General features: G+C 46.6%; 60 protein-coding genes and 5 tRNA genes (1 of these 65 only partly in view). 28 read left to right on the top strand and 37 right to left on the bottom strand.

Annotated elements, in window-relative coordinates; translation table 11 throughout:
* The 22 genes from B2U97_RS01915 to B2U97_RS01810 all read right to left on the bottom strand — a co-directional run.
* On the bottom strand, positions 1-317 hold the 5' portion of the coding sequence (locus B2U97_RS01915) for an MAPEG family protein (RefSeq protein WP_011234212.1). The gene continues 76 nt to the left of window position 1, outside the view; 317 of the gene's 393 nt are visible here — the first part of the coding sequence; the start codon lies at positions 315-317; its stop codon lies off the left edge, out of view.
* A 16-nt stretch (positions 318-333) separates the two neighbouring features.
* Positions 334-1,302: a lipoyl synthase gene (lipA, locus tag B2U97_RS01910; RefSeq protein ID WP_016341310.1), complete on the bottom strand. Its 969-nt coding sequence runs from the start codon at positions 1,300-1,302 to the stop codon at positions 334-336.
* A complete protein-coding gene (lipB, locus tag B2U97_RS01905) occupies positions 1,286-1,951 on the bottom strand; it encodes a lipoyl(octanoyl) transferase LipB (protein ID WP_011234210.1) in 666 nt (221 codons plus the stop codon). Before lipB ends, lipA begins: the two co-directional genes overlap by 17 nt.
* A gap of 44 nt (positions 1,952-1,995) precedes the next feature.
* Positions 1,996-2,262, bottom strand: coding sequence for a DUF493 family protein YbeD (gene ybeD / locus B2U97_RS01900; RefSeq protein WP_011234209.1), 267 nt, complete (start codon positions 2,260-2,262; stop codon positions 1,996-1,998).
* Between the two features lie 12 nt (positions 2,263-2,274).
* Positions 2,275-3,432 (bottom strand): D-alanyl-D-alanine carboxypeptidase family protein, encoded by a 1,158-nt coding sequence (locus tag B2U97_RS01895; protein WP_011234208.1) that lies wholly within the window; start codon positions 3,430-3,432, stop codon positions 2,275-2,277.
* A 62-nt stretch (positions 3,433-3,494) separates the two neighbouring features.
* Positions 3,495-4,322 (bottom strand): septal ring lytic transglycosylase RlpA family protein, encoded by an 828-nt coding sequence (locus B2U97_RS01890; protein WP_011234207.1) that lies wholly within the window; start codon positions 4,320-4,322, stop codon positions 3,495-3,497.
* Positions 4,309-5,280: a lytic murein transglycosylase B gene (mltB, locus tag B2U97_RS01885; RefSeq protein ID WP_011234206.1), complete on the bottom strand. Its 972-nt coding sequence runs from the start codon at positions 5,278-5,280 to the stop codon at positions 4,309-4,311. The genes B2U97_RS01890 and mltB overlap by 14 nt, the downstream gene beginning before the upstream one ends.
* A 17-nt stretch (positions 5,281-5,297) precedes the next feature.
* Positions 5,298-6,416 carry a rod shape-determining protein RodA gene (rodA, locus tag B2U97_RS01880; RefSeq protein WP_011234205.1) on the bottom strand — a complete coding sequence of 373 codons (1,119 nt, stop codon included), beginning with the start codon at positions 6,414-6,416 and terminating at the stop codon, positions 5,298-5,300.
* Positions 6,403-8,298, bottom strand: coding sequence for a penicillin-binding protein 2 (gene mrdA, locus B2U97_RS01875; RefSeq protein WP_011234204.1), 1,896 nt, complete (start codon positions 8,296-8,298; stop codon positions 6,403-6,405). Before mrdA ends, rodA begins: the two co-directional genes overlap by 14 nt.
* Positions 8,299-8,306: 8 nt before the next feature.
* Positions 8,307-8,777, bottom strand: a complete 471-nt coding sequence (gene rlmH, locus B2U97_RS01870) for a 23S rRNA (pseudouridine(1915)-N(3))-methyltransferase RlmH (protein WP_272991035.1) — start codon at positions 8,775-8,777, stop codon at positions 8,307-8,309.
* 3 nt (positions 8,778-8,780) lie between these two features.
* Positions 8,781-9,098: a ribosome silencing factor gene (gene rsfS, locus B2U97_RS01865; protein WP_011234202.1), complete on the bottom strand. Its 318-nt coding sequence runs from the start codon at positions 9,096-9,098 to the stop codon at positions 8,781-8,783.
* A gap of 63 nt (positions 9,099-9,161) precedes the next feature.
* Positions 9,162-9,791 carry a nicotinate-nucleotide adenylyltransferase gene (nadD, locus tag B2U97_RS01860; RefSeq protein WP_272991036.1) on the bottom strand — a complete coding sequence of 210 codons (630 nt, stop codon included), beginning with the start codon at positions 9,789-9,791 and terminating at the stop codon, positions 9,162-9,164.
* A complete protein-coding gene (holA, locus tag B2U97_RS01855; protein WP_153848989.1) occupies positions 9,788-10,870 on the bottom strand; it encodes a DNA polymerase III subunit delta in 1,083 nt (360 codons plus the stop codon). Before holA ends, nadD begins: the two co-directional genes overlap by 4 nt.
* Positions 10,871-10,873: 3 nt before the next feature.
* Positions 10,874-11,368, bottom strand: a complete 495-nt coding sequence (gene lptE / locus B2U97_RS01850) for an LPS assembly lipoprotein LptE (RefSeq protein ID WP_011234199.1) — start codon at positions 11,366-11,368, stop codon at positions 10,874-10,876.
* A gap of 3 nt (positions 11,369-11,371) precedes the next feature.
* Complete coding sequence (gene leuS / locus B2U97_RS01845; protein WP_273025377.1) at positions 11,372-13,948, bottom strand: leucine--tRNA ligase; 2,577 nt, start codon at positions 13,946-13,948, stop codon at positions 11,372-11,374.
* A 36-nt stretch (positions 13,949-13,984) separates the two neighbouring features.
* Positions 13,985-14,182, bottom strand: a complete 198-nt coding sequence (locus tag B2U97_RS01840; RefSeq protein ID WP_011234197.1) for a hypothetical protein — start codon at positions 14,180-14,182, stop codon at positions 13,985-13,987.
* An 88-nt stretch (positions 14,183-14,270) separates the two neighbouring features.
* Positions 14,271-15,782, bottom strand: a complete 1,512-nt coding sequence (gene lnt, locus B2U97_RS01835; RefSeq protein WP_114981535.1) for an apolipoprotein N-acyltransferase — start codon at positions 15,780-15,782, stop codon at positions 14,271-14,273.
* The gene (gene corC / locus B2U97_RS01830) at positions 15,782-16,669 is read right to left on the bottom strand and encodes a CNNM family magnesium/cobalt transport protein CorC (RefSeq protein WP_011234195.1); all 888 of its coding nucleotides are present in this window, start codon (positions 16,667-16,669) and stop codon (positions 15,782-15,784) included. Before corC ends, lnt begins: the two co-directional genes overlap by 1 nt.
* Entirely contained in the window at positions 16,666-17,157 is a 492-nt protein-coding gene (gene ybeY, locus B2U97_RS01825; protein WP_011234194.1) for an rRNA maturation RNase YbeY, read from the bottom strand. The genes corC and ybeY overlap by 4 nt, the downstream gene beginning before the upstream one ends.
* Positions 17,157-18,146 carry a PhoH family protein gene (locus B2U97_RS01820; protein WP_153848991.1) on the bottom strand — a complete coding sequence of 330 codons (990 nt, stop codon included), beginning with the start codon at positions 18,144-18,146 and terminating at the stop codon, positions 17,157-17,159. The genes ybeY and B2U97_RS01820 overlap by 1 nt, the downstream gene beginning before the upstream one ends.
* 15 nt (positions 18,147-18,161) lie before the next feature.
* On the bottom strand, positions 18,162-19,601 hold the full coding sequence (gene miaB, locus B2U97_RS01815; protein ID WP_011234192.1) for a tRNA (N6-isopentenyl adenosine(37)-C2)-methylthiotransferase MiaB: 1,440 nt from the start codon (positions 19,599-19,601) through the stop codon (positions 18,162-18,164).
* A gap of 79 nt (positions 19,602-19,680) precedes the next feature.
* Complete coding sequence (locus tag B2U97_RS01810) at positions 19,681-20,550, bottom strand: DMT family transporter (RefSeq protein WP_011234191.1); 870 nt, start codon at positions 20,548-20,550, stop codon at positions 19,681-19,683.
* Between the two features lie 106 nt (positions 20,551-20,656).
* On the opposite strand from B2U97_RS01810, the gene B2U97_RS01805 reads away from it, so the two are divergent.
* Positions 20,657-21,799 (top strand): FAD-dependent oxidoreductase, encoded by a 1,143-nt coding sequence (locus tag B2U97_RS01805; protein ID WP_114981533.1) that lies wholly within the window; start codon positions 20,657-20,659, stop codon positions 21,797-21,799.
* 77 nt (positions 21,800-21,876) lie between these two features.
* Here B2U97_RS01805 and B2U97_RS01800 read toward each other — a convergent pair.
* From B2U97_RS01800 to B2U97_RS01770, 7 genes are all read right to left on the bottom strand, one after another.
* Positions 21,877-21,963 (bottom strand) — tRNA-Leu (locus tag B2U97_RS01800).
* A 14-nt stretch (positions 21,964-21,977) separates the two neighbouring features.
* A tRNA-Gln gene (locus tag B2U97_RS01795) sits at positions 21,978-22,052 on the bottom strand.
* A 37-nt stretch (positions 22,053-22,089) separates the two neighbouring features.
* Positions 22,090-22,164: transfer RNA gene (locus tag B2U97_RS01790), tRNA-Gln, on the bottom strand.
* 21 nt (positions 22,165-22,185) lie between these two features.
* Positions 22,186-22,270 (bottom strand) — tRNA-Leu (locus B2U97_RS01785).
* Positions 22,271-22,289: 19 nt separating this feature from the next.
* A tRNA-Met gene (locus B2U97_RS01780) sits at positions 22,290-22,366 on the bottom strand.
* 144 nt (positions 22,367-22,510) lie between these two features.
* Positions 22,511-23,179 carry an SDR family oxidoreductase gene (locus B2U97_RS01775; protein WP_011234189.1) on the bottom strand — a complete coding sequence of 223 codons (669 nt, stop codon included), beginning with the start codon at positions 23,177-23,179 and terminating at the stop codon, positions 22,511-22,513.
* 24 nt (positions 23,180-23,203) lie between these two features.
* On the bottom strand, positions 23,204-24,586 hold the full coding sequence (locus B2U97_RS01770; RefSeq protein WP_011234188.1) for a class II fumarate hydratase: 1,383 nt from the start codon (positions 24,584-24,586) through the stop codon (positions 23,204-23,206).
* Between the two features lie 222 nt (positions 24,587-24,808).
* Here B2U97_RS01770 and B2U97_RS01765 point away from each other — a divergent pair, with 222 nt between their 5' ends.
* The 5 genes from B2U97_RS01765 (at position 24,809) to B2U97_RS01745 (ending at position 29,532) form a co-directional block, all read left to right on the top strand.
* The gene (locus B2U97_RS01765; RefSeq protein ID WP_011234187.1) at positions 24,809-25,435 is read left to right on the top strand and encodes a methylamine utilization protein; all 627 of its coding nucleotides are present in this window, start codon (positions 24,809-24,811) and stop codon (positions 25,433-25,435) included.
* Positions 25,435-27,726 carry a bifunctional diguanylate cyclase/phosphodiesterase gene (locus B2U97_RS01760; RefSeq protein ID WP_011234186.1) on the top strand — a complete coding sequence of 764 codons (2,292 nt, stop codon included), beginning with the start codon at positions 25,435-25,437 and terminating at the stop codon, positions 27,724-27,726. Before B2U97_RS01765 ends, B2U97_RS01760 begins: the two co-directional genes overlap by 1 nt.
* A gap of 6 nt (positions 27,727-27,732) precedes the next feature.
* The gene (locus tag B2U97_RS01755; protein WP_011234185.1) at positions 27,733-28,587 is read left to right on the top strand and encodes a DUF3034 family protein; all 855 of its coding nucleotides are present in this window, start codon (positions 27,733-27,735) and stop codon (positions 28,585-28,587) included.
* A 9-nt stretch (positions 28,588-28,596) separates the two neighbouring features.
* Positions 28,597-29,004, top strand: a complete 408-nt coding sequence (locus tag B2U97_RS01750) for a group I truncated hemoglobin (RefSeq protein ID WP_011234184.1) — start codon at positions 28,597-28,599, stop codon at positions 29,002-29,004.
* Positions 29,005-29,391: 387 nt separating this feature from the next.
* Positions 29,392-29,532 carry a hypothetical protein gene (locus tag B2U97_RS01745; RefSeq protein WP_286830209.1) on the top strand — a complete coding sequence of 47 codons (141 nt, stop codon included), beginning with the start codon at positions 29,392-29,394 and terminating at the stop codon, positions 29,530-29,532.
* On the opposite strand, the gene ychF is transcribed toward B2U97_RS01745, so the two are convergent.
* The 6 genes from ychF to lolB form a co-directional block, all read right to left on the bottom strand.
* On the bottom strand, positions 29,522-30,613 hold the full coding sequence (gene ychF / locus B2U97_RS01740) for a redox-regulated ATPase YchF (RefSeq protein WP_011234183.1): 1,092 nt from the start codon (positions 30,611-30,613) through the stop codon (positions 29,522-29,524). The two genes, B2U97_RS01745 and ychF, sit on opposite strands and share 11 nt — an antisense overlap.
* A gap of 6 nt (positions 30,614-30,619) precedes the next feature.
* The gene (gene pth / locus B2U97_RS01735; RefSeq protein WP_011234182.1) at positions 30,620-31,216 is read right to left on the bottom strand and encodes an aminoacyl-tRNA hydrolase; all 597 of its coding nucleotides are present in this window, start codon (positions 31,214-31,216) and stop codon (positions 30,620-30,622) included.
* 14 nt (positions 31,217-31,230) lie between these two features.
* Entirely contained in the window at positions 31,231-31,896 is a 666-nt protein-coding gene (locus B2U97_RS01730) for a 50S ribosomal protein L25/general stress protein Ctc (protein WP_011234181.1), read from the bottom strand.
* Positions 31,897-32,034: 138 nt separating this feature from the next.
* Positions 32,035-32,982: a ribose-phosphate pyrophosphokinase gene (locus B2U97_RS01725; RefSeq protein ID WP_016341307.1), complete on the bottom strand. Its 948-nt coding sequence runs from the start codon at positions 32,980-32,982 to the stop codon at positions 32,035-32,037.
* A 15-nt stretch (positions 32,983-32,997) separates the two neighbouring features.
* Entirely contained in the window at positions 32,998-33,858 is an 861-nt protein-coding gene (gene ispE, locus B2U97_RS01720) for a 4-(cytidine 5'-diphospho)-2-C-methyl-D-erythritol kinase (protein ID WP_011234179.1), read from the bottom strand.
* The gene (gene lolB / locus B2U97_RS01715; RefSeq protein WP_011234178.1) at positions 33,849-34,475 is read right to left on the bottom strand and encodes a lipoprotein insertase outer membrane protein LolB; all 627 of its coding nucleotides are present in this window, start codon (positions 34,473-34,475) and stop codon (positions 33,849-33,851) included. The genes ispE and lolB overlap by 10 nt, the downstream gene beginning before the upstream one ends.
* Before the next feature lie 132 nt (positions 34,476-34,607).
* Between lolB and hemA the strand changes: the two genes are divergently transcribed.
* From hemA to B2U97_RS01665, 10 genes are all read left to right on the top strand, one after another.
* The gene (gene hemA / locus B2U97_RS01710) at positions 34,608-35,879 is read left to right on the top strand and encodes a glutamyl-tRNA reductase (RefSeq protein ID WP_011234177.1); all 1,272 of its coding nucleotides are present in this window, start codon (positions 34,608-34,610) and stop codon (positions 35,877-35,879) included.
* A gap of 4 nt (positions 35,880-35,883) precedes the next feature.
* Complete coding sequence (prfA, locus tag B2U97_RS01705) at positions 35,884-36,978, top strand: peptide chain release factor 1 (protein WP_011234176.1); 1,095 nt, start codon at positions 35,884-35,886, stop codon at positions 36,976-36,978.
* Positions 36,975-37,820, top strand: coding sequence for a peptide chain release factor N(5)-glutamine methyltransferase (gene prmC / locus B2U97_RS01700; protein ID WP_011234175.1), 846 nt, complete (start codon positions 36,975-36,977; stop codon positions 37,818-37,820). Before prfA ends, prmC begins: the two co-directional genes overlap by 4 nt.
* A gap of 2 nt (positions 37,821-37,822) precedes the next feature.
* On the top strand, positions 37,823-39,295 hold the full coding sequence (locus B2U97_RS01695) for a DUF3369 domain-containing protein (protein ID WP_273025290.1): 1,473 nt from the start codon (positions 37,823-37,825) through the stop codon (positions 39,293-39,295).
* Between the two features lie 24 nt (positions 39,296-39,319).
* Positions 39,320-39,694: a SirB2 family protein gene (locus B2U97_RS01690; protein ID WP_273025291.1), complete on the top strand. Its 375-nt coding sequence runs from the start codon at positions 39,320-39,322 to the stop codon at positions 39,692-39,694.
* Positions 39,695-39,709: 15 nt separating this feature from the next.
* Positions 39,710-40,981 (top strand): DUF819 domain-containing protein, encoded by a 1,272-nt coding sequence (locus B2U97_RS01685; RefSeq protein WP_273025292.1) that lies wholly within the window; start codon positions 39,710-39,712, stop codon positions 40,979-40,981.
* A 15-nt stretch (positions 40,982-40,996) separates the two neighbouring features.
* Positions 40,997-41,839 carry a 3-deoxy-8-phosphooctulonate synthase gene (gene kdsA, locus B2U97_RS01680; protein WP_406539775.1) on the top strand — a complete coding sequence of 281 codons (843 nt, stop codon included), beginning with the start codon at positions 40,997-40,999 and terminating at the stop codon, positions 41,837-41,839.
* A 4-nt stretch (positions 41,840-41,843) separates the two neighbouring features.
* The gene (locus tag B2U97_RS01675) at positions 41,844-43,337 is read left to right on the top strand and encodes a TrkH family potassium uptake protein (protein WP_273025293.1); all 1,494 of its coding nucleotides are present in this window, start codon (positions 41,844-41,846) and stop codon (positions 43,335-43,337) included.
* A 114-nt stretch (positions 43,338-43,451) separates the two neighbouring features.
* Complete coding sequence (locus B2U97_RS01670) at positions 43,452-44,078, top strand: TetR/AcrR family transcriptional regulator (RefSeq protein WP_011234169.1); 627 nt, start codon at positions 43,452-43,454, stop codon at positions 44,076-44,078.
* Between the two features lie 63 nt (positions 44,079-44,141).
* Positions 44,142-46,481: an acyl-CoA dehydrogenase gene (locus B2U97_RS01665; protein WP_272989651.1), complete on the top strand. Its 2,340-nt coding sequence runs from the start codon at positions 44,142-44,144 to the stop codon at positions 46,479-46,481.
* A 31-nt stretch (positions 46,482-46,512) separates the two neighbouring features.
* Here B2U97_RS01665 and B2U97_RS01660 read toward each other — a convergent pair whose 3' ends face one another.
* Positions 46,513-47,856, bottom strand: coding sequence for a S41 family peptidase (locus B2U97_RS01660; protein ID WP_272989654.1), 1,344 nt, complete (start codon positions 47,854-47,856; stop codon positions 46,513-46,515).
* Positions 47,857-47,989: 133 nt separating this feature from the next.
* Here B2U97_RS01660 and nagZ point away from each other — a divergent pair, with 133 nt between their 5' ends.
* Complete coding sequence (gene nagZ / locus B2U97_RS01655; protein WP_272989657.1) at positions 47,990-48,982, top strand: beta-N-acetylhexosaminidase; 993 nt, start codon at positions 47,990-47,992, stop codon at positions 48,980-48,982.
* A gap of 15 nt (positions 48,983-48,997) precedes the next feature.
* On the opposite strand, the gene queC is transcribed toward nagZ, so the two are convergent.
* The gene (gene queC / locus B2U97_RS01650; protein WP_110012584.1) at positions 48,998-49,654 is read right to left on the bottom strand and encodes a 7-cyano-7-deazaguanine synthase QueC; all 657 of its coding nucleotides are present in this window, start codon (positions 49,652-49,654) and stop codon (positions 48,998-49,000) included.
* Positions 49,655-49,716: 62 nt separating this feature from the next.
* Between queC and queE the strand changes: the two genes are divergently transcribed.
* From queE to B2U97_RS01595, 11 genes are all read left to right on the top strand, one after another.
* Positions 49,717-50,388 carry a 7-carboxy-7-deazaguanine synthase QueE gene (queE, locus tag B2U97_RS01645; RefSeq protein WP_414653545.1) on the top strand — a complete coding sequence of 224 codons (672 nt, stop codon included), beginning with the start codon at positions 49,717-49,719 and terminating at the stop codon, positions 50,386-50,388.
* 155 nt (positions 50,389-50,543) lie between these two features.
* Entirely contained in the window at positions 50,544-50,783 is a 240-nt protein-coding gene (locus B2U97_RS01640; protein ID WP_011234163.1) for an addiction module protein, read from the top strand.
* Positions 50,780-51,079, top strand: a complete 300-nt coding sequence (locus tag B2U97_RS01635) for a type II toxin-antitoxin system RelE/ParE family toxin (RefSeq protein ID WP_110012582.1) — start codon at positions 50,780-50,782, stop codon at positions 51,077-51,079. Before B2U97_RS01640 ends, B2U97_RS01635 begins: the two co-directional genes overlap by 4 nt.
* A 154-nt stretch (positions 51,080-51,233) precedes the next feature.
* Entirely contained in the window at positions 51,234-51,512 is a 279-nt protein-coding gene (locus tag B2U97_RS01630; RefSeq protein WP_110012581.1) for a Flp family type IVb pilin, read from the top strand.
* The gene (locus tag B2U97_RS01625; RefSeq protein ID WP_110012580.1) at positions 51,509-52,732 is read left to right on the top strand and encodes a TadE/TadG family type IV pilus assembly protein; all 1,224 of its coding nucleotides are present in this window, start codon (positions 51,509-51,511) and stop codon (positions 52,730-52,732) included. Before B2U97_RS01630 ends, B2U97_RS01625 begins: the two co-directional genes overlap by 4 nt.
* Entirely contained in the window at positions 52,722-53,258 is a 537-nt protein-coding gene (locus B2U97_RS01620; protein ID WP_110012579.1) for a hypothetical protein, read from the top strand. The genes B2U97_RS01625 and B2U97_RS01620 overlap by 11 nt, the downstream gene beginning before the upstream one ends.
* 2 nt (positions 53,259-53,260) lie before the next feature.
* Positions 53,261-53,761: a hypothetical protein gene (locus B2U97_RS01615; protein ID WP_110012578.1), complete on the top strand. Its 501-nt coding sequence runs from the start codon at positions 53,261-53,263 to the stop codon at positions 53,759-53,761.
* A gap of 107 nt (positions 53,762-53,868) precedes the next feature.
* Positions 53,869-54,375, top strand: coding sequence for a hypothetical protein (locus tag B2U97_RS01610; RefSeq protein WP_110012577.1), 507 nt, complete (start codon positions 53,869-53,871; stop codon positions 54,373-54,375).
* 184 nt (positions 54,376-54,559) lie between these two features.
* The gene (gene cpaB / locus B2U97_RS01605) at positions 54,560-55,267 is read left to right on the top strand and encodes a Flp pilus assembly protein CpaB (protein ID WP_272989668.1); all 708 of its coding nucleotides are present in this window, start codon (positions 54,560-54,562) and stop codon (positions 55,265-55,267) included.
* Positions 55,252-56,466, top strand: coding sequence for a type II and III secretion system protein family protein (locus B2U97_RS01600; protein WP_110012574.1), 1,215 nt, complete (start codon positions 55,252-55,254; stop codon positions 56,464-56,466). Before cpaB ends, B2U97_RS01600 begins: the two co-directional genes overlap by 16 nt.
* On the top strand, positions 56,463-57,123 hold a 661-nt coding region (locus B2U97_RS01595; RefSeq protein ID WP_286830204.1), incomplete at its 3' end, for an ATPase, T2SS/T4P/T4SS family. The genes B2U97_RS01600 and B2U97_RS01595, both read left to right, overlap by 4 nt.

Below are 57,123 nucleotides of genomic sequence, written 5' to 3'. Positions count from 1 at the left end.
TTGTCATAGTTGCTTAAATAAGCAATGTGATAGAGCACTCTAAGTACAATAAAAGAAATGCTTAAAAATTCAATTCGGTCGGTGATCTGAGAAGTTGCTAGGGCTGCCAATACTGCTGCGGCAAATAATGGGAAAGCTTCATAGGCATTATAGTGACCGGCAACGGCCCGGGCTCCACGCCCAAGTAACCGTTGCTGTTGAGCTCTGGGGTGTTTATTGTCATAACCGTTATCGCGGTTCTGAAAGTAAACCACAGGTGCCTTAGCCAAAATTGGCAAGACTCCGGCAATGAGTAAACACCACAATAAAAGGCTCACGGTCACTATTCCTTAATTAACGTACGGTTTCGCCTGCTGCCTGTAAATCAGCATGATAAGACGAGCGTACGAGTGGCCCACTGGCAATGTGGCTAAAGCCCATTTCAACACCAGCAACACGCAGCTCTTCAAACTCGTCGGGGTGCACGTAGCGTGCTACCGGAATATGGTGGCGGCTAGGCTGCAAATACTGTCCGATAGTCAACATGTCGACATCGTGCGCACGAAGATCTTTCATGACTTCCAGTATTTCTTCTTTGGTTTCGCCAAGGCCGACCATAAGTCCCGACTTAGTCCGGATATCCGGCCGAACTTCTTTGTATTTTTGCAGCAAGTCTAAAGACCACTGGTAATTTGCACCAGGACGAGCTGCCTTATACAGGCGTGGCACGGTCTCAAGGTTGTGGTTAAATACGTCAGGCGCCTCGCCTTTGAGAATATCGATCGCAACCTGCATACGACCACGAAAATCCGGTACCAGCACTTCTACCTGAATGTTGTTCTCACTGTGCTCACGAATTTCACGAATACAGTCCGCAAAGTGCTGAGCACCGCCGTCGCGTAAATCATCACGGTCAACCGATGTAATTACGACATACTTCACTTTCATGTCGCGGATGGTTTTGCCCAGCTTTTCAGCTTCTTCCGGATCGGGAGGAAGAGGGCGACCGTGAGCAACGTCACAGAATGGGCAACGACGTGTACAAATGTCGCCCAGGATCATAAAACTGGCTGTACCGTGATTAAAACATTCCGGTAAATTTGGACAGGATGCTTCCTCACAAACAGAGTGCAAACCATGGCTGCGCATTGCTTGCTTAATTTCATCAATACGCTCAGTTGAAGAAGGTAACTTCACCTTCAGCCACGACGGCTTACGCAACATCTGATCGCGTTCGGTGGGAATAATTTGTACTGGTATCAGTGCCATTTTATCGGCGTCACGCATTTTGACACCAGGTTCAACTCTAACTGGCTTTGACATAATCTTGAGCGAGTCCCGTTTGTTGAAGAATGTTGCTGTAGGAAAGAGAGCTGGTAAAGTGTTTTATCACTGCATCAGCCGCTTCACTAAAGCTATCAGGACCATTGAGATCCTTAGTTTGAATCATTTTTATGCCCGAAAGACCACAAGGGTTTATTCGGGAAAAAGGTTCCATATCCATATTGACGTTCAAGGCCAATCCGTGGAAAGAACAGCCTTTACGAATACGCAGTCCCAGAGAGCAAATTTTATCTGTATCGACATAAACTCCAGGAGCGTCTCGACGCGCTTTGGCATCAATTTCGTAGTCGGAAAGGGTTTCAATGACGGTGTTTTCAATGTGGTTAACGAGTTGACGGACACCATAATTAAGACGACGGATATTAAGAAGGAAATAAATAACGAGCTGACCCGGACCGTGATAGGTAACCTGTCCGCCTCTGTCGACCTGGATAACCGGAATATCACCCGGAGCGAGAATATGCTCAGCTTTTCCCGCCTGTCCTTGAGTGAATACGGGATCGTGCTCGACCACCCACAGCTCGTCGGCAGTATGTTCGTCGCGTTGGTCAGTGAATTCTTGCATAGCATGCCATACGGGTTCGTATGGCTGCCTGCCCAATTCACGGATAATTAGGGTATCGTTCATGCCGCCATTATAACGTTTGTCAGCAACAACGGCTAGTCCTGCCGCTACAGAACGTAGCGAACGTCCTCGATATCTGAGAGTGAACGATACAATATTTCGATATGCTGCTGGCTTTCGACACGCACAGCAACAGAAATTGAGTGGTAGTTGCCTTTGCTGCTGGGCTTTACGGAAGGACTGTAGTCGCCCGGAGCATGCTCTTGTAAAACTTCCACAACCTGATCAGGAAGGCTGTCACTAGCAACCCCCATCACTTTAAAAGTAAAGTGACAGGGGAAATCGACCAGTTCGTCAAAACGAGTTTTTTGCATCTATCTAAACCTTTATTCTTCAGTAAACTGCTGTTTTATATAGTCCATCATCTTCTTGAAGAATCCACCTTCTTCGACAGCTTGTAAGGTTACCAGCGGAAATGAAGCTACATCTTCGCCATTTAGCTGAAGGTAAACTGTGCCTACATGCTGACCTTTGGAAAGCGGTGCCTGTAGCTGCTCATCAAGCTCAAAGTTAGCTTTTAATTTATCACGTTGACCTTTAGGTAAGGTGATAACGACATCTTCACTAATACCCAGCTCGACTTCATCTAAATCTCCACCCCAAATACGTTGGGAAATGAAGCTTTCGCCGGCAGAATATGCTTTTACGGTTTCGAAATAACGGAATCCGTAGTTAAGCAGTTTTTTGCTTTCAACTTTACGCGCTTGTTCACTGTTAGTTCCCATAACCACAGCAATTAATCGGGTTCCGTCTTCAACGGCGGAAGAAACCAAGCTATAACCCGCTTCATTAGTATGGCCGGTTTTAATGCCATCGACGTTCAAGCTCCGATCCCATAGCAATGAGTTGCGATTGTATTGCTTAATATTATTGTAGGTAAAAGACTTTTCTGAGTAGAGTTTATATTCGTCAGGAGTCTCATTTATTAAAGCACTTGCTAACGTGGCCATATCACGGGCGGAGACGTATTGCTCAGAATCAGGCAGCCCGTGACTGTTCGCAAAGTGACTGTCCTTCATGCCTATTTGTTCAGCATAATTATTCATTAACCCAGCGAAAGCGTCTTCGCTTCCCGCAATATGTTCAGCCATTGCAACACAGGCGTCGTTACCAGAGGAAATAATGATGCCACGGTTTAACTCTTTAACACTGACCTCTTTGCCAACTTCGATAAACATTTTGGATGACTCAGGGAAGTTTTTGGCCCAGGCATTTTCGCTTACAGTAACAATATCCTTCTCGCTAATGCGGCCAGCTAGCATTTCTTTACCAATAATATAGCTGGTCATCATTTTGGTCAGGCTGGCCGGGGGCAGGCTTTCACGGGAATTATTTTCTGCTAACACTTTGCCAGTAGTGTGATCGATAAGAATATAGGCTTTCGCATTAACCGACGGCGCATCGGGAACTAATGACTGAGCGGCGAAGCTTGCTGAGCTGAATAATAGGGTTACGGCAGTAAAAAGGTGACAAATTTTTTTCATTGGGATTATCTTTATCTTATCGGTCAAAAAGTGAATCAAATGCGTAAAGAGGCCGAATTATATCAGTTTTGTTGCACAGCGTCAGGAGTATCCGTCTGACTTTGCGCCGCCTTTACGCGAAAAGCTTGAGGGTATCCGGAAGATCGTATTTGCTCGAGTAAATCGTAGCTTTTCTGTTCTGAAACCGGACCCAGCATTAATTTATGTAGACCATCCGTTTTCTCTGTAGTTGCAATTTCCTGGAACTTGGGCGGCAGGTTGCGTTTTAACTGCGATAAACGGTTAATATCTGATGAAGCCACCAATTGAATATGATAATTCGATTGGCTTCCCGGGGCAGACTGATCTTCGACTCGCATTGGCGTTTTTAAATTAATGGCTTCAACTCTAACCGGGGCTGTACCACTATCCAACATACCCAACTTATAAGCCGCCGCAAATGACAAGTCGATAATACGTTCAGGATGGAATGGCCCGCGATCATTTACTCTAACAGTGACGGTACGGTCGTTGTTCAAGTTAGTGACTTTTACATAAGTAGGCAGAGGTAACCGGGTATGAGCCGCTGACATACTGTACATATCATAATATTCACCATTCGAAGTCAGATGCCCATGAAATTTATTTCCATACCAGGAGGCATAACCTTCCTCGACATACCCTACCGCACTGTCCATTACCTCATAATTATTGCCTAAGACCCGATAGTCCCGATTCCCCTGAGGACTGATAGGCTCATGTACGGGAACGGCACTGCGTAACTCCGACTCAGTAGGTAAACGAGTCGGAGCACTGTCTTCATGCTGAGAGTATCGGCCGGAGGGACCGCTGGAGCAACTACTGAGCAAAAACACGCTCAGCATTAAGGTGGATAAATTACTGCACTTCATTTTTCAGTTGCTCGCTAAACTGGTAGACAGCCATCGCGTAAAGTGGACTGTGGTTATACCGGGTAATCACATAGAAGTTGTCGTATCCCAGCCAGTATTCATGAGCGTTTTCTGTTTCAAACTCAAATACTCTGACCTCGGTACCATTATTAACCGCCTTATGCTGCGGAAGTTCATAGCCTTTACGCTTAATTTCGGAACGCGTGGTATTGGGTTTCATACCGTCGCTGACTAACGCTTTCCAGTCTTGTTCATTACCAAGAGGCTGTGCTACAGGTTGGCCTTGCTGCCATTTATGTTCTGCAAAATAATTAGCCACACTGCCGATAGCATCGACCGGATTCGTCAAAATGTCTCTTTGTCCGTCGTTGTCAAAGTCCACCGCGTAATGCCGATAGCTGGAGGAAATAAACTGACCGAAACCCATAGCACCGGCGTAGGAACCTTTTGCTTCGGCTACGTCCCAACCTTCTTCAGATGCTAACTGAAAGAATTCGCTAAGTTCGGAACGGAAGAAACTTGAACGGGGAGGGTAATGAAAGCCTAAAGTGTAGAGTGAATCCAGAACGGAATATTTCCCCATATAATTGCCATAAAAGGTTTCGACGCCAATGATTGCAACTATGATTTGAGCAGGTACGCCGTATTCAGCTTCTGCACGTTCCAGCGTTTCTTTATGTTTTTTCCAGAACTTAACGCCCGCTTCTAAGCGTTTTTCAGTTAAGAAAATTGGGTAGTATTGATACCAGGGCTTGGCTTCCCATGGACGCTGAATGGCTTCAAGAACCTCGTCGTTTTTCCGAGCTGTCGAGAGCCATTGGCGAACTTGCTCTTCGTCTAGTTTGTGCTGCTCAACTTGCTGTTGAATAAACTTTTCAATCTCAGGGCTTTGCTCCTGAGCATATGCAGGTAAGCTGCTTGTTGCGGTTAGCAACGCTAATCCTAATAAGGTGCGCATATAGTTTCCCTGTTTTTTTAGCCATTTTTCATAACTAAGCGATGATGGGTCGCAATGGACATGAGCATGCCGAAGCCGGCCATAAGTGTCACCATCGACGTGCCACCATAACTGATTAAAGGTAATGGTACCCCAACCACTGGCAATAGTCCTGAAACCATACCAATATTTACAAAGACATAAACAAAGAAGGTGAGTGTTAATGAACCGGCCAATAACTTACAAAAGATATCCTGGGTTTGCAGAGCAATAATTAGGCCTCGTAAAATAATGAAGCCATATAATGCAAGCAAAAGGATAACTCCGGTAAGGCCAAATTCCTCACTAAAAACAGAAAAAATAAAGTCGGTATGACGCTCCGGTAAAAACTCCAGTTGAGACTGAGTTCCCTGAAGCCAGCCTTTGCCATCAATGCCGCCTGAACCGATGGCAATTTTTGACTGAATAATGTGGTAGCCGGAACCGAGAGGATCACGTTCGGGGTTTAAAAAAGTGAGCACTCGTTGGCGCTGGTAGTCGTGCATAAGATAAAACCAGAGCACAGGGGTAAAAGCCGCAGTAGAAATAGCCGCGGCGGTAACTAACTTCCAGCTTAGTCCAGCCAAAAATATAACGAAAAGTCCAGCGCAGGCAACCAGCAGAGAAGTCCCTAAGTCGGGTTGTCGGGCAATGAGTAAGGTTGGAATAATCACCAGCACTAAAGCGCCAAACAATCGATAAATGGAGGGCGGAATAGGGTGTTGATTCATATACCAGGCCAGCATAAGGGGCATGGCGAGTTTCATTATTTCTGACGGCTGTATGGTTAAAGGGCCTATATCCAGCCACCGTTGAGCGCCTTTCCCCATTTCACCGAAAACAAGTACGGCCACTAGCAGCAGAACCCCGGCACCAAAGGCTGGCACCGCAAAGCGTGACAGGGCACGTGGTGGAATTTGTGCAACCACAAAAAGTACAACAAACGATAACCCAATACGTATCGACTGCCTTTCTACGACCTCCAGATCCTGCCCGGCAGCGCTGTAAATAACAAATAGACTAAGAACTGAGAGCAGGACCAAAGGAATCAGCAGTGGCCCATCAATATGCAGTTTTTTCAGTAGCGGACTTCTTTGGCGTTCTTCAGTTGTCAGCATTTGTTTCTTCCTGCTGTTTTTTGCCATTGTTAAATCGGGTGTGCCAGACGTCTAATATTTTTCTTGCTACCGGTGCGGCGACACTTCCGCCGCCCCCAAGAGAGTTTTCTATTGCTACCACAACAACAACTTCAGGATCCTCTGCCGGAGCGTAACCCACGTACATCGCATTATCGCGATAGCGCTCGGCGATATCTTCTGCATTATATTCCTCTTCCTGTCCGAGGCTTCTGACCTGAGCTGTTCCGGTTTTGCCTGCCGACGAGTAGGGCGCGTCTTTAAACGCCCTATGCGCTGTACCTTTGGGTGACATGTTGACGTTACGCATCCCTTTAGTGATAACTTCCCAGTTGCTGCTATCGGATAAGGTCAATTTTTCCCGGTGGGCGATTAAAGCTTCTTCAAATACACCGTCTTGTATTTTACCGCGAAGCAGCCTGGGAATAAGGTGCTCGCCTTTATTTGCAACCATGGCCGTTGCAACGGCTAGTTGCATAGGTGTTGCCGTCCAGTAACTCTGACCAATACCGACAGAAAGAGTTTCGCCCGCATACCAGGGCTGACCGAAACGCGCTCTTTTCCAACCACGAGATGGCATTAATGCAGAGACTTCTTCGTGAATATCGATGCCTGTTCTTTCGCCAAAACCAAACTCAGCCATAAAACTGGATATCTTATCGACGCCGAGCTTAAGGGCTAAATCGTAATAAAATGTATCACAGCTTTCAGTAATGGCTCTTTCTACATCGACCCAGCCGTGTCCCCAGGCCAGCCAGTCGCGGTAGCGTCGGTCCACGCCTTTTATTTCAAACCAGCCGGGGTCCCATATGCGAGTATCTTCGTCAATGGTGCCTTCTTCTAATCCGAGCAAACCGATTTGAGGTTTGATGGTTGATGCCGGAGGATAAGCCCCTTGAGTTACGCGGTTAAGCAACGGACTCTGAGTCGAATTCAACAACGATTGATACTGCTTAACCGAAATGCCATTGACGAACCAATTTGGATCGTAGCTGGGCGTGCTGACCATAGCCAGTATCCCACCGGTGGTGGCATCCATTAATATAATAGAGCCGCGTTGCTCACCTAGTAACTCCGCAGCTTTTCTCTGTAATTCAAGATCCAGCTCCAGAACGATGTCCTGACCCGGCTTAGGTGCTTCAATACTCAATGTTCTGACTGCACGCCCTCGGTTATTTACCTCAACACTCTGATAGCCGACTTCGCCATGGAGATCTTTCTCGTAGTATTTTTCTATACCGAGCTTTCCTATCGTCCTGCTGGCGGCGTAATTAGGTAGTTCGCCACTTTCACGCAGGCTCTCGACGTCTCTTGGGTTGATCTTGGCGACATAGCCAACTGCGTGTGTTAATAACTCTTTGTGAGGGTAGTTTCGTATCAAACGAGCTTCGATGCTTATGCCTGGGTACTTATGTTGATGCGCCGCAAAAACTGCCAGCTGTTTTTCATTCAATTCATCGAGCAAGGGCACATTATTAAAACGCCGCTGATTTTTTAGATTCCGGTAGAAGCGCTCAATAGTGCTGTCAGGAAAGTCGAGTAACTGCTGAAGTTGACTTAGGGTCTGCTCAAGATTATCGATTTCTTCCGGGGTAACATCCAGACTGTAAATTGGTGTGTTTTCTGCTAATAAAACACCGTTGCGGTCGTAAATTAAGCCACGATTCGGCGCCAGAGGGAGTAATTTGATCCGGTTATCGTTAGAGCGCGTCTGAAGCTCGTTATGTTCACTCACCTGTAGGTGATACATGTTTGACGCCAGAGCAATAAAAGCAGCTACAACAATCACCATAGCAACGAGTACACGTCGCCCAAAAACGGCCGCTTCGGAGTCATGATCACGTATGTGGGTGCGGTGACGCATTATTATTCTTATTCTCTATGGTACGGATGATTGTTATTCAGGCTCCATGCCCGGTAAAGACTTTCTGCGACAATTAACCTCACTACTGGATGGGGCAATGTTAATTTGGACAAAGACCATCGCTGCTCTGCTGCTGCCAGGCATTCATCAGAAAGCCCTTCGGGCCCACCAATTAACAGAGTGACATCTCTACCGTCCATTTGCCACTTTTCTAATTGCTGAGCAAGTTTGGGGGTGTCCCAAGCCTGACCTTTGACTTCTAAAGTGACAATTCGGTTCCCTTTGGGTATTGCTTGCAGCAGCGATTTGCCTTCTTGTTGCATAACGCGGTTTAAGTCTGCTTTGCGTGTTCGCTTTTGAGCCGCTATTTCATGCAGCGCTAGCTTACAATCCGCCGGGAACCGTTTTTTATATTCGTTGAAGCCTTCAGTAACCCACGTGGGCATTTTGGTGCCAACGGCGAGTAATTGAATTTGCACTGACTAGCCCCAGAGTTTTTCTAATTGATAGAAGTCGCGAATACTGTCTTGCATAACATGTATAACAACATCACCAAGGTCAACTAAAACCCACTCCGACTGTTCTCCACCTTCTACGCCAATAGGCGGCGTGCCAGCATGCTTTGCTTCTGTCGCTACATGTTCAGCAATGCTTCTTACATGCGTTTTCGAGCTGCCAGAGCAAATGATCATGTAGTCAACAACGTCGGTTTTATCATGAACATCTAAAATTTGAACGTCACGACCTTTAAGATCATCGATTTTATCAATGACAAATTCACGCAATTCTTCTGCCTGCAAAAGATTTTCTCCGATTTAAGGATTAAAACCCGAAGTTTAACAGAAATTAGGAAAAGTGTTCAGTTACAAATACAGCTGATGTTGTCTTATATAGTTATAAACATTGGAAGGTAGTGGCAGGTTTTTTTCACGCTGCTGAAGTTGTTTCCGCAGTTCAGTGGCGGAAACATCGACCATTGGAGTTTCTGCAATATAAAGCAGCCCCTGGCTTTGTGTATTCAAGGCGTTTTTATTGCGGGTCAGATGGACTGAAATAAACTCTTTGAGCTCGTCGTTTTTAGGGTTAAAAGGAGATCCTGCTCTTGGCATAACAACAAGGTGAGCACACTCAATAAGCTGGCGCCAATGATGCCAGCGGTGAAGACTCATTAATGAATCCATCCCCATTACAAAGAGTAGGGTGTCATCAGGGAACTGAGTTTTAAATTCACTTAATGTATTGGCAGTAAAGGACGGTCTGTCCTGTCTTAATTCCCAGTCCTCGACAGTGAAAGCCTTGTGGTATTGAGACGCAAGATTAACCATGTCTAACCGCTGCTCAGGACTGGCATCCGGTTGTGGACGATGCGGCGGCACCGCGCTTGGCATTAATGCTAAAGTTGAAATACCGAGCTCTTTCACCAGAGCGGCTGCCGTTTGCAGGTGCCCGTTATGAATAGGATCGAAGGTGCCGCCAAAAATTGCGCGTATCATAGCTGAATAAATTTTTCGTTCGGTTCAATGCCGTGGTTAAATACCGAAAGTCCGTCATTAATGGCGTTGGCATTATTGCAGCAAAGTAAACTGAGTAGATGTGTTGTCAATGTAAGAGGAGATTCGCCGCTATCGAGCTTAAGCGCCGCTTCTATTCTCTCAATGAGTTGCTGTGCACTCAATAGAGTTTGCTGGCTCAATTGATTTGCGCGCTGGTGATACCCCGGTTGCTGATTAGGCCAAATCATAAATTGACGGAAAAGCGCGTTTGTATCGGTTTGTGTCTGCTTAGCTTTTTGCAACGCTGTTAGCAATTGTACTTCGCGCTGCAAAATCCAGATAAGCCTGTGAAAGTCATTTTCTTCGTCCAGTAAGCGCTCGAGGCGATGCAACGCACCTTCGAAATCTTGCTGCTGAATACTTTCCTGCAGCGCAAACACACTAAAGCGGCTGACATCATCAATGGAGCTTTTCAGAAAGTCTTCCGTAATGACACCATCGTTGCTCAGCAATTGCCATTTACTGAGTTCCTGATCCAGAGCAAGTAAATTTCCTTCAAACCAGTCTGATAACTTTTCCGGGACACCCGCGGCGAGAGTGAGTTGATAACGCTGAGCACGCTGGTGAATAAAGGCGGGCAACTGTGACTTATCCGGGCTTTGGGTGCGAACCAGCGGACCGCGTTCTGCCAGTGCTTTAAACCAGCGACTGTTTTGGGTCTCTTTTTTTAACCGGTCGCCAATAACAACCAGAATTTCGCTGTCGGCCTGATTCTTTGCGTATTCGGTCAATGCGGCAGAACCGTCCCGACCGGGTTTGTTTTCGGGCAATTCCAGCTCAACCAGCCGCATATTGCCAAACAGGCTCATTGACTGCTCACCTGCAGACAGTTGCTGCCAGTCGAAGTCTTTACTTTGTAACCAATGCACCCGCTCGAGGTCATCACTGGCTAAGCTTTTTCGAATACTAGCCAGCGCGTCGTTCCTGAGTAAAAGGTCATCACCAAACACTAGCAGGACAGGGGGGATCCCATTCTGTTGCAGGAAGTGTTCGAGCTTTTCAGGGTAGATAGTTTGCATTGGCTAGGAATTCGATTCCGACATTTCGGATATGATTTGTTGCAAAATAAGGCGTGACGCTTCGGCTCTCATTTCATCGACCAGCATTTCCCGTTCGCGGGTTTTAGCCAATACAAAGTTAGGGTCGTCCTGATAGTCCCGCGCGACTTCAACCGTTCGCTCAAGTAGCAGTTTTTCGTTGTTGAACAACTGATAATTGACCTGATACAAAAGCTCGTATTCTGCAACCTGGCCACTTTCAAACAACGACAATGTTCTTCGCTCTAACTTATCTGAAAGAAGCCGAACAACAACAGGCTGTTCCGCTTTAGATACCTGGATCCCCGAATGAATAAAGCGCTGCTCCATATGCTCACTTAATTCTTTTGAAACATGGCTTTGCAGAGAAACCGCCTGCAACGTTTCCGGTAGCTGGTAGTTTCCACGCAGCTGAAAGCCACACCCGTTAAGAGTGGCTATCAGCAGCAGGGTGAGTACAAGGTTTAAGGTAACGCGCATAGGTTATCCAACAACAATATTGAGAATTTTTCCGGGCACGTAGATTTTCTTACGAACGTCTTTGCCCTCAGTATGCTTTTGTACAGCTTCTTCATCAAAAGCAATTTGCTCAACTTGTTCCGCGGAAGCGTCGGCCGGTACGGTTAATTTGGCTCGAACCTTGCCATTAATTTGCACCACAATCAGTTTTTCGTCTTCAACCAACGCACTTTCGTCAACGGCCGGCCAGTCAGCGAAAGACAGCGGCTCCTGATGCCCCAGCTCCTGCCATAATTGCTCACAGATATGCGGTGTGATAGGCGCAAGCATACGAACCATCGCATCGATAGACTCAGCTAATACCTGACGGTCCGCTTCGCTTTCCAATGGCGCTTTTTGTAAGTGGTTGAGCAGCTCCATAATGGCTGCTATTGCTGTATTAAAGTGCTGGCGGCGTCCCATGTCATCGCTGACTTTAGCGATGGTTTTATGCAACTCGCGACGCAGCTGCTTTTGGTTTGCATTTAAGCTTTGACCTGAACAAGCGCCGCCGGCGTTATTTAAGTCGTAAGTCAGTTTCCATAGACGGCGTAAAAAGCGTTGCGCACCTTCAACACCAGAATCTGACCACTCCAGCGTCATTTCCGGTGGTGCGGCAAACATCATAAATAACCGTACGGTATCCGCGCCATAGCGTTCAACCATGGTTTGCGGGTCAATACCGTTATTTTTAGACTTTGACATTTTGCTCATGCCGCCGATATTAACCGGCTGGCCGTCTTGCTTATGTTTAGCGCCGGCAATGGCACCCTTGTCGTCGCGCTCAATATCGACCTCAAGAGGCGATACCCATTGCTTACCGCCTTTTTCATCTTCGCGGTAATAGCTGTCTGCCAGCACCATGCCCTGACACAGCAGGCGTTTGAATGGCTCGTCAGATTCCACTAAGCCAGTATCGCGCAGTAACTTATGGAAGAAACGGGCATACAGCAAATGCAAAATGGCGTGTTCAATACCACCAATATACTGATCAACCGGTAACCAATAGTTAGCTTTTTCCGGATCCAGCATGGCATCATCAGTTTGTGCGCTGCAGTAACGGGCGTAGTACCACGACGACTCCATAAAGGTGTCGAAGGTATCGGTTTCGTGTTCTGCTGGCTGGCCGTTATATTCGGTTTTACGCCATTCGGGGTCAGATTTTATCGGTGAATTGACTCCGTCCATCACCACGTCTTCGGGCAGTTTAACCGGTAGCTGCTCTTCAGGTACCGGCACAGACTCACCATTTTCCAGATTCAGCATTGGAATTGGAGTTCCCCAGTAACGCTGACGAGATACCCCCCAGTCGCGCAAACGGTAGTTTACTTTACGCTCACCAATGCCTTTCTCTTTTAGTTCGGTTGCAATAGCATCAAAGGCTTGTGCCGAGCTCATGTCGTTATATGGCCCCGAGTTAATAACGGTGCCTTTTTCAGTAATGGCTGCTTTTTCAATGTCACTATCGCCACTAAGAGGTTCAATTACCGGACGAATTTCCAACTGGTATTTCGTTGCAAATTCCCAGTCGCGCTGGTCATGTGCAGGCACGGCCATAACGGCACCGGAACCGTAATCCATTAAAACAAAGTTAGCGACCCACACCGGAATTTCTTCGCCGGTCATTGGGTGAACGGCTTTAATACCGGTGTCCATACCCAGCTTTTCCATTGTGGCAATATCAGCTTCTGCAACTTTGCTGTTTTTACACTCTTCAATGAATTTAGCCAGTTCAGGATTCGTTTTAGCTGCTTCCGTAGCTAAAGGATGCTGTGCTGCAACGCCCATGTAGGTAACACCATAAAGTGTATCCGGACGGGTGGTATAAACGCGTAAAGTCTGTTCAGAGGAGGCGACTTTAAAATCGATTTCGACACCCTCTGAGCGGCCGATCCAGTTACGTTGCATAGCTTTGACTTGCTCTGGCCAGCCATCAAGCTGATCCAAGTCATCTAGCAGCTCTTCAGCGTAATCGGTTATTTTAATAAACCACTGAGGAATTTCTTTTTGCTCGACTTTAGCGCCTGAACGCCAGCCTCGGCCGTCAATGACTTGCTCATTGGCCAGCACCGTCTGGTCTACCGGGTCCCAGTTGACCGTCGCATTCTTCTTATACACCAGGCCTTTTTCATAAAGCTTAGTGAAGAACCATTGTTCCCAGCGATAATAATCCGGCGAGCAAGTCGCGAGCTCACGGTTCCAGTCGTAGCCAAAACCTAAGCTTTTTAACTGCTCGCGCATGTAATCGATATTTTGATAAGTCCATTTCGCCGGTGCCGTTTTATTTTGTATAGCGGCATTTTCAGCAGGTAGCCCAAAGGCATCCCAGCCCATAGGTTGCATAACATTCTTTCCGAGCATACGCTGATGACGGCTAATGACATCACCTAAAGTATAATTACGAACATGCCCCATGTGCAGCTTTCCGCTAGGGTAGGGGAACATGGACAGGCAGTAGAACTTGTCTTTGCCCGGCTGCTCCTTTGCCGTAAATACGTCTTGTTCCTGCCAGCGTTTTTGCATGGCAGATTCGATTTTGCTCGGATTGTATTGTTCTTGCATAATTCCTGCTGATTCCGTTTGAATTTAAATATCGGTTTAGCTAATTGCGTACCACATAAGAAGTACAACGACTATGCCGGCCAGACCAAAAAAACCGTTTTCAAAAACAGCGCGTTGTTTGACTTCGGCAGGCTCTGACTTATCAATGGCGAACAACATGAGCCAGGAAGTGAGTCCCAGACCACCTGCAGCAATAAGCACAGCAAAAAGAATAGCGTCAAATATATTTTCCATAATGAGATCCCTGTGAAAAAATGGAAAAGAACAGCAACAGAATAGTTCTGCTAAGCCTTTATAGTGTACTGATTTTCGCGCCCGATGACTATGTCTGAGCGTGTTTCTTAGTACGTTTTGTAGCGATTACAGGTAACAAGCCAAACAGAGCCAGAATTATAGCTCCCCAGTTACCAATTTTATTAAATAACGTTGAACCACTAACCGGATAAACATCGGCAGATAATGCTGTTGCGGTAAACTGCGGAGCCAGCTCTATATATTGGCCATGTTCGTCAACGGCAGCTGTGACACCATTATTCGTTGCCCGCAATAAGGGTTTGCCAAGCTCCATTGCACGCATCCGCGCTATTTGCATGTGTTGCCAGGGGCCGTGTGAATCACCAAACCAAGTGTCATTGCTAATGGTCACCAGATAGTCGGTATCGTCGTAGGTATTGCTACGAACTTGCCCTGCAAAAGCTATTTCATAGCATATTGCCATGGCCAGGTTACTACCGTTAGCTTTAAGGTTAGGTTGTTGGTATCCCCCGCGGCTAAATGACGACATTGGGAGGTTAAATAACGGAGCCAGCGGGCGTAAAAGGTCTTCAAAGGGAACAAATTCCCCTATGGGCAGCAGTTGATGTTTTTGGTAGCGGTTAGCATTGCCGTAACTGTAGCTTTCTTCGTCCAGCACTATAACCGAGTTGTAAAAATCGTCGTTTAATCTGTCGTAGTCAATAATACCGGTAATTAAGGCTGAGCCGTTCATGCTCGCAGACTGTTCTACTGTATTGAGGACATCACTCGCGTAGGGCTCAAGTGCCGTTATAGCGGATTCAGGCCAAATAACCAGATCGTGGTTAAACTTGGGACGGGTTAAATCAAGGTAGCGCAGAATATTCGGCCATTGCTGTTCAGCCTGCCATTTTAATGACTGTTGGATGTTGCCCTGTACCAGCAATACCGACATAGATTCTGTTTTTCTCTCTGTGGGTTGTATTTTAGGAAATACGACAGCGCAAGTGAGAAAAACAAGTGGAATTAAAAGCGACGCCGGCTTTTTGAATCTTAGCGCCAGAACCAAAGTAATGGCAGTAAACCAAAGAGCCACCGTAATACCGGTTTCACCAATAACCGGAGCCAACCCACCGAAAATACCATCAGTTTGGCTGTAGCCGAGACTTAGCCAGGGGAAGCCCGTGAATAGCCAGCCTCTGAGTAGCTCAGCAATAAGCCAAAAGAAAGGCAGGCTGAAGCGCCAGGCAAATTTACGATGAGAGAGCTTCTGCCAACACCAAAATGCAATTGCAGGAAACAGTGCTAAATAAGCAAAGAGTAGTACTAATAGAAGCAGCGTAACCGGAACCGGAACACCACCATACTGATCGATGCTAACGTAAATCCAGCTTAAACCGGCACCGAACCAGCCCATGCCAAAGACAAAGCCAGCCCTGAATGCCCGTTTAGGGGCGAGGGGCCATATCAGTCTTACCACTATAGGCAGAATGATAAACGGCAGCCAATGCCAGTGAAAAGGTGAATAAGACAGCGTCAGGAGAGCGCCGCAAATCACTAACAGTAAAGAGCGTGTAACGCTTCCTGAGGGTGTTATCATTACTGTGCAGACTCCGGCGAGGTATCGGTATCAGAGTCCAGACTGACTTGCAGTTGTTGAATACGTCTTTTATCTGCGTTAGTGACCCGGAAAGTCATGTTACCGAGTTTAACTTCTTCACCTGCCTGTGGTAAATGGCCAAAGCCGTGCGCAACAAGGCCACCAACAGTGTCGTGTTCTTCATCACTGAAGTTGGTGTCAAAGTATTGGTTAAAGTCTTCAATGGTAGTTAAAGCTTTTATTGAATAGCGGCTTGGGCTAAGGCGACGAATATTGTTTTTCTCATCGTTACCATGAGCATCGGTTTCGTCTTCAATTTCGCCAACTATTTCTTCCAGAATATCTTCAATAGTTACCAGGCCAGATACGCCGCCATACTCATCGACAACAATAGCCATATGGTAACGGTTGGAACGAAACTCTTTTAGTAACACATCAACGCGTTTACTCTCCGGAACGATAACCGCGGGGCGCATGACTTTGTCCAGCGAAAAGGCTTCGTCGGTCATGTTAAAGCCGTAGCTGAGCAAGTCTTTTGCTAACAGAATGCCTTCAACGTGATCTTTGTTGTCAGTAACAACCGGGTAACGACTGTGTTGAGAATCGATAACGATAGGCAGGAATTCGTCTACACCTTGATGGATATCAATGGTGACCATTTGTGAGCGTGGAATCATAATGTCGCGGACTTTAAGCTCAGCGACATCGAGAACGCCCTCAATCATCTCTCTGGTATCGTTGTCTATCAGGTCGCGGTCTTCGGCGTCCTGAATCAAATCGACGAGTTCTTCTCTGCTTTTCGGCTCACCAGCGAATACTTGCAGCAGTCTCGCTGCCCAGGATTTTCCCGATGAGCCGTTGGCTGAGTGGGGGTTGTCGTCGCTCATTGAGTGTTAAGCTCCATGTTGTCTGCGGTTTGATACGGGTCTGATATTCCCAGACTCGCTAAGATGTTACGTTCAATTTGTTCCATTTCTTCGGCTTCGTCGTCTTCAATATGATCGTAACCTAATAGGTGGAGAGTACCGTGTATCACCATATGCGTCCAGTGGTCGATGGCTGACTTTTGTTGCTCTTCAGCTTCACGTTCAACGACGCTCTGACAGATAACCAAATCACCTAACAAAGTGACGGGTAATTCGACCGGGCTATTGAAGGGGAAAGACAAAACATTGGTGGCGTAATCTTTATTACGGAACTCATTATTCAACTGCTGAGCTTCTTCTAATGCAGCAATGCGCACCGTTAGCTCAACCGCTTTATCATTTTCTTGCAGATAATCCAGAGTGGCTGCGACCCAACTGTGGACAGCGTTTTCCTCTGGAGCTTTGGTAATACCGTCAGCCAGTTGATAGTCTAGTGTTAAATCAGCCATTAGCTTTTATCGAATTCCTCGTAGGCTTGAACGATGCGCTGCACTACGGGGTGACGCACGACATCGCCAGCTTGAAAGAAGGTAAAGCTAATGTCTGTTACTTTATTTAGTACCTCAATGGCGTGCCTTAACCCTGAGCGTTGACCGCGGGGTAAATCCACCTGAGTGATGTCGCCGGTAATGACCGCTCGTGAATTAAAACCAATACGGGTCAGAAACATCTTCATTTGTTCACAAGTGGTATTCTGGCTTTCATCTAAAATAATGAAGGCATCATTCAGCGTTCGACCACGCATGTATGCTAACGGAGCCACCTCAATGACGTTACGCTCAATCAGCTTTTCAACTTTTTCAAAGCCGAGCATTTCAAATAAAGCGTCATAAAGAGGGCGCAAGTAAGGGTCTACTTTCTGAGCTAAGTCTCCCGGTAAGAAACCCAGCTTTTCACCCGCCTCTACCGCCGGACGAGTTAAGAGAATACGGCGCACTTCCTGACGTTCCAAAGCATCTACTGCACAAGCTACTGCCAGATAAGTTTTTCCGGTACCGGCAGGTCCAATACCAAAATTAACGTCATGAGCCAGAATGGCACGAACATAACCCGCCTGATTATGATTGCGAGGCTTAATTAAGCCGCGTTTGGTTTTAATGTGAGTCATTTTTTCAGCGGCAGGGTCGCCTTGATCGTCGCTTTGCTCAAGAACTTTGGCCTGCTGAATGGCCAGGTGAACTTGTTCGGGTTCAACCTGGCCTTCTTTGCCTTTTACGGTTGCCGTCTCAATGTAGAGATCGAGTAATAATTTGTGCACGGCTGCAACGCTGGCTGCGTGACCTATCAACTGAAACTGATGACCGCGGTGTGTTATTTCTACGCCGAGGCGACGCTCTATATGCTTCAGATTCTCGTCTAAAGGGCCGCAGAGATTGGAAAGCCGACGTGAATCCGTCGGCTCTAGCTCAAAATCAAGTGTCTGTGTTTGTGGACTCAATCGTTTCCTCTTTACTTAACTGGCTTGTCGAGGCATTCGAACAACGCCTAATTCATCAGGCTCGCTCGATTTTCCTCTTTGCAAAATAATTTCTGGTGCCGTATCTACACGAAGCCCCATATCGGCTTCTTCCCGAATTAACTCACCGCGTAGCGAGTTAGGAAGAACTTCGGTAATACGTACATCAACGAACTGTCCAATCATATGGGGTTGACCAACAAAATTTACAACCCGATTGTTTTCAGTGCGTCCGGTAAGCTCCATCGGGTTCTTTTTCGATGGTCCGGTAACCAATATGCGTTGCTCCGTCTCCAGCATACGACGAGCGTGCGCCATAGACTGTTGGTTCAAACGTTGCTGTAATAGCTGCAGCCGCTTTTTCTTGGTTTCTTCACTAATGTCGTCAGGTAAATCAGCCGCTGGCGTTCCCGGGCGAGCACTATAAATAAAGCTGAAGCTCATGTCGAAGTCAATGCTCTGGATAAGATCCATGGTTGCTTCAAAATCGGCATCGCTTTCGCCGGGGAAACCGATGATAAAATCTGATGACATGGCGATATCAGGGCGCGCTTTTTTCAAGGCGCGAATTTTCGATTTGTATTCCAACGCCGTGTGACCACGCTTCATCATGGTCAATATACGGTCTGAACCACTTTGTACTGGTAAGTGTAAATGGCTGACCAGCTCCGGAATGGTTTTATAGGCTTCGGTAATGTCGTCTGTAAATTCAACCGGATGCGATGTGGTATAGCGAATCCGATCAATACCATCAATTGCCGCAACCAGGTGCAGCAATTCAGCAAAGCGGCACACTTCGCCGTCGTAATGCTCACCGCGATAGGCGTTAACGTTTTGTCCTAACAGGTTTACTTCACGGACGCCTTGTTCCGCTAGTTGTGCAATTTCATAAATGACATCATCAACCGGGCGACTGACTTCTTCACCACGAGTGTAAGGCACAACACAGAATGAGCAATATTTGCTGCAGCCTTCCATAATAGAGACAAAAGCACTGGCACCGTCTGCTTTAGGCTCGGCTAGACGGTCAAACTTTTCAATTTCAGGAAAAGAGACGTCAACCATAGGCGCATGAGTCTCGCTGACCTGATTAACCATTTCCGGTAAGCGGTGCAAGGTTTGAGGGCCAAAGATAATATCGACAAAAGGCGCGCGGGCGCGTATTTCATTGCCTTCCTGAGAAGCAACGCAGCCACCAACACCAATCAATAAATTCGGATTGTTCTTTTTCAGGTTTTTCCAGCGACCTAACTGGTGAAAAACCTTTTCCTGCGCTTTTTCGCGGATGGAACAGGTGTTCAAAAGAATGAGATCGGCATCTTCGGCTTCTTCGGCAACATCGTAGCCGTGGGTTGAGTGGAGCAATTCCGCCATTTTGGTGGAATCGTACTCGTTCATCTGGCAACCCCAGGTTTTGATATATAACTTCTTACTCATGACCACTCGATGGTTGATGGATTTCGTATAAGGCGCTTATTTTATCGCGTATTGGAGCAGATTGCCAAGTTTGAAATGATTAACTTTTGCGCCGTGTTCGTATGGCAAAATAGCCTGCAACAACAATGATTAACGCGCCCCACAGCATGTGCCAGGCAAGTTCCTCTCCAAATAACCAGTAGCCGAGTAAAGCGGCGAACAAAACTGAGCTGTAAGTAAACACTCCAACCTTTGCCGGTGGGGCGATGGAAAAAGCTTTGGTCATAGCCAATTGCCCATAAACTGCCAGCAAGCCCATAACAACAACTCCAAGCCAGTGCTGAGTTGGAATAGGTTGCCACAACCACAGCAGCGGAAGCCCTGAAGCAATGGTGGCCAGAGTAGAAAAATAAAATACAATTTTACTTGTCGATTCGGTGTCTGACATGCGGCGAATGACGGTTTTGGTGAAGGCTGCGAATGCGGCGGCTAAAAAGGCTAACCCGATGACAGGTGAAAGCTCGCTGTTCATAGGGTCGAGAAAAATAAAGACACCAATAAAACCCAGCCCAATAGCCAGCCAGGTTTGTTTAGCCACATAGTCGTGTAGCCAAAGCCAGCCAATAACTGGAATTAAAAAGGGGGACAGCAACAGAACCAGAGTAGCCTGCGCCAGCGGAATTGTCGCAATAGCGTAGAAAAACAAGTACATAGCGGCAATGCCCGCAGCACCACGAATAAGGTGCAGTTTCAGGCGTTCTGTTTTTAAGTTGCCAAGACCTTTTCGCCATAACCAGGGAAGAAGAACGAGAAAGGCCATCAGGTTACGAAAAAAGACCAATTGCTCGAAAGGTTGATCCTGACTGATGTATTTAACCAGCGCACTGACGCCTGCAAAACTGGCTTCGGCACTTAAAATAAGCAAAGAAGCAATAATGACCGCTTTTTGTGAACTTTCCCTGGTCTGCATAAAAAACACTCTGAACATCGTCTTATTGACTATGATAACGGAAATTCACCACGAGATGTGTTATTTATAAGGGTTAGCGGGAATGTGAGGAGAGAGCGCGCGGTACATGAAACAGCTATCAGTATTAATAAATGGCGGCGGAATGGTTGGTGCGTCGGCAGCGCTGGCATTAGCGCAGCACGGTGCAAATGTGACCTTACTTGAACCTTTTCCTCCGGGAAAAGACAGCGGTACAGACCCTGATTGGGATTTACGCATATCGTCTGTGAATAACAGCAATTGGGAATGGTTGCTAGAGTTAGGCATTGGCGTTTGTGTGCGTCAGCAGCGGGTTTTCGATTATCAGAAACTGAGCGTAACATCGCAAAGTGGCCATAACCTGAGCTTTCAGGCGAATGAAGCGGGCTTATCCAAACTTGGCGTTATGGTCGAAAATAATGCTTTGCAGCTTGCGCTATGGACAAAACTGCGCTCTCTTAAGAACGTTGATTTACGAGAAGGCGAAACGCTCGATAAACTCAATGCCGGGACAAAAACAGTGGTTTTAAGTCAGGGCGATACGCTCAGTTATGATCTGTTGTTGGGCTGTGACGGAGCCAATTCTATAGTGGCGCAGCTTGCTGGTTTTCATTATCGGGGCTGGGACTACGAGCAACGTTGCTTATTAGCTAATGTCAGTCTGGAAAAGCCGATAGAACCTGAAACCTGGGAAGTTTTTCGCCCGCAGGGGCCTTATGCTCTACTGCCATTGACCGAGCAACAAGCTTGCCTTATAGACTACGGCTTACGTGACAACATCAACTCCCTGCAGAGAGACAAGGCGGGTCTTGAAGACTATTTGCGAGAGACCTTTTCTCCCCATATCGGTAATTTCCGGGTACTTAAAAGCGCTAGTTTTGCGCTGCAGAGAAAACATGCTGCACACTACGTTAAAGAAGGCTCTATTGTTTTATTAGGCGATGCTGCTCACAGTATTCACCCTATGGCCGGGCAGGGCGTTAATCTGGGGTTTGCCGATGTTCGCTGTCTGGTTGAGGTACTACAGGAAAATACTCCAAGCGTAGCTTTGGATAAATACGAAAAGACCCGGCAAGGCGAAAATGCGAAAATGATGAGAATGATGGATGCCATACAGTTTGGTTGGCGCAGTCGTAATCCAGTTATGCAGTTTGCAACCGCAGCATCCTTGAAAGTAGCTGCTTTTCCGTGGGTTAAGCGTTGCTTGTTAAAGCAGGCTGTGGGCGAATAACAGGCACAAAAAAACCACCTTAAGGTGGCCTTTCTGTTTTTCCACTTTTACTTGAGCAAGATTATACTCGAATAAAGTGGTGCGGAGGGGGGGACTTGAACCCCCACGTCCTTACGGACACTAGCACCTGAAGCTAGCGCGTCTACCAATTCCGCCACCACCGCAACAGTAGTTAGTATGGCTGGGGCACCAGGGATCGAACCTGGGAATCGCGGGATCAAAACCCGCTGCCTTACCGCTTGGCTATGCCCCATCCTACTAAGATGGCAATCACTTTTGGAAACAACTAATGGCTGGGGCACCAGGGATCGAACCTGGGAATCGCGGGATCAAAACCCGCTGCCTTACCGCTTGGCTATGCCCCAATTTTAGCTGGCTCTGAGAGTTGGTGCGGACGGAGAGACTTGAACTCTCACGCCGTGAGGCACTGGAACCTAAATCCAGCGTGTCTACCAATTCCACCACGTCCGCATCATTATCAGTTAAAGGTTGGTGGCTACGGCGAGATTCGAACTTGCGACCCCAGCATTATGAGTGCTGTGCTCTAACCAGCTGAGCTACGTAGCCATACCTTTTTACTTACCGCTCTCTGTGAGTGCGGCGCGTATTATGCAAATCGCTCCGCAGCCCGTCAACCTATTTTTGAGAAAAAACGATATTAACGGGCGCGTTTGAGCAAAAAAGCAGTTATTTGCTTAAAAAGGCAGCAAATCACCAGGGCAGGCTTTCTCCGTTGCTATGAAAAAACTGTCCGGTGGTATCTAAATTCAATTCTTCAATGCGTTGCATTAAACGTTCAGCTGCGGTTTCCGGTGGAATATCTCCGGCGTGGTTAACCATCTCGGTTTGTACAAAGCCCGGATGCAGCAGAACAACGGAAATACCTTTATCTTTTAGGTCCAGCGCCAGAGATTTGCCCGCTGCATTTAATGCGGCTTTTGACATTCGGTAACCATAACGACTACCGGAACCATTATCGCCAATGGAACCCATACGACTGGTAATCAATGCCACCTTGCTGCCGCCCGTCAAGTTTTTAAGCAGAGCTTCAGTGACTCGTAGCGGGGCTAACGCATTGACCTCAAATTGAGCACGGATATTGCCGGCGTCTAGTTCACCCAGTTCGTCTTTATGAAGCAGTCCAGCGTTATTAATTAAAACATCAATTTTTTTATCACCGATGCTTTCCGTAAGACGAAGAAGATCTGACGCTTTTGTAACATCAATGCCTTCAATAATATCGACATCTAACTCAGTCAGTTGCTTTGAGTTGTTACGGCAAACCGCAATAACTTTATAGCCTTTGTCAGCGTACTGGCGCGCAAACTCGTAGCCAATGCCGCGGTTTGCACCGGTAATTAAAACTTGTTGTTGACTCATTTTGTACTCCAAATACCAGAGGCGCTATTCGCTAACGCCACCTTCAGTTAATTTTTTCGGGTCCAGCAAGTGCTCCAGCCGGTCACGACCTAAGTCGGTCATCTCATCAGCAACATCGATAATGGCTCTGCCATCTTTATAAGCTACTTTGGCAATTTCAGCGGCCTTATTGTAGCCAATGACCGGATTAAGAGCCGTTACCAGAATAGGGTTTTTCGCTAAAGCTTGTTGCAGTCGCTCTTCATTAACCTCGAAGTCGGCAATAGCTTTGCTTGCCAGAGCTTCACAACTGTTACTGAGTATATTAATGGACTGTAGTAAGTTGTAGCCAATAACCGGCAGCATAACGTTTAGCTGGAAGTTGCCTTGCTGAGCTGCGGTTGTAATTGTGGTGTGATTACCATTTACCTGAGCGGCAACCATAGCTACAGCTTCCGGAATAACCGGGTTCACTTTACCCGGCATAATACTGCTTCCGGGTTGTAATGCGGTTAGCTGAATTTCGCCTAAGCCCGCCAGTGGTCCACTGTTCATCCAGCGTAAGTCGTTACTGACTTTGAGTAAGGTAGTCGCCAGCGTATTCAGTTGTGCCGAGAGTTGTAAATTGATTTCCTGTCCGGCAATACCCGTAAAAGGGTTCGCGGAGTGTTTAAAGTCACTGCCGCTAAGCTGAGTCAACTGTTCGGCAAACTCAGCTGCGAATTCTTTAGGGGCATTTATTCCGGTACCTATTGCTGTACCGCCCTGAGGAAGAACTCGGCTGCGCTGCAATAACTGTGGAAGTTGTTCAGCGGTAATGTCCAACTGACCCGCCCAGGCTTCAAGTTCTTGCGCCATGGTCATTGGCATGGCATCCATTAAATGGGTTCTGCCGGTTTTTACCACATTGCGTAGCTCAATGGCTTTCTTGCGAATGGTGTCAATAAGACCTTTTAAAGCCGGTTCTAACTGTTTTTCTACAGCCAGCACACTCGCTACCTGAATGGCGGTAGGTATAACATCGTTGCTTGACTGGCTTTGGTTTACATGGTCATTGGGGTGAATTTCAACACCGTTTTGTTTAGCTAAATTGGCAATAACCTCGTTCACATTCATATTGGAACTGGTGCCTGAACCGGTTTGAAATACATCGATAGGGAAGTGCTCTAAGTGTTGACCGTTAATGATTTCTTTAGCCGCTTTAATAATGGCGCCAGCCTGTTCCTTTTCTAACTGACCGATTTTAGCGTTTGCTCCGGCCGCACTCGCTTTAACCATTGCGATGGCTTGTATTAACTGAGTGGGTAAGGTTAACCCGCTGATGGAAAAGTTATCAACGGCGCGTTGAGTTTGTGCAGCATAAAGTGCTTTTGAGAGGACTTTGACCTCGCCCATACTGTCTTTCTCTGTGCGATAATCCTGACTCATGAATATCCCTCCTGTCATAAGCTTAAGAGTAAAAGCTTCGTATCGAAATTAGTATGTCGCCACTGAGTATTTCAAATACCAATAATGAACCATAGTGGATCATTAATACGTACTCCAATCATAGCGCAATTTCGTTTTTTCGGTTACGGTTGACTGATGTGCGCCCAATGGTGATTTTGTGGAGGATCCTGTGTGAAGCGATTTTTTGTTGGTGTTTTTTTCATGGCATCTGTGGTTCAAAACGTAGTTGCAGATACCGTAACGGTTGAGGTTGTGGCCGCAGATGGTCAGCCGTTGGCAAATGCTGCACTATTAATTGAGAGGGAAAAGCCGTCTGTCAAAGTGCCTGGGCAGTCGGCGGTAGTTGATCAGGTGGACAAGCAGTTTACGCCCACGGTTAGCGCAGTAGAGCCTGGCACTGACGTTGTTTTTCCTAACAGTGATAACATTCGACACCATGTTTACTCTTTTTCTGAGGCTAAGAATTTTGAGTTAAAACTTTATTCCGATAAAGAAAAGCCAAGTGTTAATTTTGATAAAGCTGGCATAGTGACTCTCGGGTGCAATATTCACGACCAGATGGTTGCCTATGTGTTGGTAAGTGACGAATATGATGTTGCTGTAACGAATGAACAAGGTATTGCGGAGCTTAATCTGGAAGAAAGAGAACCGCCCGCTGAAATCAAGGTTTGGCATTATTGGATGGGGGACGAATTGTCTAAAGCACAGAGCGTGCAATTAGCCTCAGATTCAGGGAAGCTAACCGCGCAGGTGCAAGTATCACCGCCGGTGCAGAAAGATAAAGAGCCGTCGCGGCTGGAACAGCGCTTTAATCGTAGAGGGAATTGATGATAACACGGTTCAGAACCCGTTTAGTTCTCATCCTTGCAGGGCTTGTAGCTGGCGCTTTGTTGGTTGCGTTAGCTGCAGTTTGGGTCGCTACAGAGAATCAGTTAGGCCGCTCCATTGAACGTGAGCTTAGTGTTAGTGAAAGAGTCTTCCGGGAGCTTCTGGATAGCCGTAGCGCTCAGTTGTTGCAAGCGGCAGAAGTTCTTACCGACGATTTTGGGTTTAAACGCGCGGTGGCTTCAAAAGATCGGGAAACCATAGTGTCAGCTTTGGTCAATTACGGTGAGCGTATTGAAGCTGAGTTGATGGTGCTGCAAACTCCCGAGGGCGAAGAAATAGCATCATCTCATGCTTTTGATAAGCTACGTATTAGACATAGTGGGGCAGGCTCGAACAGTGAACTGGCGGTTGTCGAAGGAGAACTGTTTCAACTGGTTACAGTACCGGTTAATGCTCCAAATCTTATTGCCTGGGCAACCTTAGGTTTTGAAGTGGATTCGGGGTTAGCAGAAGAGTTAAAAAACCTGGCTAATGCCGATATCACCCTGTGGCTGGAGAACTCGGGAAAAGTCATTGCTTCCAGTTTGGAGGCCCGACAAGTGTCCTCGTTTGCAAAAGCCCTGAACAAAGACGGTCATACTCTTGATAACTGGCTGTTAAGCCAGGAACTGGCGGGGAGTGAAGTGGTGCTTGATGCCGGTTCCGATGACGCCGTTCATGTGGCATTGACAACGTCACTTGAAACGGCGGCCGCCGAGTTCACACGGCTGCATTGGCAAATTGCTTTAATTGCAATTGTCGCTCTGGTTATAGCTATGCTTTTAGCGGCGATTATAGCCCGAGGGGTTTCCCGTCCGTTACAGCAGTTATCGGGAGCGGCTAGGAAATTACAGCAAGGCGACTACAGCGAATCCGAGTTGTCGCTGAACGACGATGAGTTCGGAGAGCTGGCGAATACCTTTGGCAGCATGCGCAAGGCTATTTCCGAACGTGAAAAAAGAATTTCTTATCAGGCATCTCATGACCATTTAACCGATTTACCGAATCGTTCGTTTTTCCGTGAGCAGTTACAGTACCGTTTAGATGGCAATACCAGCTCCGGATGCCTGTTATTGTTGAATATTCATCAATTCAGAGTTCTCAACGACAGTGTGGGGCAGGAAATCGGTGATGACATCCTGCGTCAGTTATCTGCCCGGCTGAAGTGGTGTTGTGGCAACGCTGAATTATTGGCTCGCATCGGTGGCGACGAATTTGCTGTTTTATACGCTTCTGATAAGTCCGAATTCGATCTCGACAACAAAATTAAAGAGCTTCACTCTTTTCTTGATACGCCTTTTAAAGTCGGCGACAGTGATTATCGGCTGGCCTTTAATATCGGTGTTGTTTATTTTCCTGGGCATGGCAACGAGGTCGACTTACTTATTCGTCGCGCGCAAGTCAGTGTTCAGCAGTCCAAACTCCAGAAGAGCTTTTATGTTGAATATAAAAGTGGGTTGGACGAACAATACATGCGGCGCCTGCAAATTATCGAGTCCCTTAAAGACGCAGTAGCGGATAAGGAGCTACATCTTGTACTGCAACCTAAAATTAATTGCCAGACGGGTTCATTGGTGGGGGCTGAGGTATTGTTGAGATGGCAAAGTGATAAGCTCGGATTTGTCGGACCGGATGAATTTATTCCGTTAGCAGAGCAATCCGGAGCCATTACAGAGTTGACCAACTGGGTGTGCAGAGAGTCGGCCAAACTGCTTCAGAGCTGGCATGAGCAGGGGCGAACTTTAAAATTGAGCATCAATTTGTCAACCGTCGACTTATTGAGCGACGCCTTACCCTTGCTGTTTGAACAACTCATTATTGATTTTCCTGAGTTGCCAAAATTACTGGTACTGGAAATTACAGAAAGTGCGGTAATGAAAGACCCGGAAAAAGCCATTGCCCGGCTGGAAACATTGAAGCGTCTTGGGTTTTCAATATCAATTGATGACTACGGTACCGGTCACTCCTCATTGGCACAATTGCGCCGTTTACCAGTAGAGGAATTGAAAGTAGACCGGGCCTTTGTGCAGCATTTGAGCGAGGAGTCTAAGGACAAATCTATTGTTCGTTCAACCATACACTTAGCTCACGAGTTAGGTCTTCGTGTCGTTGCAGAAGGTGTGGAAAATGAGGATAGCTGGAGAGTGTTGCAGTCGATGCATTGCGATGAGTTGCAAGGCTATTTCTTTAGCAAACCCTTACCAATTTCAGGCTTTATAGATTACTTAAATAACCATGAAACCAATGGATGATAACGAATGATGAACAAGTGTTTATATGGTGGCGGTTTTTTGCTGACCTGTGCTCTAGCTTTAACCCCGCCTGCAGCAGCGGATCAGGGAGCCCGATTACTAGCGACCGGTGGTACCAGTAGTCTTGAAGGCTCTGGCGGCGGAGGCATAGTGCCCTGGGCTACGTTAAGCAGTTATGCCGGTGAAGGCCAATTTGGCGCGACGGTTAACTTAAGTGAAGTTTCAGTTGATGATTTCCGCTTAAGTGTTCAGGGCGCCAGTTTGAGCTGGAACAACCGTATTGAGCTTTCGTATGCTGAACAAACCTTTGATCTCTCCACTATTGGCGGCGAATTGAGCCAAAGCATTGTTGGTGCAAAAGTACGTTTGGCAGGAGACTTAATTTATGGTGGCCTACCGCAAATAAGCCTGGGTTTACAACATAAGAAGAACAACGATTATGAGTTGCCAGCGGCGGTAGGCTCTCAGGATGACAGTGGCACCGACTGGTATGTCAGTGCGGCAAAAGCCTGGCTAGACGGGCCTTTCCACCGTACCTGGGTTGCTAATCTGACTTTGCGTTCAAGTAAAGCTAATCAATTGGGCTTACTGGGCTTTGGCGGCGATAAAGAAGATGGACGCGAGTGGCTGGCTGAAGCTTCCGTAGCTGCGTTTATTAATCGTTATTGGGCTGTAGGCGTTGAGTACCGACAGAAACCGGACAACTTAAGTTTTGCTCAAGAGCAGGACTGGAAAGATCTTTTTGTTGCTTATTTCCCGAATAAACATGTATCGGTCGTTGGTGCCTACACCGATCTGGGCTCGATTGCCGGCCTGGATGATCAAACGGGTTGGTATTTATCGGTTCAGGCAGCCTTTTAAGGAGAGACTATGAAAACCGTTTTGTTAATGGCGGTCTTGTTGTTTTCGCCGCTTAGCTTTGCTCAGAGTCTGTATCAGCAACTGGGTGAGCAGCAGGGCATAGAGACTATCGTCGAAGAAATGCTCTATCGGGTGGGTGGTGATGAGCGTATTGCGCATCATTTTGATGGTGTTGATATTATGCGTGTGCACAAACTCATTAGTGAACAAGTGTGTGACTTAAGTGGCGGTCCTTGTGATTACAGTGGCGAGGATATGAAAACTTCCCATCGTAATATGGGAGTCGACAATGCGGATTTTAACGCTTTAGTCGAACACTTGATTGCTGCAATGGAAAAAGAGGATGTGCCGGTTTCAGCGCAGAATCAGTTATTGGGCGTGCTGGCGCCAATGCATGGCGATATTGTTGAAGAGTAATGAGGAAAAAGTGGCTCNNCGTCAACCATGTAAAGCGGATCACGTCCGCGCAGGCTCTCACCAGCGCTGGTCATTTTCTGGCGGCTGGGGGAAAAGCTGGGAATCAGATTGCCGAGAATGGTCGAGAGATCGTTGTTGACGCCAATCTGCTGAGTCAAATCCTGTTCTCCGATCACAGTGACCGTATTGGGGATCTGGCTCAATGGTTTTTCCGAGCGTGTGGCAGTGACGATGATTTCTTCTGACACGCTGCTGGCGTTGTTACTCTGGGAGAAGGCTGACAGCGGAAGAAGCGCAGCGACACAGCCAAGTGTCAGGATACTTGGGCCAGGAACTTTGATTACAGACATGGGTACTCTCTCGGCATAGCGTAGTGGGCGTATGATTTTGAGTGAGTATATTAATGATAAGGATTCGCATTTACAACCACTAATTGTTCAGGCGTTATGGCGGCATGCCGTATTGGTCGGGAACCCTGTGAAGTCGGTAGAGCCTGGCGGCAGCCAGGCGTCAGTGATCAGACGTTAAAGCGGAAGTGAATGACATCGCCGTCTTTCACAATGTACTCTTTCCCTTCGAGACGCCATTTCCCGGCATCTTTTGCGCCTTGTTCACCGTTGTTAGCTATATAGTCGTCATAACCAACAATCTCGGCACGAATAAAGCCTTTTTCAAAGTCAGTATGAATGCGTCCGGCTGCCTGCGGTGCAGTTGAACCCACTTTAACTGTCCAGGCGCGAACTTCCTTTACGCCGGCGGTGAAGTAAGTGTGCAGGTTTAGTAGTTCATAGCCGCCACGAATAACGCGGTTAAGCCCCGGTTCGTCCTGACCCAGTTCGCTTAAGAACTCTTCTTTATCGGCTTCGTCCAGCTCGGCAATTTCTGATTCAATAGCGGCACATACCGGAACGACTACCGCATTCTCGGTTGCGGCAATTTCACGAACTTTGTCAAGATGAGGGTTATTTTCAAAGCCGTCTTCGTTGACATTAGCAATGTACATAGTCGGCTTTAAAGTTAGCAAGTTGTATGAACGAATAGTGGCACGCTCATCTTTGCTTAGCTCAACAGAACGAGCCATTTGGCCTTCGTCCAGTGCCGGTTTCAGCTTTTCCAGCACGGCGATTTCGGCTTTAGCTTGTGAATCTCCACCTTTCGCTTTTTTACTTAAACGGTATAGAGACTTATCAACCGAGTCTAAATCGGCTAATGCCAGCTCGGTGTTAATGGTGTCAATGTCATCGGCAGGGTCGATACCACCGCTGACATGCACTATGTTGTCGTCTTCAAAACAGCGAACAACATGGCCAATAGCGTCAGTTTCACGAATGTTTGCTAAAAACTGGTTACCTAAGCCTTCGCCTTTTGAAGCACCTTTAACTAACCCGGCGATATCCACAAACTCCATGGTTGTTGGAATGACTCGTTCCGGGTTAACAATAGCGGCTAGTTTATCAAGGCGAGGGTCAGGAACAGGCACAACGCCAGTGTTTGGTTCGATGGTACAAAATGGAAAGTTTGCAGCTTCAATGCCTGCTTTGGTCAGTGCGTTGAAGAGAGTGGATTTACCTACGTTAGGTAAACCAACGATACCACATCGAAATCCCATGAGAGTTTAGCCTTTCTGTTCAGGGCGGTAGCTATGCAGGCGCTGCAACGCAGTTCCCCAGCCTTCCGCCATTAATGTGTCGATACTGCGGCTGGCTTCATCGATACAGTCATCAATAAGCCGCTGTTCATTTGCTGAAGCTTTGCCTAAGACAAAGCCAGTTACCTTCGTTTTATCGCCCGGGTGGCCAATACCAATGCGTAACCGCATAAAGTCCTGGCTGCCTGTCTGGGCAATAATGTCTTTAATTCCGTTATGCCCGCCGGCACCTCCACCTTTCTTAAACTTAGCAACGCCGGGTGGTAAATCGAGCTCATCGTAAGCCACTAAAATTTCGTTAGCCGGTATTTTATAAAAGTTAGCCAGAGCCGCAACAGAGAAGCCACTACGGTTCATAAAATTTTGTGGTAATACAATGCGCAGGTCATGAGCGCCTTGTTGCCAGCGTCCAATCAGAGCTTTGCTTTTTGTATCAGGGGAGAGCGTAATCGCGTGGCGTCTGCAAAAGTCATCGACTAACCAGAAACCAGCGTTGTGGCGAGTTCGTTCATACTCGGGGCCCGGATTTCCCAGGCCCACAAGCAGTTTTACTTCAGTTCCCATAACAGGAGACTGACTTATTCTTCGTCAGCGTCTTTGCTGTTTTCAGCAGGAACGTCGCCGGGTGCTACTGTATCTTCTTCGGTCTCTTCTTTCTCGACGCGAGGAGCAGTAATAGACACAACCGCCTGGTCGTGGTCTTCACCTTTAGTCAGTTCAACTAACTCAACGCCTTTTGGCAGTTTTAAGTCAGTCAGGTGAATGGTGTCACCTACGCTGAGTTCAGCAATATCAACTTCCAGGTATTCTGGTAAGTCTTTCGGTAATACAGTAATTTCCACGTCGTTTACGTGGTGAACAACAACACCGCCTTCTTCTTTAACGCCCTTCGCAGTTGTTTCGTTTAAGAAATGCAGAGGTAAGTTAGTGTGAAGTTTGTGGCCTTTTTCTACACGCTGGAAATCCAGGTGAGTCAATTTAGGCTTGTACGGGTGACGCTGCATGTCTTTTAGGATTGCCTGATGTTTCTTACCATCAAATTCCAGCGTCACAATGTGTGAATAGAAGGCTTCGTAGTCGGCCATGTTATTCACTTTATTGTGGTCTAACGCTAATGCGATTGGCTCGCCCTGACCACCGTATAAAATCGCTGGTACTTTGTCCTCATGACGCAGGCGGCGGCTCGCACCTTTCCCTTTGTCCGTGCGGACGGTAGCTTGGATGTTAAAATCTAATTCAGCCATGATTTGGCCTCTCAATGTTTAAAGTTTTTATTTGTCAGCACTCGCGACCAAGAGCTGACCCAGAAACTTAGAAACCGACAACGAGGCCGGTTTCTAAGGGCGCGCAATACTAGCACTGGGCAGGAATAATTACAACAATCAGTAATCGAACATTGCTGAAATAGATTCTTCATTACTGACTCGACGCAGTGCTTCTGAAAGCATACCGGACAAGGTTAACTGAGTAACTTTACCAGTGGCTTTCATGGCATCGCTCAACGGAACACTGTCGGTAACGATAAATTCGTCAATTTCAGAGTCTTTAATGTTCTGCACCGCATTACCGGAAAACACCGGGTGAGTAGCGTAAGCAAACACACGCTTTGCACCGTGAGATTTCAGTGCTTCTGCGGCTTTGCAAAGCGTTCCGCCAGTATCAATCATGTCATCGACAATAATGCAGTCACGGCCTTTAACATCACCAATTATGTGCATAACCTGCGATACGTTGGCTGACGGACGGCGCTTATCAATGATGGCTAAATCGGTGTCGTCCATTAGCTTGGCAAAAGCACGGGCACGCACAACACCACCAATATCAGGAGAGACCACAACCGGATGGTCGAAGTTTTGCTGACGCATGTGCTCTAATAAAACCGGGGTTCCGAAAACGTTATCGACAGGCACATCGAAGAAGCCCTGAATTTGCTCTGCGTGTAAGTCGACAGTCAGTACACGGTCAACACCCACACTGGATAAGAAATCGGCAACAACTTTAGCAGTAATAGGAACACGAGCTGAACGAACCCGGCGATCCTGACGAGCGTAACCAAAATAAGGCATCACTGCAGTAATACGACCAGCAGACGCACGACGTAAGGCGTCCACCATAACAATGAGTTCCATTAAATTGTCATTGGTTGGGGCGCACGTAGATTGAAGAATAAAGACGTCGGAACCGCGGACGTTTTCATTGATGGCGACGCTAATTTCGCCGTCACTAAAGCGACCAACGGAAGCTTCACCAAGTTTGATATAAAGGCGATCGGCGATTTTCTGGGCTAGCTCAGGAGTGGCGTTGCCGGCGAAAAGTTTCATGTCAGGCACAACATACCTCGACTTTTATTGGGTTAATGTCTGGATAAGTGGTGAACGGTTCTGGCCTTGAGCGATAAATGAGCAAAGTTCTTTGGGAACCTGCTGTTGCGCTTCCTTTGCGGCTTGTCTTGTTTCGAATGTTGAAAAAAGACATGCTCCACTGCCAGTGAGCCGAGTCGGGGCGTATTCTAGCAAGGCACGGCGTAACATAGCAACTTCGGTGTGTAGATCGCAGACCACTGGTTCAAACACATTCGCGACTTTTTGCTGTTGCCAGTTGTCCGCGGTAACCGGCGAGCAGTTGCGTTCTAGCTTAGGGTGAGAGAACAACGCAGCCGTACTGATAGAAACATTGGGTTTAACCACTAAATACCACGGAGTAGGCGGTGTTATATTAGTGAACACATCGCCGATACCTTCAGCAAAACAAGCATGTCCATGAATAAACACAGGCACATCGGCACCGAGTTTGCGACCTATTGCCTGTAATTCAGTGCTATTTAAATGGCTACCCCAAAGCTGATTCAGCCCCACCAGTGCGGTTGCCGCATTAGATGAACCACCACCTAGCCCGGCACCCTGAGGAAGTCTCTTAATTAATTCAATCGAGCAGCCAGGAAGTTGCGTAATGCCTTTTTCTTCGTATGTTTTTCTTAGCGCTGTTAACGCCTTCCAGACTAAATTCTCGTCGCGGGGAATGTGGCTATCGTGGTCAATTAAATCAAACTTGTCGTCGGCGGCGGTATAGAATTTCAGAGTGTCGGCGTAGTCCAGAAACTGAAAAACAGTCTGTAAATTGTGGTACCCGTCGGAGCGGCGCCCGATAATATGCAAAAATAGGTTGAGTTTCGCCGGAGCTGGGAGCGTTAAGATGTTTACTGCCATTCGTTCACTTGTACCTTTATCAGTAGAACCGGACTTTCCAGATGGATTTGTTCCGGCAAGGTTACTGTTTGTACTTTGTCCTGATCATAGAACCAGTTGAGCTGCCAGTTTTGACCCCGGTGAAATATCGTCGACTGAGCTAAGGTTCCATCTTTATGATAACTCACAGACTTTAGTGAGTTTGTTTTTCTGCCCAGAACCCAGTGGTGTAACTGCTCAAAGGGAACGGCTGCACCCAGTAGACGGTATAATAAAGCGTCTGCTGAAGGAGCCCAGCGTTCCTGATCATCGGAGTCAGTTAACAAGGCGCCGCTGTCATCGACGGTCAGCTTAGCCAGTTGGCCTTTTAGCGGGTGAGAAAAACGAATAACCTGTTGGTGAGGCTGGTAGTGCCAGTTAATGTAAAAACTGTCCCTTTCCTTATTTTGCTTTTGAATAACCGCCATGCGGCCACTTAACGACCACTGTTGCAACTGCTCCAGCTTTTGTTGATGAGCGTCAATAATACGTTGATTAACTTCGGTACTGCTTGCTTGCTCTGATGGCGTCGGCAGCGCGCACCCGGTTAACGATGTTATGACAACCAGGTAAACCCAGAATAGTCGGCGTTGAATCATATTTTTCAATTGCTGCAATCGGAATGTAATTAGTTGACCAGAAAGCGCTGTCACTTTCAATGACTAAGGCTTTCACGTACAATCGGGCAACTTAGATTTTGGCCGCGTTGGGATAACGAGTTTCACAGTCAGATGACCATTTCAGCTCTCGGAATTAATCATAAAACCGCATCAGTCGATTTGCGCGAGCAAGTTGCGTTCAGTGCTGAACAGCTTGATGCTGCGCTGCAGGCTGTACGTAATCTTCAAGGTGTTGAAGAAGCCGTCATCGTCTCTACCTGTAACCGAACCGAGCTATATTGCCGGGGTGAAGTGTCTGGCGACTTGCTCCTGGGCTGGTTAACCGGTTTCCACAAATTGGCACCAAATGCGCTGGAAAATCATCATTATCACTTTCAGGGCGAGCAGGCCATTACTCATCTTATGTCGGTTGCCAGTGGTTTAGACTCACTGGTGCTTGGCGAGCCACAAATTCTGGGGCAGGTGAAGCAAGCGTATCAGGCCGCAAAACGTCAGGCCTCGGTGGGCGGTATCCTTGAACGCTTATTTCAGCAAACCTTTCGTGTAGCAAAAACCGTTAGAAATGAAACCGCGGTAGGTCAAAACGCGGTTTCGGTTGCATATGCTGCGGTTTCTATGGCGCGTCATATTTTCGCTAATTTGCAGAAATCGAAGGTGCTGCTGATTGGAGCCGGTGATACTTCCGAGCTGGTTGCTCAGCATTTGAAACAACAAGGCGTAACCGAAATTCTGGTGGCAAACCGGACTCTGCAACGAGCTAGCGAAATGGCTGAACGTGTCGGGGCAACGGCTCACAGCTTGTCTGAGTTATCAGAGTTATTACCGCAGGCCGATATTGTCGTCAGTTCAACCGCCAGTACTTTGCCTATTGTGGGCAAAGGCAGCATTGAAAAAGCACTGAAAAAGCGTCGCCACAGACCCATGCTGTTAATTGATCTGGCTGTGCCGCGGGACATTGAAGAGCAGGTTAATGAACTCGATGACGCTTACCTTTATACAGTTGACGATCTTCAAAGTATTATTAGCGAAAATATTCGTAACCGTGAGCAGGCAGCTCGTGAAGCTCAGGTTATTATTCAGCAGCAAACGAAAGAGTTTAATGACTGGCTGAAATCCCTGAATAGTGTAGAGCTGGTGCGGGAGTACCGTACGCACACAAAAACACTAGCTGACGAGCAGTTAAAAAAAGCATTAGCGCAAATAGAGCAGGGCAAAGACCCGGCCGAAGTGCTGCAACGATTCAGTCACAGGCTGGTGCAGCAGTTAACGCATAAACCGACAAGCTTATTGAAATCTGCCGGCGAAAATAACGACCAATATACGCTGGCCGTTTTGCAACAACTTTGGTCAGAGCCATCCTCTGACTCATCAAAAGGCAAATAAAAACATGTTGAATCCATCCATTGAACGCAAACTAGAAGGGTTAGTTGAGCGTTATCAGGAAGTGCAAGCTTTATTGGGTGAGCCCGATGTGATCAGTGATCAAAACCGTTTTCGCTCATTATCGCGTGAGTACTCTCAATTAGAAGAGGTGGTTGGTTGCTTTGAAGAGTACCGCCAGAATCAGGATGATCAGGCAGCTGCAAAAGATATGGCTGAAGATGATGACGCTGAAATGCGCGAAATGGCGGAAGAAGAGCTAAAAGAGGCAAGAAAAGCCGAAGAAGAGCTGGAAAACCGCCTACAACTTCTGTTGCTGCCTAAAGACCCGAACGATGATCGTTCATGCTATTTGGAAATTCGGGCCGGAGCTGGCGGTGATGAAGCGTCGATATTCGCCGGCGATTTATTCCGTATGTATAGCCGCTACGCTGAAAAAAATGGCTGGAAGGTCAATATTGTCAGTGCCAGTGATGGCGAACACGGCGGTTATAAAGAAATTATTGCTCACATGAGTGGTGATGGTGTTTACGGGCGCATGAAGTTTGAGTCTGGTGGGCATCGGGTGCAGCGTGTTCCTGAAACTGAATCGCAAGGGCGTATTCATACTTCAGCTTGTACCGTTGCCGTGTTACCGGAAATTCCAGAAGCCGAGGCCGTTGAAATTAACCCGGCGGACTTACGTGTCGATACTTACCGCGCCTCGGGTGCTGGTGGTCAGCACGTTAACCGAACCGATTCTGCTATTCGTCTTACCCACATACCAACTGGTGTGGTTGTTGAATGTCAGGAAGAGCGTTCGCAACATAAAAACCGGGCTAAAGCCATGTCGGTTTTACAGGCAAGAATACAACGTCTGGAAGATGAAAAACGTCAGGCAGAAGAAGACAGTACCCGCCGTAATTTGGTAGGAAGTGGTGATCGTTCAGAGCGCATTCGCACTTATAATTACCCGCAAAGCCGGGTAACAGACCACCGCATTAACCTGACGCTGTATCGGTTAGATGAAGTACTTACCGGCGATATCGATTTGATACTGGATGCCATTATTACTGAGCATCAGGCGGATCAACTGGCGGCTCTGTCTGAAGGACAGCAATGACGCTGCAGCAAGCCATAAAATGGGGGCGGGAGCAGTTAGAGCAGAGTGAAGATGCTGCTGCGGATGTTTCTGCCTTACTTTGCTTTGTGCTGGATAAAGAAAAAACTTACCTTATGACCTGGCCGGAAAAGCCGCTGACACAAGAGCAGCAACGGCATTATGAGGAATGTATTTTAGCCCGGCAGAAAGGCAAGCCCGTGGCTCATATCACTGGTCGCCGCGAGTTTTGGTCATTGATGCTTGAAGTAAACGCCAGCACGTTAATTCCCCGTCCCGATACTGAAACGCTGGTTGAAGCGGCGCTTAGTCTTGAGCTTCCTGAAAATGCCCGCGTACTGGATTTAGGCACGGGTACGGGAGCGGTCGCCTTGGCATTAAAGTCGGAACGTCCCGGCTGGCAAGTTTGGGCGTGCGATAAAAGCGGCGATGCGGTGGAACTGGCACGCCGGAATAGTCAGGCTTTAGGCTTAAATGTTGAAATTTTGTGCAGCAACTGGTTTCAATCTGTGCCAAAGTCTCTTAAATTTGACTTGATTTTATCGAACCCTCCATACATTGATGCAGGCGATCCGCACTTGAGTATGGGAGATGTCAGATTTGAGCCCCAGACGGCGTTAATTGCGGAAAATAACGGTTTAGCCGATATAGAGACTATTATAAAAGAAGCCAACAACCATTTAGCAGACCAGGGTTGGTTACTACTTGAGCAGGGATGGCAACAGGCTGATAGCGTTGCAGAGCTACTGTTTAAAAGTGGTTATAAAAAGGTTAACCGTTGGCAGGATTATGCTAGGGTAGACCGAGTTACCGGCGGGAAAAAAGCCAGGGCGGGGAGAGACTAATAATGAGCAATCAGTTTATGTTTGCTGACGAAACCAGCCAGCAAACCACAAAATTACCGACAGAATACTGGAAAATTCTGATTGTCGATGATGAACCAGAGGTGCATGCGGTAACCAAACTGGCACTCAACGACTTTAATTTTTTAGGTCGTGGTTTAAAGTTTTACAGTGCTTTTTCTGGTGAAGAAGCAAAGCGGTTAATTGACGAGCATCCTGACGCAGCTATATTACTGCTGGACGTTGTTATGGAAACCGATGATGCCGGACTGCAGGTAGCGCGTTATATTCGGGAAGAAGCCGACAACCACTTTACTCGTATTATTTTGCGGACAGGGCAGCCGGGTCAGGCACCTGAACGCACGGTTATCGTTAACTACGACATCAACGACTACAAATCCAAAACCGAACTCACTGCACAGAAACTCTTTACTGCAGTAATGTCATCGCTGCGTTCGTACCGCGATATCATGTCCATTGATCAAAGTCGTCACGGGCTTGAGAAAATCATCGCCGCTTCGGCTAATCTTTATGCTCTGCAACCAATGAACAGTTTTGTTGATGGTTTAGTGCAGCAGTTGAGCTGGGTAATCGGCGGTGCCAAACAAACCTTGTATGCTACTTCCAATGAAGACGGCTCATCTTATAAAGTGTTAGCCGCTCATGGAGAAGATTCCGGGGTTTGTGTTGGTCAGACTTTACGTTCGGTTATTCCATCAAAGGCTTTAGCCGAGTTAGAGCATGTTATTGCGAACCATGGTTCGTATTATGGTGACGACTTCGTATTGTTATACTGCCGAAGTCATTGCCGGTCGCACGGCTCTGTTTTGTTTATCGGCGGCTTATCCAGAGCACTTACGGCCGATGATCACCATGTACTTCAGCTGTTTTCTGAAAATGTACAACTGGCACAGGATAACGTGGTCTGTCTGGAAGATTCCGATCAGTTTCTGGCGCGTTTAGCCGATCAACTTATGCTACATCATGCCAGCCACTTTAATGGCATCCTGGAGCAAAACAGCGAAGTCCGGCTGGCGTACGCTGTAGCTCAAAAAGTTGCGGCAGAAGACGCTGAGACAACGGCTTTGGCCTGGTCTTTATTTGCGCAAGCGCGGCCGTTGCTTAATTGCGCTTCAGATGCGGCTGCAGCGGTAGAAACCACGTGTCAGCAACGAGTTGCCCGCTCATTACGAGCGCTGGGTCACGGTGAGCATGAAGCAACACAAAATGCGCACAGGGCACTTATTGAAAGACTGGAGCGCTGGGACGGCCTGGGTTTGCCCGAAGGTAAACAAGGCTCGGATATCGCGATAAGCACTCAGGTTCTTCTGTTGACCGAGCAGTTGCTGGATTGGTGGGAAAGTGGCATTAGTGACAGCGATATTGCGGTACGCCTGAAAGATGAACGGGGCCGCTATTATTCACCTAAGTTTCTTGATGTTGTTATAAAATTCCTGCCTGAGTTGAGAACCATTTAATTAAATTAAAAATAAGAGGTTACTGTGTACGCTGCTTTTAAACACCTGCATGTATTATTTGTGCTGATTTCGATCAGCCTTTTTTTATTCCGTTTTGTGCTTCTGCTTCTTGACTCACCTTTATTAAAAAAGAAGTGGTTGAAGATAGTCCCTCACGTTAACGATACCTTATTGTTGCTCAGTGCGGTGGGTATCATGGTGACGTTAAGCATGTACCCAATTCAGGTTCCCTGGTTAACCGATAAAGTCATAGGTGTTATTGCTTATATTGGCTTTGGTGTCTTAGCTATGAAAGGAAAAACAGCTGGTGCGCGCTGGCTTGGTTTTATTGGCGCTTGCGGTTGGATAGCATTTTTATTGCACGTGGCCTTGTCCAAACAAGCACTTATTGCCGGTTAAGTAAAAGGAGTACCTATGTTAGCGCCTGAGTCTGTTGTTTCGGAAACGAATGCCTTAATCACTAACGATGGGGTTGTTATTGGTTTATTACTGACCATCCTTGGTTTTGTATTTTACACCAATAGCAGCGAGCATCCTTTTTTCAAGAAGTTCTATCGTTTTGTTCCGGCTTTACTGCTTTGCTATTTCATACCGTCTTTACTGAATACGTTCGGTATTGTCGACGGGAATCAAACTGCCGTAACAGATATAGCAATGGATTATCTGTTACCCGCCTGTATGGTATTGCTTACCCTAAGTCTGGATTTAAAAGCCGTAATGGGTCTTGGGTCAAAGGCTCTTATTCTATTTTTAACCGGTACTTTTGGTATTGTCATTGGCGGGCCTATAGCCTTGTTACTGGTGTCTGCCATATTCCCTGAAATGCTTGGCGGTGCGGGCCCCGATGCTGTTTGGCGTGGTATGACAACCATTGCCGGAAGCTGGATTGGTGGCGGCGCAAACCAGGCTGCCATGAAAGAAGTCTATGAAGTCGGCGGCGATATTTTCTCAGCCATGGTGACCGTAGACATTATTGTTGCCAACTTATGGATGGCTGTACTGCTTTACATGGCAGCAAATGCTAAGAAAATTGATGCTCGCACCGGCGCTGATACATCCGCTATCGACAACATTCGTCGTAAAGTGGAGCAGTATGAAGCCGAGCATGTCAGAAACCCAAGCTTACGCGATTTAATGCTGATTCTGGCTATTGGTTTTGGTGTTGCCGGGTTAGCGCATTTGCTGGCTGACTGGATAGCTCCGGGAATAGCAACGAATTATCCTGCACTAAGTAAGTTCAGCCTGGACAGTCTGTTTTTCTGGGTTATTGTTTTAGCCACGGCTGGCGGTATTGCACTTTCTTTTACCCGGGCTCGTTCTTTGGAGGCCGCCGGGGCGTCCAAAATAGGCTCCGTTTTTGTTTATATTCTGGTGGCCAGCATTGGTCTGCATATGGACGTAACCAAAATAGTAGAAGCGCCTAAGTACTTCTTAATTGGTGCCATCTGGATGCTAATCCACGCCGGGCTTATGTTATTCGTGGCTAAACTGCTTCGTGCTCCTGTATTTTATATGGCTGTGGGTAGTCAGGCTAATGTGGGTGGCGCAGCGTCAGCACCGGTTGTTGCTTCAGCTTTTCATCCGTCATTGGCACCGGTTGGTGTATTATTAGCGGTAATGGGTTATGCGCTTGGAACCTATATGGCGTATTTCGCCGGACAGATTCTACGAGTTGTTGGTAGTTAACCGCGGGAGTTTATGATGATTAAAGAGTTACAGCTTGGTGACATTCAAATAGCAAATGATAAACCCTTTGTTTTATTTGGCGGGATGAATGTGCTGGAATCCCGTGATTTAGCTTTGCGAATTGCTGAGCATTACGTTGAGGTAACCAGCAGGCTTGGCATACCTTACGTGTTTAAGGCGTCGTTTGATAAAGCCAATCGGTCATCCATTCACTCTTTTCGCGGCCCCGGTCTGGAAGAAGGACTGCGCATTTTTGAAGAAGTGAAACAGCAGTTTAATGTGCCTTTAATTACCGATGTACACGAGCCGCATCAGGCAGCACCGGTCGCTGAAGTGGTTGACGTATTGCAGTTACCGGCGTTTCTTGCCCGTCAGACTGACCTGGTGGTAGCACTGGCTGAAACCGGGTCTATGGTTAATATTAAAAAGCCACAGTTTCTTGCGCCGCAGGAAATGAAGCACATTATTAAAAAGTTTGGCGAGGCCGGTAACGAGAAGCTGATGTTGTGTGAGCGAGGTTCAAGCTTTGGTTATAACAATCTCATTGTTGATATGCTTGGTATGGACGAGATGAAACCCATGGCGCCGGTTATTTTTGACGCAACTCACGCTTTGCAGCGTCCTGGCGGCAGAGCTGACTCTGCTGACGGACGCCGCGCACAAGCAGCGCAGCTGGCTCGTTCTGGTATGTCGCTGGGTATTGCGGGGTTGTTTATTGAAGCACACCCGAACCCCGATGAAGCGAAATGTGATGGTCCCTGTGCTTTGCCTCTGCACGCTCTGGAGCCCTACCTTCAGCAGATGAAAGCGATTGATGATTTGGTGAAATCATTTGCTCCTTTAGACACGTCTAACTAAAACTATGTCAATGCAGGCCAGCCAGTCATTGCGTCAGACTCCGCTTGATAAGCGTCAGGCTATTAAGCTATTGCTGAAAGCCATTGGCGGGCTCATTGCATTGCTTTCTATCGCCTTGCTGGCGCCCTTTGTTATGGCGGTGGTTAGTGGCGAAAAAGAGCAGTGGACTTACCTGACATTATCCAGCCTGGGTCTGGTTTTTGGTTTGGTTCTGTTTTTGCAGCCAGCGGGTGAGGCCAAACTGCGGGCACGACAAGTTTTTCTGTTGACCTCCTTATGCTGGGTTTCGGCCAGCTTATTCGCCACCTTGCCGTTTATTTTTGCTCGACCTTATCTGGACTTCTCTAGTGCCTGGTTTGAAGCTATGTCAGCCATTACAACTACCGGAGCCACCGTTATCTCGGGGCTGGACGACTTGCCCGCGAGTGTTCTGTTGTGGCGGGCTATGTTGCAATGGTTGGGCGGAATCGGAATTATCGTTATGGCTATGGCCATTTTGCCGTTTTTGCAGGTTGGCGGCATGCGTTTGTTCCAGGCTGAATCTTCCGATATGTCGGGGAAATTTATGCCACGCTCCAGCCATATGGTTTTGGCAATAGGCCGGGTTTACCTCATTTTGACGGTTGCCGTTATTAGTTTGTATTTAATTGGCGGTATGGGCAGTTTTGATGCCTTTGTGCATGGCATGACCACCATAGCGACAGCGGGCTTCTCTAATTACGATGCGTCTTTTGGCCATTTCTCGGATACACCATTTTTGGTGATAACGGGCACTATTTTTATGGTGGCAGGCGCTTTACCCTTTGTGCTCTACATTCGCTTTGTAAAAGGCGACTTTGGGCCACTGTGGAAAGATAGCCAGGTACGGGCTTTTGTTACCTTCCTTTTTATTGCTATTGCATTGATTACTCTGGTTCAGATAGTTAAAGGACGGGAATTTGGTGATGCGTTAATGCATACGGCATTTAATGTCGTGTCAGTTGTGACCACAACCGGTTACGCAACCGAAGATTACGGAAACTGGGGAAGTTGGTCGTTAATGGCTTTCTTCTACTTAATGTTTATTGGCGGCTGCACCGGCTCAACTTCCGGCGGTATGAAAATTTTTCGTTTTCAGTTGTCGCAGCTGTTATTAAGAAAACAGTTCAGCCAGTTAATTCATCCTAACCTGGTCAGTGTCCAGACCTATCAGGAGCGTCGGGTAAATGACTCATTACTTGGCTCAATGGTCGCTTTTTGCTTTATGTACTTTTTGCTGATAGCGGTTATTGCATTGGGGTTATCATTATTTGATCTGGATTTTATGACGGCAATATCAGGTGCGGCTTCTGCGGTGGGCAACGTTGGACCTGGATTAGGCGACATTATTGGTCCGGCAGGAAACTTCGCGAGCCTTGACGGGGGAGCTAAACTTTTGCTGGTTTTTGCTATGCTGGCAGGCCGTCTGGAAATTATGACGGTACTTATTTTGTTCCATCGTCATTATTGGCGCCACTAAGTGCAGCCTGAAAAGGTTTACACTCTTACCAAAAATAAATTCAGCGAACACTTGCACGCTGAAACGACATGAATTAGATTAAACGCATGTTTAAATCATGCGTTTATTTATTTCATGGCAGCCCGAATTCCGACTCAAAAGAAAATACTTAATGCCGCAGAAATGCTCTTTTCCCGCGATGGATTTGAGCAGACTTCGTTAAGGCAAATTACGCAGGAAGCGGGGGTTAACCTTGCTTCTGTAAACTATCACTTTGGCTCAAAAAAAGCACTTATTCAGGCCGTAATGGCGCGTTATCTGGTTGTTTTTATGCCGGTTCTGGAAGAACAGTTAAAGCTGGCAGAGCAGCAGAGCGAGTTAAAAACGGAAGAATTGTTTAAGCGCTTTAAAATACCTCTGGCAAAGTTAACCGAAGTTAATAAACACGGCCCCGATATCTTTTTAAGATTACTGGGCTTTGCTTATTCCGAAATTCAGGGGCATTTACGTAAATACACTCAGCAGGAGTTTGGTGAGGTATTACAGCATTTAATGGCTTTATTAAAGCGCGCGAATCCACATTTGGATGAGCAACAAATGTTCTGGCGTCTACACTTTATTCTGGGAGCAGCAGTTTTTGCCCAGGTATCTGGGCAAGCTCTGATTGAAATTGCTGAGGCCGAATTCAATCAAAAAGTGGGTGCGCAGGATGTTATTGATCATTTGATCCCATTTGTTTCCGGCGGGCTGGAAGAAGCGTAAACAACCTGTCGTAAGTTTGAGATTTGACTACACTTTTATTGTGATGGTGCACTGGAGATACCCATGGAAATTTTTATTCTGTTAGTGGTTTTAGTGGTACTGGTGTTTGCAGTCGGAGATATCCGTCGCAGCCTGGTGACTAAACCCGTTTTTGCTATTTTTAAACGCATTTTGCCGCCTATGTCTGACACAGAACGTGAGGCCATGGAAGCGGGCGATGTATGGTGGGACGGAGAGCTGTTCAGCGGACGTCCGGACTGGCAAAAACTGCTGGATGTACCTGAACCTAAACTCACTGCCGAAGAACAGGCGTTTGTCGACAACCAGTTGGCTAAACTGCTGGACATGCTGGATGATTTTAAAATTGTTCAGCAGGATCGCGATTTACCTAAACAAGTTTGGGATTATCTGCGTAAAGAACGCTTCTTCGCCATGATTATTGGTAAAGATTACGGCGGCCTCGACTTTACCCCGGCGGCAAACTCCTACATTGTTTCGCGAATTGCCAGTCGTTCTATCAGTGCTGCGGTCTCTGTTATGGTTCCAAACTCCCTGGGGCCGGGCGAGTTACTAACTCATTATGGTACCAAAGAGCAAAAAGACTATTGGTTGCCACGCCTGTCTGATGGTACCGACATTCCGTGTTTTGCCTTAACCGGACCGGAAGCTGGCTCAGATGCTGGTGCTATTCCGGATGAAGGTATTATTTGTAAAGGCGAGCACGAGGGTGAAGAAGTTGTTGGCATTCGTCTTAACTGGTCGAAGCGTTATATTACCTTAGCGCCTTCAGCAACGGTTCTGGGTTTGGCATTTAAACTCTACGACCCGGATGCCTTATTAGGTGATAAGAAAGAAATTGGCATTACTTGTGCGTTAATTCCGACATCGCACAAAGGTGTTGAAATTGGCGACCGTCATTTTCCTCTGAACCAGGCGTTTCTGAACGGTACAACCTATGGTAAAGACGTCTTTATTCCGCTGAAATGGATTATTGGTGGTTCAGACTATGCCGGTAAAGGCTGGCGTATGCTGGTTGAATGTTTGTCGGCAGGGCGTGGTATTTCACTGCCGGCACTGGCTGCTGCATCAGGCCACGTAACTCAGCGTATGACCGGTGCTTACGCTTATGTGCGTCAGCAATTTGGCATGCCAATTGGTATGTTCGAAGGTGTGCAGTCATCAATGGGTAAAATTGGTGGCACCAACTACATTCTGGAATCTATGCGTCGTCTGACCATTTCGGCTTTATGTCAGGGACAGAGTCCTTCAGTAGTAACTGCCATGACTAAATACCATATGACCGAAATGGGTCGTGAGGTATTAGAGCATGCAATGGATATTCACGCCGGTAAGGGCATTCAATTAGGTCCGCATAACTATTTAGGCCACGCCTACATGGCGACGCCAGTGTCTATTACGGTTGAGGGTGCAAATATTCTGACCCGTAACCTGATGATATTTGGTCAGGGTGCAACGCGTTGTCACCCCTATGTACTTAAAGAAATGAAAGCTGCGGCTAACCCTAATGAAGATGAGGGTATGCGTGAGTTTGACGGCCTGCTGATGAAGCATATCGGTTTTGCCGCCAGTAACGTCTTTGGCAGCTTATGGCTGGGCTTAAGTGGCGCACGCTTTGGCGAGTCTCCGGTGAGTGGTGAAACTGCTCATTATTATCGTAAGCTGGGTCGTATGAGCCGTGGTTTAGCTTTAGCATCAGATATTTCTATGCTGATGATGGGTGGCGATTTGAAACGTAAAGAAATGATTTCAGCCCGCTTAGGTGACATTTTGAGTCATTTATATATGGGCTCGGCAGTACTGAAGCGCTTTGAAGACGAAGGCCGTCAGGTAGCCGACTTACCTTACGTTCATTATGCGCTGAAGCACCATTTATACAGCATTGCCGATGCGTTCTATGGCTTTTTTGATAACTTCCCGAATCGCTTTATGGCTTGGGTAATGCGTATTTTGATATTCCCGCTGGGCAATCACTTCAAAAAGCCGTCTGATGAAATTTTACAGGATATCAGTGTCAGCATGATGGAGCCGGGCGTTACTCGTGACCGTCATACCTTCCTGTGCTACTGGAAAGACAGTATTGGTGATGCCACCGGGCACATGGAAAAAGCCTTTATTTCGATGCTGGAAATGAAGTCGGTTTACAAAACGCTGCGTAAAGCGCAAAAACGCGGTGAATTGTCCTCTAACCTCAATGGCAAAGAGCTTGCCGATGTGGCGCTTGAGAAAGGCTTAATCGATAAAGACACGGCTGAAAAGCTGGCTGAAACCGAAGAGCTTCGTTTAACCGCCATTGGCGTTGACAGTTTCGCTCCCGGTATTATCGAAAACAACCAGTTTTACACGGCTAAAGGCGACATAAGAAAAGCAGCGGTTAAAGATTAACCGCTGCTGCATCGGGTTCCTGCGTATAGCCTTACTGCAGGGACTCGCGCTTATCCTTCATGTTGTGAATAGGTTTAACAAAAGAGCGCGCCTGAGCGCTCTTTTTTATTTCTGCGCTGGCAGAGCTTACCGGGCAACTGCCGGTACTAATGTATGTGTTTGCGGCCGCTGTTAGTGGATCTTCTGAGCTTCCCCAGTCAGCGACCAGTTGGTCTTCAACCGAACAGGTTGGCGCAATACCGTCGTAGTATTTACCTTCCCCTTCAGAGTTAACTGTCTCAAAGTTAATGGCAAAAGTGACTTTATCGCACAGTTCTTCCGGCATTTGACCAACGGGTTTACCACAAGTCGGTTCGCCTATTGTAACCACATCAATGTGGGGGCTTAGTGAGTTAATAATAATTTCTGACGACGAACAACTGCTGCCGGTGGTCAGTACAAATACACGGTCTAAATCAAGTTGCTCAACGCCGTCAACTAAGCTGAAGGCTATGGTTTCGTTTTTATCGCTGTTTTGCTCATTAAAACGGTATTGTAAAAAGGTTTTCCCCTCAACATTGGTTCCGCCAACCTGCGTTGCCGCCTGGTTTGCGTAGCGAATTAAGCCACCGCCGTTGTAGCGTACATCAATGACTAAATGGTCAATGTTGTCGGCAGCAAACTGGTCAAATGCCGTGTTTAAGTCTGAGCCCGTACGGTTAATAAAAGAGTCCAGAGTAAAGTAGCCTACGGTTTCGCCGTCAACAGGGTAAGTTTGGGTTCCCATAACGGTATTGGTTTCTACTTCAACTTTACTCAAAACTTCAGTTGCCTGTGTTCCATTTGGTTTCTGCCAGGTAATTTCTTTATCCACGCCTTGCTCGTTAGCTCCCAGAGCGTCATCAAACTGTCCATTAGCTAATAGCTCAGAAACTTCTACGCCATCAATAGCGATGAGTTCATCACCGCGCGCAATACCCGCGTTTGCGGCCGGAGAGTCGTCATAAACAAAACGAATTTTCACCCGGCTTGCGCTAATTTGCTCCATAGAAAAACCAAACCCGAAGTAAGTCGCACTGACAAACAGGTCATCGTATTCCTCTTCTGTAAGAATGTAGCTGTAGGTGTCCTCCGGTACGCGCAATTCCTCAAGAACCGCATAAACGTCGTCAAATGCCTCTGGGTCTAAGCTGTCCTGTAGCTGACTTGCCCAGAAGTAATCCTCTTTCATGTACTCGAAAAACTCTTCATTTTGATATTCAGCGGAACAAAACGCGTAGTCATTGTCGCCACCACCAGCGGAGCCTGAACTACCGGAACTGCCGCTGTCTGAGCCATCACAGGCAGACAGTGCCAAAGTAATACCAATACATAAAAGCGATTTTTCGAGTTTCATACTACGTCTCTCTTATTGTTGTAATAATGTTAATTTAGCACAGCGGACGAAAAGATAAACAGGGAACATGGCGTCTTTACTGAACTCATGGCAAACTGCTGACTATTGAAAACGAAATGAGACAGCTGCTGTTATGGCACAATTAATGATAGATATTGCGGGCACAGAGCTGACCGCCGAGGACAAAAAACTTCTTGCGGCACCGGCCGTTAACGGGTTAATTCTGTTTACACGAAATTTTGCTTCGCTGGAACAACTGCAAGAGTTAATACGTGAGGCACGAGCCGCCGCTGCTAAGCCGTTGCTTATTGCAGTAGACCACGAAGGCGGGCGGGTGCAACGTTTTCGTGAAGGCTTTAGCGCTATTCCTTCTATGGGTTCGCTGCAAAAAATTGAAAATGACGATGAACGTCAGCGTGCCGCGCGCGACTTAGGCTGGCTAATGGCAGCAGAAGTTCAGGCTGTGGGCATTGATATCAGTTTTGCCCCGGTACTGGACGTAGACGACTGCAGTGACGTTATAGGTGATCGCGCATTTTCTGCAGTGCCGTCGGAAATTTCTAAGTTAGCGTCTTCGTTTATTGAAGGCATGCATGAGGCCGGTATGGCCTGCACCGGCAAGCACTTCCCTGGGCACGGTTCTGTTCAGGCCGATTCCCACATTGCCATTCCGGAAGACGACCGTACCTTAGAGCAAATTCGCGCGCACGACTTAAAACCGTTTTTGTCATTAAGCCAGAAACTGGACGGCATAATGCCGGCTCACGTTATATACCCGCAAATAGACCCGCAACCTGCTGGCTTCAGCGAGTTCTGGTTACAGCAAATACTGCGCAGCGAATTGCAGTTTAATGGCACTATTTTTAGTGACGATTTGTCTATGCAGGGCGCTACCGTTGCCGGTGACATGCAGCAGCGCGCGGTGACGGCGCTAAAGGCAGGCTGCGACATGATACTGGTGTGTAATGACAGAGCAGGGGCGGTGCAAGTATTGGACGCTGATTTGCCAGCAACAGAGCCGGAAAGTGCCCAACGCGTGAACCGAATGCTGATGTCATCGTCGGCGGTGTCGCTCGAAGAGTTAAAACGCACTCAGCGCTGGGAACAAGCCCAACGCTGGCTGTAGGTTATTCGTAGCCTTTTATTCGTAAGCAATAGGGTCTTCAATGCCGTTGGCGGCGAAGGCCTCTAAGCGTTCCTGGCAGGCTCCGCATTTACCACAGGCTTTGTCGCGGCCGTTGTAGCAAGTCCAGGTTTGGCTGTAGTCCAGCCCCATTTTAATGCCGTCGGCTAAAATCGCGTTTTTGTCCACGTCTAAATAGGGCGCATGAACCGCTACCGGCTCGTAGTTCGCCATTTTACTCACTACATCCATTTGGCGTACAAACTCAGGGCGACAGTCCGGGTAAATAGCGTGGTCACCCGAATGCGCACCGTAATACACCGCAGAGGCCTCTTCAGACACCGCGTAACCAATGGCCAGTGACAGTAAAATCATATTGCGGTTTGGCACCACAGTGGACTTCATTGACTCTTCTTCGTAGTGGCCTTCAGGAATATCTATGTCGTCGGTTAGCGAGCTACCCGACAGCAGCGAGTTAATAGCGGTAATATCCACCACTTTGTGGGGTATTCCATGCTGTTTACAGACGTTAGCCGCAACTTCTAATTCTTTTACATGGCGTTGCCCGTAGTTAAACGACAGTGCCAGTACCTCGTTTCCCTCGGCCAGGGCTTTGTGCAAAACGGTAAAAGAGTCCATTCCGCCAGAATAAATAACAACGACCTTTTGCGACATGCTGTAACTCCCCGTATAATCCGCATTCACTCATGTTAACCAAAGCCATTTTAACGGAAGCTATGTCTTACCGCATCAACGAAATTTTTGAAACCTTGCAAGGCGAGGGCACCTTTACCGGCGTGCCATCTATTTTTCTGCGTTTGCAGGGTTGTCCTGTGGGCTGCCCCTGGTGCGATACCCAGCACACATGGGAAACCAACCCCAGCGACCAAGTAAGCATAGACGCATTAATGGCAAAAACCGAAGCCTCAGCAAAATGGTCAGAAATGACCGCCGAGGACATTATTGCGCGCTTTGAACAAGAAGGTTACTCCGCCAAACATGTAGTGATAACCGGCGGCGAACCCGCTATGTTTGACTTACTGCCGCTTGGCAAAGCCTTAGAAGCCAAGGGCTACCAACTGCAAATAGAAACCAGCGGTACCTTTGAGCTAAAAGTGACCGACAGCACCTGGGTAACGGTATCGCCCAAGCTGGATATGCCAGGCGGCTACCTAGTGCGCCCCGACTGCATGGCACGAGCCAATGAAATAAAGCACCCCATAGCCATGCAAAAGCACATAGACGCGCTAGATTCCTTACTAAAACGCTGCCCACCCAAAGCCGACGCCATTATTTGCCTGCAACCCATAAGCCAGCGGCCACGCGCCACCGAGCTTGCGATGAAAACCTGCATAGCGCGCAACTGGCGGCTTTCCGTGCAGATGCATAAATATCTTAATATTGAGTAACTTGCTAAAAAAGCGATGTTCCTATCTATGCCATTATAATTAACGTTTATATTGCGTACTGTTTAGGCGTCGAAATATTTTGTGGGGCATGCTGGTTTCATTTCATCTTTCTCGTATAGTAGGGTGTTATAGAGTAAATATTAACCGAGGTGGTTATGACGATATCTGCAGAAGTTCTCGAAACTGAAGCGCTTTCCCTTCCCAAAGAGGAGAAAACCCGATTGATAGTTCACCTATTGGAGAGTCTTGAACAGCGCTCTGGCTCGAATTCGCAACAAGTGGAGCAAGCCTGGGTGGCTGAAGCAAATAACCGATACGAAGCTTATATTCGGGGTGAAGAGCAAGCTATCCCATCTGAGGACGTATTTAAAGATCTTAAGGCAGATGATCGTTGAAACCTGTTCGCTTTCTTGAATCTGCCCGCGAAGATATTCGGCGAGAAAAGAGCTATTATCAGAAAATTAGCCCTGACTTAGCTAGAAAGTTTCAAAGTGCAGTAGAAACAGCCGTTAAAGCTGCTGCAAACCAACCTTTGGCGATGCAAATTCTTGAGCATAAGGTTCGCCGCTGGCCTTTAGAGATATTTCCTCACGGAATACTCTACCGCGATGAAGCTGAGTTTATCCTCATATTAGCCGTCTTCCATCCAAAACAAGCGCCAATGAAGTGGCACAGTAAACTACACACCTAAAAAATCTTAGCTGCCATAAACTTTCTACGCAGATGCATAAATATCTTAATATTGAGTAAGACATTTGCTACTTCTGATCTGACTCTCTAAAACTCGTTCTATACTTCCTGACGTCAACGCCAATTATGGTGTTGCCTATTGCCAGGAGGGAATTATGAATACGCATTTAGCTTGGCGTTCTCGTGGTCAGGGAATGACGGAATACATCATTATTGTTGCTTTGATTGCTGTTGCTGCAATCGGAGTCTATTCACTTTTTGGTAAGTCCATACGTAACCAGGTGGCTGGACTTGCTCAAGAAATGACAGGGCAATCATCTACGCAACAGTTAAACCGAGCTCGCCAGTCGTCAAGGCGCGCAGGAACCGTGGCAAATACTGAAGTAAACCTCGGAAATTATGACGAGGCCACCGAGCAAGGCAAGAAGAAATGATTGCTTTGGCAAAATCCAATACGCGAATAAAAGGACAAACCCTGATTTTAATGGTCGGGGTTTTGTTACTCGTTTCAATGTTGCTTTTTGCGGTGACGGACATGGGCAAACACGCCCGGCGTCAATGGTACTTGCAAAGTGTTGCTGATAACGCGGCTTATAGCGCAGCTGTTGGTATGTCCCGGCAAATGAATTTCTTGGCTTTAACAAACCGTGCGCTTATTGGAAACCAAGTAGCAATAGCTCAGTGGGTTGGTTTAGCGAGCTACATGTCTATGTTAGACCGAACTGCGGACAATTTAGAGACAGTAACGTCATTCATTCCTTATATCGGGCAAATAACCAGAGTGTTATCTACTATTCTCGACCGAGTCGAGGAAGGTTATCAGCAACTGGCGCGCGTCTTAATCCGTTTCCAGTCAGCTGTAATACAAGGCATATCAGCGGCACAGAGACTGTTAGATTCAAGCTTTGTTATTGAGTTGCCTCTTCTAATTCAAGATATCGTTTCTAAGCATTCAGGAGATCTAAGTTGGGAAGCTTATCAAGGTGGAGGTATAGCACCGTTTCCAAGCCTTTGGTGGCGTAAAACAAAAGTTCGAAAAACTGAAAAAGAGCAGGATTCAAAAGAGTTTGAAGAGCTTACTTTAAATAGTCTGGATCCTTTTAGTAGAAGTAGAGGGTACAACTGGGTGGAAGTATTTAGTCATAAAATAGTTAAGCGCGGTGGAACAGAATTATCAAGAAACAGAAATGGGGGCTGGGACTGGCATGCGCTGGATTCCGTTTCGCTTCACGGACGAAAATGGTTTGTAGGAAGTTATAGGGAGCAATTGCCATTAGGCTGGGGCGCTAAAGCTCAGCAGCAAAGACGTTATCATCGTTCCAGTTATGGGGGCGCATTTCAAAGCAACTCGATGGCCTCCCGACTAGGTTTAGCGCAGATGGAGTCGTTTAATTCGAATCCGCAAAAGTTTAGCTATATGCGGCTAAGCAGCTTTTTAAAGATGAGCATGGATACAGTGATAATAAAAGTGGGGGACAGTAACCAAGTCGCATATGCTAAAGCAAAAACGCATTTTAGTCGTCCTGGTAAAGTTTTCTCTAGAAAAGATGATCTTTATGAAACGGATAACTTGTTTAATGCGCTCTGGGAGGCTCAGTTAATTTCTCTATCGTATCAAGATAAAACAGGAATTTTAGGTCGTGATGCGCTTTAAATGTAAAGGTCAAGCTACAGTTGAGTTTATATTATCGATTGGTATTTTGCTAGCTATTTACTTGTCTGTTTATCAAGCCCTTATACCTGCGGTTAATAGCAGTACCATTAGCCTTATTGAAGCTCGTAAAAATATCTGGAGCAGGGTAATGGATGTTGAGCAAGCTCAATTATCGGGAGAGTATCGGCTAAACAAACATACAGAAAATTTATTTATCCCTTTAAATAAACTTCTTCCAGTAAAGCTCCAAGGGGAAAATTTAAGAGAGTTGAAAAAAATTAATAGAAAACTTTTTTATCCAATGGGTAGGTTAACAGATAGTTGGCAGGCAAAAAGTAGACGGCAGCTATCAACTAGGCCTGCGTCTTTAGTTGTAAACAACCTTCTCTCGGGAGAAATAACAGAGTTAATCCAAGATGGGATTGGCTCACTCTTTTTGGCTAAAGAGCTTAGTTCCGATTATTTAGTTTTCGGTACGATATCTCCGGACGTCGTGCCCGAGGAAGTACTTCACAAAAAGGAATAGTTATGGATTTACCCGTAGTTTTAGATGATTGGAGCTGGGTTGAGCAACCAATTAGTTCATCCATCAATATTGATGCTTTTTTTTTGAGAAAACCAGAAACTCCTGACTGGAAAGAGTTGAGTCAATTTTATCCATATTGTCCTGGGGGGAAAACAATCTTTTGGCTTTGTCCAATAGAAAACACGGACTGGACGTTGTTTGAGGTTGAAAACGGACAATGGATATTAATGCCATTGACTAAGTCCCCAGCACATGAAGAATCTTTAAAGGGACCCATTACTCCAATTTCAGAATATGAAAATAATGGAGAAAAAATATGGATTTATTTAGCTAGATATCCGCTTAAACCATTGCAAACGGCAATGATGTCTTATTACAGCCAAAAAGTAGACTCTTTTCAATCTATCGAGAAAGAAAATGACGTTTGGATATTAAAAGAAGGTATGGGTCGCGTAGTTTTTTCAGAACAAGGCGAGTATGTGATTTTGGCACATTATTTATGACTTGAATATTAAAGTTTTATCTACATAAATATGGAAATTATTTTGCTAAAAATCTGTGGATTTAACTGTAAAAAAACTATTAGTAAAGCTTTAGTTAAGGTACGTATATGATTGCTGATATTCCTGCAGGGTTTGATAAATGGGAATGGTCTGAAATGCCAATTTCCCAGAACGCGACGGCTGCTGCTTATTTTTTACAAAGCCCTAATGTTCCAGACTGGAGTCTTATTGAAGATTTCTATTCCTACTGTCCAGCTCCTCATGGAGATTTTTGGATCTGTCCAATTGGAGAAGACAACTGGACTTTTTTCAAAGGAAATGATGGTTCATGGATTCTAAGTAAAATAATTCTTCCGCATATGGAAAAGCCTAAGCTTGACGGGCCCTTTCATGCCATTTCAAAAAACCAGAAAAATGGAAAAGAGGTCTGGGTTTATTTATCGACGTTCAAATTCAAAGATATAAAAAACGTATTGAAATTAACTTACAGCCAAAAAATCTATTCTTTTCAATCGATTGAGAAACCTCATGACTTTTGGATCTTTAAAGAAGATATGGGGCGCCTAATGTTCTCCGAGCAAGGTGAGTATGTGATTTTGGTTCATGTCCTATGAGAAGAAAGCAGAGTGGTCAGGCATCGACAGAGTGGTTATTGATCTCTCTCTTAATAATGACCACTTTATTTATTGTTGAAGAGCAATTTTCGCTCCTTGATTATTTAATTGAGACGGGTCGTAAGGCGAAAGATTTTTATTATTTTATTTGGCGCTATTTAGTACTAATACCAGGAGGAGGCTCATGACAAAAAAGGCGAAATGGATTTTTGCCGTAATTTTTAGCTCAATAATTTCTATGGTGACAGTTTTTCTAATTCATCAATATCTACAGCAAGAAACTTCCCGACGACTTCAAGAGGCCTCAGGAAGTGCTGGTAGCGTTGTTGTTTTTTCCAAAGACCTTAATGCCGGAGATCTTCTTGAAGTAAGCGACTTACTGGTTCGAAAATATCCGCACGAACTTATCAATGAGCAGTGGTATTTGGAGAGTTCCGCTAGTTTGATTATCGGTAGGAAACTAAGAAATTCTGTTAAATCTGGTGAACCTGTTTCTGAACGAGTTTTATCGAATAATCAGAACAGTGGTTTGTCGGAAGTTCTGCCTAACGGTTACTACGCTATTACGGTCACTACGGATAATTTAGGCCACCATAATGCGTTGCTGAAAGTCGGAGATCTAGTCGATATTGTATTTGCTGGGGATTCTTTTGAAAGTTCACGAGAATACGTTTCTTTTGAAGAAATCGAGGTTTTCGATATCCACGGATTACAGGAGGGATATGGTTCATATTCGCTGACATTGTTGGTGGAGCCTGAGAAGGTAGCGGCATTTACGAGAGCTATTGGAAGTCCAATGTTGGTCTGGGCGAGAGGCCGCCATTTGGAACAAGCAAGTATTTGGCATCAAGATTCTAAACAAAGCAAGGTGCAACCATGGAAGGTTCAGTAAAGTTCAAACATTACTTATTCGTGACTCTGTTCTTTTTCGTCGCACTTAGTGTTAGGGCAGAGGTTAATCATAGCTCTTACCAACTTGAAGAAGGTGAGACTCGTATTATCAGTATAGAACCCGGAAGCGATATTCTTATCAGTGACGAGAGTGTTGTAGATGTTCATGTGCTCGACAATAGCAGGGCGGTTCTAAGAGGGGTGGGAGTTGGCAAAGCTGATATCTGGCTTAAATCCGAAGAGGTATTAAAAGAGTTAAAGGTTATTGTAACGGCTAGCCTGGAACTCTCCCTGGAGGGGCGTTTAGAAGCTTTATCTGAGGCAGAGCAAACCCTTAGAAAAACAGAAAAGTCGGGGCTTACAGTTTTATCGGGCAAGGTATCCAAAAGGCATTACGGTGAATTAGAGAGAATTTCCGAGAATCATGAAGAGATTTTAAATTTAACTGAATCTTTTCAGGAAGAGCCGCCTATGTTGACCTTAAGAGTCAATATTCTGGAAACCAAGCGCCAGTATCTCGAAGACCTTGGAATTAGATGGCAAGGGACAACGAGCGGCCCTACATTTTCGAGCTCTTTATCTGGTTTGTTCGAGTGGGACGCCGAAATTAATTCTCAACTGATGCTCATGCAGCGACGTGGCCTCGCTAAATTATTGGCAAACCCCGTTCTATCTACCCAAAGCGGTGAGAAGGCAACTTTTCTTGCAGGTGGAGAGCTTCCCATTCCGCAAGTTGTAGCACAGGGCATGCAGGACGTCACTTTCCGCGAATACGGTATTAGACTTGTTATTCAGCCGGTGGTTTTAGATAACAATAGAATTAAAACGCAGCTCCACGCCGAATTAAGCAATATTGATCCTGCTGTTTCCGTTTCAGGTGTACCCGGCATACTTAGTCGTCGTACGGAATCGGTGTTTCTCTCAAATGATGGAGACACACTGGTTTTGTCTGGTCTTTTAAGTACAGATGAGTCAGCTCAGGATGACCAGATACCGGGCTTAGGTTCATTACCGATTCTGAAAAACGCTTTCAGAAGTCAGCAAAACAGAGAGCAAACCACGGAATTAATTATTATGGTTACGGCTGAGCGCATGGATACGGCTAAAGAACGGTTGCATGATAAGCAAAAACGGTTAGCGCAAAAACACGACTGGTACCAGAAGGACTCCATTTTACAGCTAAGGGAGACATTTCGATGATATCAGTTAATTTAATTAACAGCCTCAAAGAGCATTTAGATACCAGAGATCCGCGTTTTGAGTCTATGAGCGAATGTGAGTTGAGGCGCTATGCTGAATCCTATTTAAAGAAAACTACAGGCGAGTCTGGAAAAGATATAGCAGATGCAGTAGCTGAAGTCATTGGCCTGGGGCCTATTGAGGGTCTTTTAGAAGATGATTCAGTAACTGAAATCATGGTCAATAGTTATGATCAGATCTATGTTGAGCGCTCAGGTAAGTTGAAAAAAGCGGATGAACAATTCAGTAACGAGGTTTCCTTGCGGCGAACCATCGATAAGATTGTTCTGCCTTTAGGTCGTCACGTTGATGATGCATCCCCCATGGTCGATGCTCGTCTACCAGACGGTTCTCGTGTAAATGCTGTTCTAGCTCCTTTAGCAACCAAAGGATCGTGTCTCACTATTCGAAAGTTTACTAAGAAATCGTTAACCATCGAGGACTTAGTAGATAGTGGTTCACTAACAAAGCAAGCTGCTGAATTTTTAAAGCTTGCTGTTCGTTGTCGCCAAAATATTATTGTTTCTGGTGGAACCGGAACGGGAAAAACAACCTTATTAAATATTCTATCTCAGGAAATTCCTGAATATGAAAGCCTAGATTCAACTAATAACTGCA

The organism is Idiomarina sp. UBA3176 (genome assembly GCF_002364295.1).
In the GTDB taxonomy this organism is placed as follows: Bacteria; Pseudomonadota; Gammaproteobacteria; order Enterobacterales; family Alteromonadaceae; genus Idiomarina; species Idiomarina loihiensis.
The sequence above is the reverse complement of the archived record's forward strand: the minus strand, read 5'-3'. Positions and strand labels throughout refer to the sequence as shown.

Coding starts and splice junctions, on each gene's coding strand:
- hemA (WP_011234177.1), top strand. CDS start 34,608: ATGACCATTTCAGCTCTCGGAATTAATCATAAAACCGCATCAGTCGAT.
- B2U97_RS01730 (WP_011234181.1), bottom strand. CDS start 31,896: ATGGCTGAATTAGATTTTAACATCCAAGCTACCGTCCGCACGGACAAA.
- B2U97_RS01760 (WP_011234186.1), top strand. CDS start 25,435: ATGATAACACGGTTCAGAACCCGTTTAGTTCTCATCCTTGCAGGGCTT.
- B2U97_RS01665 (WP_272989651.1), top strand. CDS start 44,142: ATGGAAATTTTTATTCTGTTAGTGGTTTTAGTGGTACTGGTGTTTGCA.
- nagZ (WP_272989657.1), top strand. CDS start 47,990: ATGGCACAATTAATGATAGATATTGCGGGCACAGAGCTGACCGCCGAG.
- lnt (WP_114981535.1), bottom strand. CDS start 15,782: ATGATAACACCCTCAGGAAGCGTTACACGCTCTTTACTGTTAGTGATT.
- miaB (WP_011234192.1), bottom strand. CDS start 19,601: ATGAGTAAGAAGTTATATATCAAAACCTGGGGTTGCCAGATGAACGAG.
- lptE (WP_011234199.1), bottom strand. CDS start 11,368: ATGCGCGTTACCTTAAACCTTGTACTCACCCTGCTGCTGATAGCCACT.
- nadD (WP_272991036.1), bottom strand. CDS start 9,791: ATGATACGCGCAATTTTTGGCGGCACCTTCGATCCTATTCATAACGGG.
- B2U97_RS01675 (WP_273025293.1), top strand. CDS start 41,844: ATGTCAATGCAGGCCAGCCAGTCATTGCGTCAGACTCCGCTTGATAAG.
- B2U97_RS01670 (WP_011234169.1), top strand. CDS start 43,452: ATGGCAGCCCGAATTCCGACTCAAAAGAAAATACTTAATGCCGCAGAA.
- cpaB (WP_272989668.1), top strand. CDS start 54,560: ATGACAAAAAAGGCGAAATGGATTTTTGCCGTAATTTTTAGCTCAATA.
- B2U97_RS01695 (WP_273025290.1), top strand. CDS start 37,823: ATGAGCAATCAGTTTATGTTTGCTGACGAAACCAGCCAGCAAACCACA.
- B2U97_RS01765 (WP_011234187.1), top strand. CDS start 24,809: ATGGCATCTGTGGTTCAAAACGTAGTTGCAGATACCGTAACGGTTGAG.
- B2U97_RS01620 (WP_110012579.1), top strand. CDS start 52,722: ATGCGCTTTAAATGTAAAGGTCAAGCTACAGTTGAGTTTATATTATCG.
- leuS (WP_273025377.1), bottom strand. CDS start 13,948: ATGCAAGAACAATACAATCCGAGCAAAATCGAATCTGCCATGCAAAAA.
- B2U97_RS01615 (WP_110012578.1), top strand. CDS start 53,261: ATGGATTTACCCGTAGTTTTAGATGATTGGAGCTGGGTTGAGCAACCA.
- B2U97_RS01750 (WP_011234184.1), top strand. CDS start 28,597: ATGAAAACCGTTTTGTTAATGGCGGTCTTGTTGTTTTCGCCGCTTAGC.
- mrdA (WP_011234204.1), bottom strand. CDS start 8,298: ATGCGTCACCGCACCCACATACGTGATCATGACTCCGAAGCGGCCGTT.
- holA (WP_153848989.1), bottom strand. CDS start 10,870: ATGCAAACTATCTACCCTGAAAAGCTCGAACACTTCCTGCAACAGAAT.
- B2U97_RS01770 (WP_011234188.1), bottom strand. CDS start 24,586: ATGAGTCAGGATTATCGCACAGAGAAAGACAGTATGGGCGAGGTCAAA.
- pth (WP_011234182.1), bottom strand. CDS start 31,216: ATGGGAACTGAAGTAAAACTGCTTGTGGGCCTGGGAAATCCGGGCCCC.
- B2U97_RS01840 (WP_011234197.1), bottom strand. CDS start 14,182: ATGGAAAATATATTTGACGCTATTCTTTTTGCTGTGCTTATTGCTGCA.
- rodA (WP_011234205.1), bottom strand. CDS start 6,416: ATGCTGACAACTGAAGAACGCCAAAGAAGTCCGCTACTGAAAAAACTG.
- lipA (WP_016341310.1), bottom strand. CDS start 1,302: ATGTCAAAGCCAGTTAGAGTTGAACCTGGTGTCAAAATGCGTGACGCC.
- B2U97_RS01895 (WP_011234208.1), bottom strand. CDS start 3,432: ATGAAAAAAATTTGTCACCTTTTTACTGCCGTAACCCTATTATTCAGC.
- lipB (WP_011234210.1), bottom strand. CDS start 1,951: ATGAACGATACCCTAATTATCCGTGAATTGGGCAGGCAGCCATACGAA.
- queE (WP_414653545.1), top strand. CDS start 49,717: ATGTCTTACCGCATCAACGAAATTTTTGAAACCTTGCAAGGCGAGGGC.
- ispE (WP_011234179.1), bottom strand. CDS start 33,858: ATGGCAGTAAACATCTTAACGCTCCCAGCTCCGGCGAAACTCAACCTA.
- prmC (WP_011234175.1), top strand. CDS start 36,975: ATGACGCTGCAGCAAGCCATAAAATGGGGGCGGGAGCAGTTAGAGCAG.
- corC (WP_011234195.1), bottom strand. CDS start 16,669: ATGAGCGACGACAACCCCCACTCAGCCAACGGCTCATCGGGAAAATCC.
- B2U97_RS01890 (WP_011234207.1), bottom strand. CDS start 4,322: ATGAAGTGCAGTAATTTATCCACCTTAATGCTGAGCGTGTTTTTGCTC.
- ybeY (WP_011234194.1), bottom strand. CDS start 17,157: ATGGCTGATTTAACACTAGACTATCAACTGGCTGACGGTATTACCAAA.
- kdsA (WP_406539775.1), top strand. CDS start 40,997: ATGATTAAAGAGTTACAGCTTGGTGACATTCAAATAGCAAATGATAAA.
- ybeD (WP_011234209.1), bottom strand. CDS start 2,262: ATGCAAAAAACTCGTTTTGACGAACTGGTCGATTTCCCCTGTCACTTT.
- B2U97_RS01625 (WP_110012580.1), top strand. CDS start 51,509: ATGATTGCTTTGGCAAAATCCAATACGCGAATAAAAGGACAAACCCTG.
- B2U97_RS01775 (WP_011234189.1), bottom strand. CDS start 23,179: ATGAGTCAACAACAAGTTTTAATTACCGGTGCAAACCGCGGCATTGGC.
- B2U97_RS01755 (WP_011234185.1), top strand. CDS start 27,733: ATGATGAACAAGTGTTTATATGGTGGCGGTTTTTTGCTGACCTGTGCT.
- B2U97_RS01810 (WP_011234191.1), bottom strand. CDS start 20,550: ATGCAGACCAGGGAAAGTTCACAAAAAGCGGTCATTATTGCTTCTTTG.
- lolB (WP_011234178.1), bottom strand. CDS start 34,475: ATGATTCAACGCCGACTATTCTGGGTTTACCTGGTTGTCATAACATCG.
- queC (WP_110012584.1), bottom strand. CDS start 49,654: ATGTCGCAAAAGGTCGTTGTTATTTATTCTGGCGGAATGGACTCTTTT.
- B2U97_RS01685 (WP_273025292.1), top strand. CDS start 39,710: ATGTTAGCGCCTGAGTCTGTTGTTTCGGAAACGAATGCCTTAATCACT.
- B2U97_RS01660 (WP_272989654.1), bottom strand. CDS start 47,856: ATGAAACTCGAAAAATCGCTTTTATGTATTGGTATTACTTTGGCACTG.
- mltB (WP_011234206.1), bottom strand. CDS start 5,280: ATGCGCACCTTATTAGGATTAGCGTTGCTAACCGCAACAAGCAGCTTA.
- ychF (WP_011234183.1), bottom strand. CDS start 30,613: ATGGGATTTCGATGTGGTATCGTTGGTTTACCTAACGTAGGTAAATCC.
- B2U97_RS01610 (WP_110012577.1), top strand. CDS start 53,869: ATGATTGCTGATATTCCTGCAGGGTTTGATAAATGGGAATGGTCTGAA.
- B2U97_RS01805 (WP_114981533.1), top strand. CDS start 20,657: ATGAAACAGCTATCAGTATTAATAAATGGCGGCGGAATGGTTGGTGCG.
- B2U97_RS01600 (WP_110012574.1), top strand. CDS start 55,252: ATGGAAGGTTCAGTAAAGTTCAAACATTACTTATTCGTGACTCTGTTC.
- B2U97_RS01630 (WP_110012581.1), top strand. CDS start 51,234: ATGAATACGCATTTAGCTTGGCGTTCTCGTGGTCAGGGAATGACGGAA.
- B2U97_RS01640 (WP_011234163.1), top strand. CDS start 50,544: ATGACGATATCTGCAGAAGTTCTCGAAACTGAAGCGCTTTCCCTTCCC.
- prfA (WP_011234176.1), top strand. CDS start 35,884: ATGTTGAATCCATCCATTGAACGCAAACTAGAAGGGTTAGTTGAGCGT.